Genomic DNA, 57,201 nt, shown 5'->3' on the forward strand with positions numbered 1-57,201 from the left:
TCAGGTTGAGCTCGTCCTGGCTGTTGTCGCCGAACTCCGCCGCCCACAATTGACCGCGCGAATCCCAGGCGAGGCCTTGCGGGTTGCGGTGTCCGAGGCTGTACACGTAGCGCGCATTGCCGCCAGTGCTGAAGAACGGGTTGTCGCTCGGCGCCGTCCCATCCGGGTTGATGCGCAGGATCTTGCCGTTCAGCGAACCGCGGTTCTGCGCGTTGGCGCCGCTCTGGGCATCGCCGACTGCCGCGTACAGCTTGCCGTCCGGGCCGAAGCGGATCCGGCCGCCGTTGTGGTACCGGTTCTTGGCCAGACCGGTGAGCACCGGTTCGGACGTCGTACCGAGCTGCCCGTTCTCGTATCTCATCCGCACGATCCGGTTGTCGTTCGCGGCCGAGTGGTAGAAGTAAACCCAATGGTCATTGGCGAAATCGGGTGACAACGCCAATCCCAGCAGGCCGCCCTCGCCGGTCGTCGTGACCGCGCCCGGGACCTTGCCGAGCGTCGTCTTCTGTCCGGTCGAGCTGACCCGCAACACCTCGAAGCGATCCCGCTCGGTGACCAATGCCGAACCTGAGCCGTCCGGCAAGAAGGCGACACTCCAACCGAGATCGACGTTCGCGATGTTCCGCTCGTACTCGGGGATGCCGCCGCCGCCCGTGCTGCTGGTGCGAACCGTGACGGCATTGCTGGCCGCGGAGGCGTTGTTGTCGGGATCACGCGCCTTGACGGCGAAGGTGTACGACGTGTTGGGCGCGAGGTTGGTGATAGTCGCGGTCAGGGAGGACGTCGTCGAGACCTTGGTGGTGCCTTGGTAGACGTCGTACCCGGCGATGGTGCCGCTGTTGTCGGTCGAGGCGTTCCAGGCCAGCGAGACGCTGTTCGCGGTCACGCCGGTCGAGCGCAGACTGCCTGGCACGGTTGGCGGTTCGGTATCAGTGCTGGGTGGGGTGGTGAACGTGACCACGTTGCTCTGCTGCGAGGCGTTGCCCGCGGCATCGACGGCGCCAACCGAGATGTCGTAGCTGGTGTTCGGGGTGAGCGTGTCCACGGTGGCGGTCAGCGTGGTGCCGTCGACCACCTTGAGTAGGTTGCCACCGCGGTTGACCTCGTAGCGGGTCACGCCGACGTTGTCCGAAGCGGCCGACCAGGTGAAGGTCGCGGCGTTCGACTTGATATTGCTGACGACGAGATTGCCGGGTGGCGTTGGCGGCTGGGTGTCGGTGCTGGTCGGGTTGACCGTCAGCTTGTCCGCGTTCGGGCCGCCGTCGGCCGTGGTGGCGCGGGCGCGGATCTTGTTGGTCCCGGCGGCGAGCTGGAGTTTGACCGTCTTGGTCTGCCAGGTCGACCAGGCGCCGGTGCCGGGGAAGGTGATGCCGACGGCGCCGGCCACGCCGTTCACGGTGAAGTCGAGTGGGCGGGATGCCGTTGTCCCGTTGGCATATCGCAGGGTCACGTCGGCCGGGCCTGCCGTTGTCGCGGGCACGGTCCATTCGACGTAACTGCCGACAAGGTTGTTGTAGTTGACGAAACCACGACCGGAAAAGCCGGCGTGATTCGACTCGACCACGCCTTGTGAGATGGTCGCGTCCTCTGCCTCATAATCGGTCGCCGCGGCCTGACTGGGAGCCGCGAAAGGCCCCAGCCCTGCCGAGATGACCGCGATGGCGAAACCGCATGAAACGGCACGCCAAACTGCTCGTGGTGCCACAGCTGCCTCCTACTATTCCGGTGCGGGGAACCGCGAAGGTCGGGCAGGGGACTTCTTGGACCAGCGCGTTTAGTTAGGAAGTATTCCTAACGATTTCGAAGCATGGCGACATCCTTGGCACACTGTCAATGGTTGGGGAACCGCTTACCCTTGCGCTGAGCCTTGCAATCGACCTTGTGCTGGGCCTTGCGCTGACCGGATGGGCTGTGGGCGCCCGTCTGTTGCCGGTCATCCCGGATCGCCTTGTTTTGTTGGGAAATTCGGGCGCCGAAAACTGTCGGTGGCGCCGTCTAGGGTTGGTTTTGTGGCCGTGCTGGCCTGGATACGGGAGGGATCTATGCCGAATGACGAGGAAGCCCGACGACAACTTGACGACCTACGCGCGAGTGGTGCGGCCGATGCCCGCTCGCGATTGCTGATCGACTACTTCACGGCGGTGATCGACGAGGAACAGGCGACCGGTCTGATCGATGACTGGCAACTCCGGTCGACTGCGCTGCGAAAACAACGAGACGACCGATACGACGTTGCGCTCGCGGATGCGCAAGCGCATGCGGATACCGATAAAGGCGATTGGTCCTGGCGGCACGGCCTGCCCTGGCGGTGGCACAGGCGCCGATGGTTCGAGCGGGTCGAGGAACTCGTCCGCCCCCAACGCGACGTACTGCTTGCCGAGTGGCGCGCCGAATTCGGCCCCGAGCTCCAACGCCTGGAGAACCTGACCACCGAAACCAGGCATCGCCGGTACGACGCTGTGCGCCGAAAACGCGTGGCGCTTCGCGACCTGGCCGCCCTCGGCCTAACTCCCCCGTCGATCGCCGACCTAACCGGCCCCGACGAGAACGACACCACCCGGCGATTCAGCGATGGCGTCGACGCGGCCCGCAGCTCCGACGTGGCGCGCAGCGGCGACTAGCGCCTGGCGTTGGGCGTAAGCCCTTGCGTTAGGTCGTCAGGGCGTTCTGCTGGTCGGTCATGCGGGTGCGGCGTTCGGGCAGCAGGCAGCGGAACTGCTGGTCGAGCACGGCGCCGGCCATGACCTGGTCGACGTTGAGGAGTTCGGCGATCTTTGCCAGCGCGTCATCCTCCGAGGCCGCGTCGAAGACGATGTCGACGATCTCGTGGCGACGGTCAATGGCGGCGAGGATCGTCTGGAGGATCACGCTCTGCGAGTGGGCCATTGGGTGACCTTAAATGGCCCACCCGCATCGCGGATAGCTACTTGCGACGAACACCGGCTACATCGTTGTCAGCCGCCGAAGTTCTGGACCCAGTGATTGGAGTGATGCCCGACACCGAGGAGCTTGTAGGTGCAGTTCTCGATGTTCGCGCGGTGGCCTTCGCTGTTCATCCACGCCTCGACTACGGCGGCGGCGGTGGTCTGACCGGCGGCGATGTTCTCTGCCATGGCACCACCTGAGTAACCAGCCTGCTTCATGCGGTCCCACGGGCTCCGGCCATCGGCGCTCGTGTGGCTGAAGTAGTTCTTGGCGACCATGTCCCTCGCGTGCCCCTCGGCCGCGCGGAACAAGGCGGTGTTCATCCGTAGTGGTCCACAGCCGGCTTTGGCGCGCTCCCTGTTGGTCAGCGTCAGGACCTGTTGCTCCTTGGTCCCCGGAGCCGCGGGCGGCACAGTCGGCTTCGGCGTGGTCGGCCGCGGCGTCGGCTTGGTGGTCGGCGGCGTCGTCGGCCGGGTCGTCGGGCGCGACGTGGGCGGACGGGTGGCGGGCCGGGTGGACGGCGTACGCGTCGGCTTGGGCGTGGTCGCCCGTGCCTTGGTCGGCGTCGGACGCGGCGTGGGCGTCGCCTTGGTCGGCGTCATCGTCGGCGTACCCGTCGAGTCGTCGCCCGGCGCCGTCGGGTCAGAGCCGCCCGCGTTGTCCGGATCAGTGGTCGGGGCGTCGGTCGATACCACCAGCGGGCTGTCCTGGCTCGACGGCGAGGTGTCGTTGCGGCTTGCGATCCAAGTGATTCCCGCGAGTACGGCGACGGTGGCGCCGATCCCGACAATCGGCGCCAGCCAACGACGACGCGGTCCGGACGGATCAGACGGATCAGACGGGCCGGAGGCGAAAGGGCTATGGCCGGACGAGGGAGGAGTGAACGGGTGCGGGTCGGACGGACGATTGGGCGGGTTCGTCATGTGTCAGCAAATCCCTTATGTGTCTTGACAAATCGAGCCCCGTGATGCCGTGGCAGCACCACGGCACGCCCGGACCGTAGCGGATTCGCTCACCCAGCGGGAACAGCCCGTCGCCGATTCCGCCAGCCTTGACGAACCTTTGACGTACGGCACCAGAACGAGCGCCGGCACGAGCGTCGGTCACTGCGCGTTGATGGCGGCCTTGCGACGGCGGAAGGCCCCTCTCCGCCCCCGTACTGCGGAGAGGGGCCGCTGGGCTTCAGTCCCGAGCGTTGAAGCCGCCCCAGCGAACGCCGTACGGCCAAGGGCAACTCACGTGGGATGCGCCTTGGTTGACGTTCACCCAGTTCCCGTAGGCGGTCGTCCACCACCCGAACCACTCACACCCGGCCACGGCCCGCACGCTGCCCGAACCCCCGGCACACCAGGCGGACACCGTCCCGAGGCTGCTGATCCCGTAGTGGCAGTTCGACGGATAAGCCGCCGCGGGCTGCGTACCCACCACGACCCCGCCCATCAACCCCGCGCTCACCATCAAACCCGCCGCCAACCGCCGTGTTCCTTTGCTCATCGCGCACTCCCTCGATCCGGTATGGCGACCTCCCGCCGCCGTGATCCAGGTTGCGCCCGCACCCACCGGCCGGCCCGGGCTCTTGCGCACGTGCGCCATCAACGCACAAACCGTTGCGACACCCCTTCGCCCGTGCTAGCGCCGGAAGAGAGCGTTGTGGTCCAAGACCTGGCCGGTCGGGTGGTATCCGAGAGCGGCCAGGAGATCGTGGAGTTCACGGCGACCTTCCGCGCGTTTGTCTTCGACCGGTACGACGCGAGGCTTCAACCGGGTAAGGGTTCGGCGGCCACCGGAGAGCGCTGCGTGCTCGGCGCCTTCGACGTCCAGCTTGACGACGTCGAGTCTGTCGAGACCATGTTCGGCCGCCCAGTCGTCGAGGCGCACCACCGGCACCTGCTGAACGATCTCGCCGTCGCCCGACAACGAACGCACCCCCGCATCGGCAACGTCGTACCGGCTGTCGGCGCGAAGGTCCGCGACCTCGGCGCGATCCCCCAGCGCAACCGGCACCACCTCGAGTACATCGCTGCCCGCGAGCCCGTTGGCGGCAGCCGTGGCGACCAACTTGCGCACGCAGTCGTCGGCCGGCTCGAACGCGATCACCCGGCCGCCGCCCAGCCCGCGCAAGCGCCGTACCGCCGTCAGCGTGTGCAGCCCGATGTTGGCGCCGACGTCCATCACGACATCACCAGCACGGAGTTCGCGGTGCAGGAAATCGCGCATCGCGGGTTCGTATCGCCCGGCGTAATAGAGGATCGCCTGCAAGTTGTCGCGCAAATCCAGCGCCAGACGCAACCCCTCACGTCGTACGTCCACGCAGGCAGCCCACTCCGGCGGGATCTTCACCAGCCCCGGATTGCGGCCCGCCAGGCGAGGCGAGATCCGGGTGGCCACGCGACTCACGCCGGCACCGCTCAAGCCTTCGAGCCGACCGACAGCCTGCGCGGTGATGCGGGCGGCACCCCGACCGGCGACCCGCGCCGCCGCATGCGGTAACAGCCAGGCCGCTCGGCGGAAAGATCCATCGCGAAGTTCCATTTGACCTCGGTACCCAAAGCGCCAATGCATATGGTCGAGGCATGCGAGTTCTCGTTATCGGAGGCACAGGGCATATCGGCACGTTCCTGGTACCGCAGCTGGTCGCGGCCGGGCACGACGTGATCGTGGTGAGTCGAGGCGCTCGCCGGCCATATCGTCCGAGCGAGAGTTGGCAGCACGTCCGGATCGTGGAGCTGGATCGGAAGGACGAGGAGGCGCGCGGGACGTTCGGCGCGCAGATGGCCGCGCTCGAGGCCGAGGCGGTCATCGATCTCATCTGCTTCACCGAGGAAAGCGCCGCGCAGTTGGGGGAAGCGCTGTGCGGGCGAGTACGGCATCTCCTGCATTGCGGCACGATCTGGGTGCACGGGCCGAGCACGCTGGTGCCGACCACGGAGGACTCGCCGCGGCGTCCGATCGGCTCGTACGGCGTTGCCAAGGCGGCGATCGAGGCGTCCCTCTTGAGCCAAAGCGGGCTGCCCGCGACGGTGATCCATCCCGGCCACATCACCGGACCGGGCTGGGCGCCGATCAACCCGGCCGGGCATCTCGGCGTCGAGGTCTTCCAGCGGCTCGCCGACGGCCAGAAACTGGCGCTGCCGCATCTCGGGATGGAGACCCTGCACCACGTCCACGCGGCCGACGTCGCCGGGGTCTTCCTCGCCGCGCTCGCGAACCCTTCAGCGTCCGTGGGCGAGAGCTTCCATGCGGTAGCGCCTGCCGCGATGACCATGCGGGGCTATGCGGAAAAGGTGGCGGACTGGTTCGGCCGGGAGGCGGACCTGGAGTTCCTGCCGTGGGACGCGTGGGCCAAGACCGTCGACGCCGACTCCGCGGACATCACGTGGAGCCATCTGACCCACAGCCCGAACTGCTCGATGGCCAAGGCCGACCGACTACTCGGCTTCCGGCCGTCGTACTCCGCTCTCGACGCGGTCGCCGACGCCGTCAGCGCCTTGATCGAGTCCGGTCAACTCACTGCGGAGCCGATTCATCCCTAAGAGCCATTGACACACCTAACGCCATTAGGTTTCTCTATAGGCGTGAAGAACGTAGGGCCGTCAGAGCTGGATCGGCGCAGCCGTCGACGTCGCGACACGATCGAGGAGATCCTCGACGTTTCGCTGGAGTTGATGGCGGCGGAGGGCGTCGCGGCCTTGAGCCTGTCCGCCGTCGCCCGGCGGGTGGGCATGCGGCCGCCGTCGCTGTACCAGTACTTCGACTCGAAGATGGCGATCTACGACGCGCTCTTCCAGCGCGGCTCGCAGGCCGTTCGCGACACGTATCGAGCCGCCCAGGCAGAGCGCCCCGAGGCGAATCCACTGGAATCGCTGAGGATCGGCACCGAGTCGTTCACGCGCTGGTGTATCGCGAATCCGATCTATTGCCAGTTGTTGTTCTGGCGGACCGTGCCCGGCTTCGAGCCGTCGCCCGAGGCGTATGCACCTGCCGTCGAGAGTGTTGAGGACCTCCGCACTGGGCTGCAGTTGGCCGTCGACGCCGGCCTGTTGAGCCCGGCCGCCGCGACCGATGAGGGGGTCGCGCTGCATTCGGCACTGGTTGCGGGACTGCTGTCCCAGCAACTCGCCAACGAACCGGATGCCTCGTTCGAGGACGGGCGCTTCACACGCTTGCTGCCGGCCGTCCTGGAGCTGTTCGTCACCAAGTACCAACCTTCCAGGGGGAAGAAATGAGCATCACTGCCACGATCGAGCTACCGCAATGACCAGCGCGGAGACCGTCCGCTTGGCGCGCGAGGTTCCGCGGGCGACCAAGGAAGACGCCTTCGCCCACCGAGCCGCCGAGGTCAAGGCATGGCTGGAACTGCTCGGCTCACTCGACGAGACCGAGTGGCACCGGCCGACGGTCTGCACCGAGTGGGACGTCGCCGATATCGCCGGCCACCTGTGCGGCCAGGCCGAGGATGCGACCAGACTCTGGCTGAACCCGATCCGGGACGCACGCGCCAAACGCCGCTATCCGGATGTGCCGCCGCTCGACCGCCACATGCTGATCCAGGCCGACGGACATCGCGGTACGCCGCCCGCCGAACTGATCGCCACCTTCGAACGCCTTTGGAACAAGGCGAATCGCGTCGTCCGAAGGCGACCCGCCCTGATCCGCAATCTCAAGGTGCCAGTCGACGGCCTCAACCTCCCCGCCTTCCGGAAGCTGCCCCTCGGGTTACTCCTCGACGTCCTGCTCGCCCGCGATCTCTGGATGCACCGGGACGACGTCTGCCAGGCCATCGGCCGGCCGTTCGACCCAGGACCGTACGGCCAGGACCTGGTCGCGCAAGTCCTGCTCGACCTCGAGTTCGGTCGCGTCTGGACGGGACCCGCGGTGGGGCTGGAGCTGACCGGCCCGGCGGGTGGCAGCTGGCAGCTCGGCGAAGGCACGCCCGTCGGCACCGTACGGCTCGACGCCGTCGCCTACATGCGCACCATTTCGGGCCGCGACGACGACCCGGCGATCGAGCTCCTCGACGGCGACCCGGCCGCAGTTAAGGCTGTTGCCGCGGTGCGAATGCCGTTCTGACCTTCAGAATCCGTTCTGACCTTCAGAAAATGGACGGGAGGCGCTGGAGGTTGCCTTCCCAGCCCTGCAGGTGGTTCGCGACGTCCTCGGCGTTCTCGAGGCCGGTGTGGTCGAGCACCATTCGCGTACCGCCATCGACCTCGGTGAGCTCCACCCGGACCTGCGATGCCTCGGACTCCGTGCCGTCCCAGCGCCAGGTGAACGCGATCAGCCTGGGCTCGTCGAGCTCGGTATAGGTGCCGCGGACGACGTGCGGACCCATCTTCACGACGTACGCCCCGCCGACTCGGAGGTCGGTCTCAACGGTGAGCTCCCACGCCGGGTTCGGGCAGTACCAGCGGGTGAGCAACTCCGGCCGGGTCCACGCGTCGTACACCTGCTGAATGGTTGCCTTGAGCACCCGATCGACGTGGATCGCGGTGGCGGTGGTGTCAACGGTCATGACTTCTCCTCGGAGAGCAATTGCTCCAGGCGATCGATGCTGGAGTTCCAGTAGGACGTGAGATCCGCCAACCACGTCTGCACCTCGGCAAGCGCCTGCGGCTGGAGCGAACAGACCACGGTTCGGCCGACCTTCCGCCGTACGACCAGGCCGGCGTCGGCCAGCACCCCGACGTGCTTGGTCATGGCAGGCGCGCTGATCGCATGCGGCGCGGACAGCTCGCCCATGGTGGCCTCGCCCTGGCTGAGCCGGGCCACGATCGACTGCCGGGTCGGATCAGCCAGCGCGGCGAACGTCGCCACCAGAGTCATACCTCAATACTTCACCATTTGGTGAAGTATTAGTCAAGTCAGGCTTTGGTGCGTTGGTAATGGCGGGCGACGCGGGCTCTGTTGCCGCAACCGGCCGAGCACCATTCGCGACGCGGGTGATCCTTGAGGAAGAACAGGACGCAGCCGGGAGCGTGGCAGGCGCGCAGATCGGCCAGCGCTGGACCGGCGAACAGGTCGACGGCGAGCTCGGCGATGTCGGCCAGGGCCGCGGTGATGGGGCGCGCGTCGTTGCGCGCCTCGGCCGAGGGAGCGTCGGCCCACCGCAATTCCCGCCAGGACGGAGCCGTACGAACGCAGCCGTTGAGCGCATCAAGGGCCGGCTGCGGCGGCGCGGTACGGTCCACGGCCGCCCCAGCCAGCGCTCGGATGGCGTCGCGGAGCTCCCGCGCCGTCGCCAGGTCCTGCTGGTTGACGTCACGCAGGTCGGCATCGGACGGCGGGAGCGGCAGCCGCGAGCGCACCTGCTCCAGCCAGAAGGCGAGCTGCTCGGTCGTTTCCAGCCCATCCTGGAGGTGACCGCGGACGGCGTACGTGGCGTTGGCCAGCTCGATCGGCAGCGGTTCGCCCATCACGGGACCAGTCGTCACGGTCACGGCCGGGCCTCTCGCAGTTCGGCGTTCTGGCGTTCGAGCTCGGCGATCCGCTGGCGCAGCGAATCCAGCGCCTCATGGACGGCGTCGGCCGGGAACAGCTGCGGGATGTGCTGCCGGCAGTTCCAGTCGAAGCCTTCGACGTCGATGACGATCGCTCGTTCCACCTTCGCAGGGTAGCCCTCGACGGACAGCCTTCCGATCAACTCGGGGTCGTCCTCGATGGCCCGGGCCCTGCCGAGGATCTTCAGGCGGGTCCGGTTCGCGTAGTCCATCAGGAACAGCGAAACCCGGTCGTCGTGGTCGAGGTTGCCGCGAGTGATGTACTGGCGGTTGCCCCGTAAGTCGGCGAATCCGATCGTGTTCTCGTCGAGAACCTTGAGGAAGCCCGGCGGGCCGCCGCGGTGCTGGATGTACGGCCAGCCGGTCTCGCCGACGGTCGCGAGGTAGAAGCTGTCGCGTTCGCCGATGAACAGCGCTTCGTCGGGACCGAGCCGATCGGCTTCCCCAGGCCCCTCGATCATCCCGCGATAGGCGCGGTCGCTGCCGTGCTGACGCTGATGCCGCTGGACGCCGGGCGTGAACGCAAGCTGCGCGAACCGCTTGCTCATGGTCTCCGCCTTTCGTGAACCTACCAGAAATTCTAATGCTTGCGAGAGTCGACAACCATTAGCTAACTGAGAAGATTCCCGCGGCAAAGGTCTCTTTCTCGCTCGCCGACGCGCGCAGCGGCTCGGCGTTGGGACGTGTTGGTTAGATCAAGGCATGGCAACGGTTGTTCTGAGTACGGCGGACCTGGTGCGCAGGCGCGGGTTGCGTCAGATGCGCGGGGTCGCGCTCGCGCTACTCGTGCTGGCCGCGATCGTGTATCTGCTGACGCTGCACGACGAGGGCGGCTGGGGATACGTGAACGCCGCCGCCGAGGCCGCGATGGTCGGTGCGCTGGCCGACTGGTTCGCGGTGACCGCGCTGTTCCGCCGCCCGCTCGGTCTGCCGATCCCGCACACCGCCATCGTGCCGACGCGGAAAGACGCGCTGGCCGAGAGCCTCGAGCAGTTCGTCACGGAGAACTTCCTCTCCGAGGCTGTCGTCGCGGAGAAGATGCACTCGGCCGAGGTCTCCAAGCGCGTGGGCGAATGGCTGGTCGCCGGCAATCACGCCGAGCGCATCGTCGCCGAGGGCGCGCGCACGGTCGGCGCGGCGCTACCGAAACTCGGTGATGCCGAGGTCACCGCGTTCATCCAGGACTCGCTACTGCCGAGGTTCGCCGACGAGCCGCTCAGCCCGATCGCGGGCCATCTGCTCCAGTCGGTCGTCGAGGACGGCGCCCATCACGCGCTGTTCGACCTGATCATGGTCGAGGCGTACGAGTGGCTCGAGGACAACCGCGAGATCCTCACCGAGGTGGTCGGGCCGCGGGCGCCGCGCTGGTCACCGCGTTGGGTCGACTCGATCGTGATCGACCGGATCCACCGCGAGGCGCTGGCCTGGCTGCGCGACGTCCGGGACAAGCCGGAGCATCCCGCCCGCCGGGCCATCGACCGCCTGCTCAGCCAGCTCGCCGAAGATCTGCAGACCGACGCCGAGATGATGCAGCGGTTCGAGACGTTCAAACGGCGCATGCTTACCCATCCCGATCTCGCCGCGAACCTGACCGCCGTCTGGGACGCCTTCCGTACGGCGCTGATCGAGGCCATCGCCGATCCGGCCGGGCCGTTGCGGGACCGCGCAGTCCAGGAGATCAAGGCCCTCGGCGAACGGCTCCAGTCCGACGACGAATTGCGCGCCAAAGTCGACCTCCGCGCCGCCGAGGTGGTCGGTTATGTCATTCGCACGTACGGCGCGGAGATCGTCTCGGTCATCTCGGACACCATCGAGCGCTGGGACGGCCGGGAGGCCGCGGACCGGATCGAGTTGCACGTCGGCCGCGACCTCCAGTTCATCCGCATCAACGGCACGGTGGTCGGCGGTCTAGCCGGCCTGGCCATCCACGCCGTCTCCCAACTGCTCTGAGCCGGCGTCGCTCAGATGAGTTCGGGCACTCGCAGGTGGGCCAGCACCAGCTCGAACTCGGCGACGTCGAGCACTTCGGCGCCGGCCTCCTGGCTCGACTTCGACCGGAGCTCAGCGGCGGCTTCGCGGTTGCGGTGCATCGCCTCCTGGCTGTCGAACGTCACCGACGAGACCCCACGCCCGGTAACGCGATCGACGAACAGGCTTGCGCTGCAGAAGCCCTCGAGGTCCTCCATGGCCGGCAGGACCCTCATCTTGTAGGCGTCGATGCCACGGTCGACGTCATCAGGCGCCACTTCCGTCCAGGTGGCCCGGACACAGGCTCCGTCGGCGGCCCGGTGATCGCGGTGCAGGACGGCGATCTCCCACTCCTCGACCTGCGGACTGCCACCCAACATCTCCCCGATCCGCTCGCGAATCGGCGTTACCTGTCCGCCAGACGCACGCATGGCGTCCTCCGACTCCCAGGCGCTGGTCGTGATGCAGAGGCCGGACCGCCGGTCGACCAGCATCGAGAGCCCAATACATCCCGCCATGTCCTGGAGCATCGGCATCACCTCGTCGCGCACCTGCGCGATCCCGGCGTCGATCGCCTCGGGCCTGGCCATGATCGTGGTGGAACGCGCGTACACGATCCACCCCCTTCGGTGTCGTGGTGGCGTCCCGGTGGCGCCACCGGTCCCTTCCCACACTGCTCCTTCACCCCCAGCCTGGCAATGCCCGGCCCCGCCTCGGCAATTCCGGTGCGTCGATGAACTCCGGGTCCTAGAGTGCGTGGGTGAAGCTTTCACATCTCGGTGTGCCGATCGGGCCGATGATCCGCGTCCACGGCGGGTTCGCCAACCGGACGTACCGGCTAGACACCGACCAAGGGTCGTTCGCGGTGAAGGAGTTGAACCTCGTCGACCGCCGGACCTACCACGTCGAGGACGTGTTCAGGTTCGAGCGGGCGGCCTTCGCCGCGGGCATTCCGATGCCAGAGCCGATCTCGGCCGGCCAGCACACGCTCGTCCACCGGTGGGTCGAGGGAAAGAAGATGCCCGAAGCACCAGTGTCGGCGGCGTACGCGTTCGAGATCGGTGAGATCCTCGCGCGCATCCACGCGCTCGACGTCGAGTGGACCCACGTGCCGATCGAGGACCCGGCGGCACGGGACTGGCCCGAGCTCGCCGAGCGGGCGGCGGCGACCGGACAGCCGTGGGCCGACGAACTCGCCTCCCATGTCGAGACGCTCCTCGCGATTGCCCACTTCGTCGACACCTGCGAACGGGCAGGCCCCGTTGTCCTGACCCACAAGGACATCCAACCGTGGAACCTGCTCGCTCGAGACGGTCGGCCAGTAGTGCTCGACTGGGAGCTCTCGGGGATGCTCGACGTGGCCGGCGAGCTCGGCTCGACCGCGCTGAGCCTCGCGAAGGGACGTGGCTTCGACAACATCGAGCCCGCCATCTTCCGCTCGGTCCTCGATGGCTACGTTGCCGGGGGCGGAGTGCTGCCGCCGTCGGGTCCAAGCTGGTTCGTGTTCATGATCGGCGGCTGGCTGGGGCACACAAGGAGGAACATCCTCCGTTGCCTGGCCGGTGTCGAGGCGAGCACCGGCCCTGACCTCGCGCTGTCGCACGAGTCCGTGCGCAACGGCGTGCGCGGCCTACCCGACATGTTCGGCCGACTTCCAGAGCTCGAAACGCTGCTCCGCGCCGGAGAAGCTGATGCCTGAGTTGATACTGCCGACCGTTGACCTGCACGCCTCGTGGTTGGAGGCGCGGGACGACTGGGGCCACGACGCGCATCAGGATGGTTCGGGGATCCACCTGGGCCAGAACCTCGACACGGCGGAGGGCTTTGCGGCCTGGGTCGAGGAGCTACGGCGGCGGTCGGACCACACGACCCCGCTGGCGGACGGGTTCGTGCACGCGAACCACTGGTGGATCGTTGAGAACGGCGACTACCTCGGCGCGATCTCGTTGCGGCACGAGCTCAACGACTTCCTGCTCAATGCCGGCGGCCACATCGGGTACGGCGTACGGCCGTCCGCCCGTGGCCGTGGTGTCGCCACCTGGGCCTTGTCGGCCGTCCTCGACGAGGCTCGCCAACTCGGGCTGAAGCGGGTCCTGGTCACTTGTGACGACACCAACGTCGCGTCGGCGCGCACGATCGAGCGCGCCGGCGGCGAACTCGAAGACACCCGCAATACCGAACTCGGTTACACCCGCCGCTACTGGATCAACCTCTAGCCGGTCGGCTCAGAGGGTGGCGCGGAGGCGGAGCGCCACTTGGAGGTCTAGGGCGCGATCCGGGTGTTGCCAGCCGTCGCCGAGGAGGGCGGTGATGCGGTCGAGGCGTTGCTGGACCGTGTTCGGGTGGAGATGCAGTACGGCAGCCGCGCGGGTGGGGCTCTGGCTTGCGGCGAAGTAGGCGCTCAACGTGGCCACGAGTTCCGTCCCACGGCGTGCGTCATAGTCGACCAGCGGACCGAGGACGTGGGCCACGTGTGCGGCGACGTCGACCGTCTCGGCGCCGACCAGTCCCGCGAGGCCGAGGTCGTCGGGCGCTGCCGCCCGGGCCGTACGACCGAGGCGCGTCATCGTGCCCACCAACCGCGCGGCCTGCCGATGCGCGGCCACCAGTCCTTCGCCCAAGGCCGCTGGTCCGGTCACACCGATCGTCATTCCGGTACGACGCGCCGGCTCGGCCAGTTCGGCGGCACCCGTCACGGCCGAAGGCAAATCGAGGACCAGCACCAGGTCGCCGTCGTACCGCCCGGACAGCACCACCCGGTCGTCCAATGCGGCGGGCAGCCGCGAATCCGCGCCGCCGCGGCAGACCGCCACCACCATGCGGTCCGGGATGTCGTGGCCGAGTAGGCGGGCGCGATCGGCCACCGCGGCGGGGTCCGCCGTACCGCTCAAGGCATCAGCGAGTACGTCGGCCTGGGCGTGGCGGGATTGCTCGGCGGCCTGGCGGCGGAAGAGGAGTACCAACGCGGTGACGACGGCGGCCCGTTCGACGATGCGGCGATCGGCTGGTGGGAGATCGTCGACGCCACCGATCACCAACGCACCAAGGGGTTCTCCCTTGGCGGTCGCCGTGATCGCCCAATGGTCGCCGAACCGGGTCAGTCGTCCGTTGGTGAGCGCCGGCAACCGGCTGAGGTCCAGCTGGTCCGGCACCCCGGCGTTGGCCAATTCATTGCCGTGGGCATCTACCAGGACGACCCAGACGTCCAGGAGTTCGGCGAGGGCGGCGGCGATGGCGTCCACATCTCCACCGGACAAGACGATTTCGGCGAATCGGTCGTGCGCGGCGGCGGCATGTTCGACACCCGCGTGGGCCACGGAAAGCTGCGTCAACGCGTCGGCCGTCTCGGTGGCTGCGCGAACCTGCACGAGTGTCACCGCTGCCAGCGCGGCAAGCGACTGGAGCAGCGAGACCTCATCGCGGCTGAACGGCCGCCTGGTCCGGTTGGACGCGAAAAGCACACCCACAAAGGAACTGTCGACGATCAACGGCGTACCGCAAATGGCCACCAGCCCTTCCTCGCCCACCGCGTTGTCGATGGTCGAGGTATGCCGGAAGCGCCGGTCGCCCGGGTAATCCGCCGTCCAGTACGGCTTGTACGTCTCGGCCACCAACCCACCGAGACCGGAGCCGAGCGGAAGGCGCAACTGCTGGAATGCCGCCGACACCGAGCCGTCGGTCGCGCGCATGAAGGTGTCGCCGCGATCCGGGTCGTACAGGGTGAGGTAGGCGACGTCCGTGCCCACCAGCGTCCGGGCCCGGTGCACGATCGTGTCGAGCACCCGGCCCGGGTCGCGGGACGACGCCAGCTCCCGGGCGACGTCCACCAGCGCCGACAACTCGGCCGCGCGGCGCTTGCTGGCGTCCATCCCGGAACGGATCCGGAGGGCCAGGTCCCGCGCGGCCGGGTCCTCGACGGCGATGCGATCGGCGGCGGCAGCCAGTTCCGCCGCCGGCGCATCGTCGGCCAGCAACCTCAGCAGGGTCAGCGCCACCTCGTCCACACCCGCGAGGCTATCCCTTGTCGACGGTGGCAAGGTCCCGCTGCCGCGTCTCGCCGTACGACGTGACCGCGATGACCGACACCACCGCGCAGATCGCGACGTACACGGCAATGGCGAAGCCGGAGTCGTACGCCTTCAGCAGCGCGACCGCGATGAACGGTGCCAGGCCGCCGGCGATGATCGACGCGAGCTGGTAGCCGACCGACACGCCCGAGTACCGCACTCGCGTGCCGAAGAGCTCGGTGAAGAACGACGCCTGCGGTCCGTACATGGCTCCGTGCAACACCAGGCCGACCGCGACCGCCAGCACCGCCAGGCCGAAGTTCTTCGTGTCGACCAGGAGGAAGAACACGAACGCCCAGATGCCGACGCCAACCGCTCCTATCAGGTAGACGGGCTTACGGCCGATCCTGTCCGACAGAGCTCCCCAGAGTGGGATGGCGCAGAAGTGGATGGCTGCACCGATCAGTACGGCGTTCAGCGCGAACGACTTGCCCAGACCGAGGTGTTCCTTCGCGTACGTCGCGATGACGATCGTGAAGATGTAGTAGCTGACGTTCTCGGCCATGCGCGCGCCCATTGCCGTCAGCACCTCGCGCGGGTACTTGGTGATGACCTCGATGAACGGCAGACGTTCGGATTTGGATGGCTCAGCCTTGTCGCGAGCCGCCTTGAACAAGGGCGATTCCTCGACGCGCAAGCGGACCCAGAGCCCGATCAAGACGAGGACAGCAGACAGCAGGAACGGAATTCGCCAGCCCCACGAGTCGAACGCCTCTTCACTCTGGAACGCCGCGAGCGCTGCCAGCACGCCGTTCGCGATCAACTGGCCGGCCGGTGCGCCCGCCTGCGGCCAGGACGCCCAGTAGCCGCGCCGCTTGGGATCACCGTGTTCCGACACGATCAGCACGGCGCCACCCCACTCGCCGCCGAGGGCGAAACCCTGGATGAGCCGCAAGACGGTCAGCAGGATCGGCGCGAGCGCTCCGACCTGCGCGTACGTCGGCAGCAGGCCGATCGCGAACGTCGCGACGCCCATCATCAGCAGCGACAGCACCAGCAGGTTCTTGCGGCCGAGGCGGTCGCCGAAGTGGCCGAACACCACGCCGCCGAATGGCCGCGCGAAGAACCCGACGGCGAACGTGGCGAAGCTCAGCAGCGTGCCGGTGAGCTCCTCCCCCTTCGGGAAGAAGAGATCGCCGAACACCACGCTCGCGGCGACGCCGTACAGGAAGAAGTCGTACCACTCCACGGTGGTGCCGACCAGGCTCGCGCCTACCACGCGGCCGATCGGGGTCTTGGTCCGCTCCGGACTCGTCGACGACAGGGACATCGCTACTCCTTGGTTGTTAGTGGGCGGTCCAGCCGCCGTCGAGTACGAGTGAGGTCCCCGTGAGTGAGTTCGACGCGGGTCCGCAGAGCATGGCGACCAGCTCCGCGACCTCGGCGGGTTCGATCAGCCGCTTGACCGCGAGCGGCGCCAGCAGCACCTTTTCGAGCACCTCGGCCTCGGTCAGACCGTGGCTCGCGGCTTGGTCGGCCAGTTGTGCGGTCACCAGAGGGGTACGGACGTACGCCGGGTTGACGCAGTTGCTGGTCACGCCGTGCGGAGCGCCTTCGAGGGCTACCACCTTGCTCAGGCCCTCCAACCCGTGCTTCGCCGCGACGTACGCCGCCTTGAACGGGCTGGCGCGCAACCCGTGCACGGACGAGATATTGACGACCCGCCCCCAGCCTCTGCCGTACATGTGGGGCAGGGTCTGCCGGATCAGGCGGAACGGGGACTCGAGCATCAGGCGCAAGATGTACCCGAACCGCTCCGGCGGGAACTGCTCAACCGGCGCTACCTGTTGAACGCCAGCGTTATTCACCAGTACGTCAACATCCGTCGGCAGCGCAGCCAGTCCCTCCAGATCGCTCAAGTCCGCCGTGACGGTCTCGACCCGTACGTCGGCCGCAAGCGCCGCCAGCCGTTCCGAATCCGCGTCGACGGCGATCACGTCCATGCCCTCGGCCACCAATCGCCGAACACAGGCAGCGCCGATCCCGGACCCGGCCCCCGTCACCAACGCTCGTCGTTCCATGCCGGAGAACTTAGAAGCCTTCGCGGCCCCTCACCATGTGATCGCCCCACACATATCGCCGCCGACAGATGTCGCAGCGCTACACCGCTATCCCGGGGCCCACGGGTGTCGGGACCCGGCGACCACCTCCGTCTGGCACCACCAGACGGCCACTTCGGAGCCGGCACGACGAGGCGACCGCTCCGGGCCGCCGCGAGCAGCCGACCGCCTCAGGGCGGCGCGGCTAGGGGACCGCTTCAGGGTGCCGCGGCTAGGGGACCGCTTCGGGCGTGGCGCGACGCCGTCTGCTTCTTACCCGCGGCGGTCGGGTGGTCTGCAATCCAGGCCGGGTGGCCAGTAGCGCGGGTCGGATGGTTTGCAGCACGTGGGTCGCGCGGGGCGTGCTGATACGACGCGTGCCGTTGTGATCCACGCGATAAACAGTCCCGTTGCGGGTGACCCATTCGAACGCGCCATCGGGCAGGCGCCGATACCGCCAGCCGCCATGAGTCTTGGCCCGATGCGGCGTCCGCGACAGCGGACCGAGATTGTCCACCCTGGTCTGCCCCGGCGGACCACCCTTAACGTACGGCCGGATGTGATCCAGATCCGTCCGCAGAGTCGTCTCAGCGTTCGACCACGGGAACGGACTCACCGGATTCAGCAACCGGACCCGCTCACGCACCCGCAACGGAATCTCATACGCATCCACCGGCAGGTTCTCCCGTAGATCGATCACCGGCTTCACGACCACCTTGTCGTGCCCCAGCAACTCGCGCACCTGCGAGGCCAAATGCGGCTCGAAACCCTCAACACGGACCACTCCCTCACCGGCCGCCAACGTCACATCGCTCAAGAACAGATACATCGTGTGCACCCCACCCGACCCAACGGCACCGCCGGATCCCCTGGCCCCACCGCTGGTCCGATCCACACGCGCCGCTTCACGTTCACGCGCCCGGGCCCGCTCCTTGACGTCAGCCAACCGCTGCGCCAACCGATCCTCCGCACAGCCACCAGACCCAGCGCAGTCGGCAGACCCGGCGGCATCCGCAGACTCGGCAGCCTCGGTGAAGTTGGCAGCCTCGGTGAGGTTGGTGGGGGTGTTGGAGGGTGAATTGGTGCGGCGGCGCTCGTTGCGAAGTTCGATGACGGCCCACGGATCGGCCAGCCAACCAAGGGCCTTGGCACGGCGTTCGTCCACTGAGCCGGTGTCACCCAGGGCGCCCAGTGTCTCGGCGACATCCTGGACCACGGCATCGAAGCGGGCGATGTCGCCGGTCGAGGCACGGACCGCGGCGGTTCTGGTGCCGTTGTTGTCCGACTGGCCGACCCATACCCCACGCGAACGCGCCGCCAGATCCGCAGCAGCCTTCGCCAAGGCCGGGTCGGCCTCCATCATCGCGGCCTTCACAATCTTCATCAGCCGCCGCGGCGTCAACGAATTCACCAACGACTCGACCTTCGCATCCACCACCGCGGCGGCCTCTTGCGACAGCGACATGCACGCGCGGGCGATTCTTCGGGCCCGCCACGGAATCGCCTCGCCGGCCATCACCCGCGCCCAGGTCCGCGGCAACCGGTACTGCAATGCCAGCACCTCACTCACCAGGTCCGACGCAGCCCCCGGCGACAACCCGAACCGGCAACCCAACTCCAGCACCGCGAACTCCCCCACCCCCGGGCACCCCTCACCGCCGTACACCTTCAACCGCTCAGACCCCACACGCTCCGCAGGACCAGCGGGGACATCAAGCTCGGTGTGGTGATGGGCATACGCCGACACCACCGCCAGGAAGCGTGCATCCGCCAGGTCGCGGATCGCGCACGATTCATCCCCGACGGACAGGATCTCGTCGGGCGACAGGCGAAGAAGATCATCGAACATGTGCTCGATTATAGTCGAGCACATGTTCGATACCAAACCCGAGAGCCCTTATCCACAAGGCGAAACGCGACATCCACGACCGACAAACCAACTGGAGAGGTTATCGGTTTCAGACCGCTCCGCGACAGAAATCTTCAGGCCTGTGCACAACTCAGCTGGTCTTGACGGGTTGCTGCCATGGCATGGAGTTCCAGGCGAAAGTGTCGGCGGCCGCGTTTAGGGTCGGAAACGACTCGATCTTCTGCCCGGAGTCATGCAGATCAGGGAGAACCATGAAACGCCTATCGCGAGCAGTGCTGGCGGTCCTGTCACTCACCGCGCTTGTCATACCCGTCCAGGCCTCGGCTGCGCCATCAGGCGCGCAGTCCTGCGATTCAGTCGCGAATCCGGCCGTGCCCGGAGCCAAGGTCCTCAGCACCACCGCAGTGCCCAAACCCGGCGGCGATGTCGAGTTCCCGCCGGAGTGGGGTGTGCCACCGATCAAGGACGTGCCGCCGTTCTGTGAGGTCAAGGTCATGCTCACGCACCCCGGCGCAGGTGACCGCGTCATGGTGCGGCTCTGGCTGCCGCTGACCGGGTGGAACGGCCGCTTCCAGGCGCTTGGCGGTGGCGGCTTCTCGATGTACGACGGTGATGGTTCGATCGCCCTCGCGGTGAAGAGCGGCTACGCGGCCGCTCAGACCGACGGTGGCGTCGGCTTTGACTTCGAGAATCCGTCGAAGTGGGCGCTGGACGACAAGGGCCGCGTCAATCGCGAGCTCCTGAAGAACTTCGCGTACCGGTCCCTGCACGACTTGGCTGTGGCAGGTAAGGCCGTGACCGCGTCCTACTACGGCAAGGCGGCCAGCTATTCGTACTGGAGCGGCTGCTCGACCGGCGGCCGCCAGGGCATGATGAACGTGCAGCGTTATCCCGACGACTACGACGGGGTCAACGCGGCGGCGCCCGCGATCAACTGGACCAGATTCGTGATGGCCGATCTCTGGCCGCACGTGGTGATGAACGCCGAGGGCGTCTACCCGAGCGGCTGCGAGTTCGCCGCGTTCCGCCAGGCCGCGATCGAGAAGTGCGATCCGGATGACGGCCTGGTCGACGGCATCGTTCGCGACCCCGCCACGTGCCGGTTCGACCCGCACACCCTGGTCGGCAAACAGGTGGAGTGCAAGGGTCAGACCTTCACCATCACCAAGGCCGAGGCGGATGTCGTGCGCAAGATCTGGGCCGGCCCGAAGACCTGGTACGGCGCTCAGCTCTGGCCCGGGTTCGACCCCAGCACCGACCTGACCGCCACCGCGAGCACGACCACCCGGCCGGACGGTACGACGACCGCTGGGCGTGCGTTCCAGATCTCCGAGAACTGGGCCAAGTACTTCCTCAAGAAGGACCCATCCTTCGATATCAAGACCATCGGCTATCGCGAGTTCGAGCAGCTGTTCCGGCAGTCCTACCTCGAGTACAACCAGATCATCGGCGCCGAGGACGTCGACCTGACCGCCTTCCGGAATTCCGGCGGCAAGGTGGTCACCTGGCACGGCACCGAGGACTCGCTGATCCACTGGGGCGGCACGGTGGATTACCGCGAGCGAGTCGAACGGCGAATGGGCGGCGCGGCCAAGGTGGACCAGTTCTACCGCGTCTTCCTCGCACCGGGCGCCGAGCATTGCGGCCCGGCCGCGGGCGCGGCTCCGATCGACCCGCTGGCCCCGGTCGTCGACTGGGTCGAGAAGGGCAAAGCACCGGAAACGATCGCCGCCGCGACCTTCACCGGCGCCACCCGCGACCTCTGCCGCTACCCCCTCAAGTCCCACTACAACGGCACTGGCGACCCCCGCCAATCCACCAGCTACACCTGCCGCTAACCAGCATCACCACGGCGGCGCCTGTCGCCGTACTGGCAAGCACGATCCCGCGGCGAGCGCCTGGCCATGATGGCAACAGGCGCTCGCCGCGGGGATCAACTCACGCGATACCCGCGGATGATCGTCTGCTCCACTTGGTTTCCCTCGGCGTCTTTCGCGACTGCGCGCAACGACACGGCCGCGCCGGGCGGGTTCGTCACCCTCGCCAGCCACCCGTCACCCGCTCGCACCACCTTCGCGGATTGCCAGGTCTGACCGTCGTCGGTCGACACGTCGACGGTCAGCGCCTGCACCCGTACCGCCGGCGCTCCCGGCTGACGTTGCACGGAGATCGGGATGACGAGCTCGCCTGCCCGGGCCCGATTCCGCTCGTCCAGTCGCGGCTTGAAATGCACCGCCAGGAACGGCAATGACGCGATGCCGTCGACGTGGGCCGAGCGAAATGTCCAGGCGCTGTCGATCTTGGTCGACACCTGCGTGCCCTTCACCGCCAAACGACTTTCCAGCCGGTACGACGCTTCGCCCGGCGGCACGTCGATCCCGATATAGGCGGCGGTCGGCCAGTCGCGCACCAGTTCGCCGTTGCGGTAGAGCCGGGCGGATCCGGCCGGGAACTTGGGCTCGTTCATGTGCAACGGGCTGTTGTCCGAACGCAGGCTGAGCCCGACCAGCAGCCGATCGCCCGCTCGCTGCGCGCCACGAGCCAGCCCGTTCGGCCAGATCGGGCCCTGCGTCAGACGCGGCCCGAGCACCCCCTTGTTCCAGTCCTCCAGATAGGTCCGACCCGGCTGATAGGTCGATCGCTCCGAGCTGAACAGCCAGGTGCCGACGATGCGATCAGGCTCGCTGAATGTCACCAAGCCCGAGGACCACTCGAGCCCTTTGGCGAGGTAGAACTCGGTCCGCTGGAAGGGCAACCTGGCGGTCAGCTCCCGCGCACCAGTGGGCGGCACCGCGTAGTCGAGCGTCACACCCGCCGGCCGGGCCCAATGACTGGTCGCCGCCACCCGGGCCTCATCCGTATCGGCCGCATAACTCGCCTTCACCGCGGCGAACTCCCGCTGCCGCGGATTCAGCTGTACGCCGTTGTGCGCCCGGCCCATCGCATAATCGGCCAGGTTGTACTCGTACGCGCTGTTCGCGAAGTCGCCGGCCGGACCTGGTTCGGCGAATCGCCCGTAGGCCACGCTGACGACGTCCCCGGGCACGGGTGCGGGGTCACCGAGTTCGCCGATGAAGACCGGGTTCTCGGCGTCACCCGGCTGCACGTAGGTCAGGACGGCTGCCGCCCCTCGGTGCATATCGCGCGCGACTACAACGTTCAACTCCATCAGCCGGGCCGTTGCCTTAGGCACCGACATCTGCACCGGCTTCGCTCTGCGCGCGTCCAGCACGACGGCGCCGTCCTTCCGGACCTCCAGCACCGAGTGCATCAGCACGGTCCAGTCCGTGCCGGTCACGGTGCTGAAGTCCCCAACCGTGTACTCCCCGGGCGGCAGGCGCAGCTTGCCCGAGCCGGTCCCGGCTTCGTAGATGTAGTCACCACAGGCGATATCGCATGGCCCGAGCCGATCGAAGAAGGCGATGTGTTCCCGAGGCGCCTTGCCGTCGCGCCCGATGGTCGTCACCTGGACGTCGTACCGCTCGGCCTCCTTCTCCACCCCGATCGGCGTACTCACCGTCAGCCCGTCACTCGCCCCGCCTTCGCCCGTCGCGACGAGCTGGCCGCTGAACATCCCGATCGGTACCGTCGCCGGTTTCGTATCAACGGTGAGGGTCGCATCAGCGGTTCCACCAGCCGGTACGACGATCCGGCTCGGCGAGATCCCGAAGAGCCCAGCAGGCATATCCGGAACACGTAGGTCGAGGTCCAACGTCACCGCCGAACTGCCGCTGTTGCGATAGGTGATGGTCTTCGTCTGCACGGGATCGTCGTCGTGCGGCCACGTAGCCAGACCAAAACCGGCACTCGTCGGTGACGCGACCACCTGCTGCTTGATCGCGCGGGCGACATCGACCCTGCCCGCCCCCTGGTCGAACCCGGACGCCCCTGGCATCGGCTTGGCTGCTGCCATCAAGGCCGCCTTGACCTGAGCGCCGGTCCAGTCCGGGTGCTGCTGGAGCAGAATCGCCGCGGCACCCGCGACATGCGGCGTCGCCATCGAGGTCCCGGACGCCGCGACATAGCTCTCGCCAACCGGACCGGTACCTGAAGCCTTGGCCGCCACGATCTCGACACCCGGAGCGGTCACGTCGGGCTTCAGCAAATAGTTCCCGGCCGTCGGACCTCGGCCACTGAACGGAGCGCGCACGTCGTCATCGTCGACAGCGCCGACCGTGAGCGCGGACGCCGCACTGCCCGGTGAGTCGATTGTGCCGGTACCGAGCTCGCCATTGTTGCCTGCGGCAATGACAAAGAGCGTGCCGTGCCGCGCCGACAGGGTGTTGACGGCCTGCTCGAGCGGATCGTCACCCGGCGCATCAGGCCCGCCGAGGCTCATACTGACCACGGCTGCTCGCTGCTCGGCCGCGGCCCATTCCATCCCGGCCAGGATGGCGTCCTCCGGACAGCCGTCGTCGGCGGAGCACACCTTGGCATCGAGCAATCGGACGTCCGGCGCCGCTCCGCGGTAGGCCCCACCGGACGCGGCGCCGGTGCCGGTCAACGTCGAGGCGACGTGGGTGCCATGGCCGACCTGGTCACCGTCCGGTCCGCCGACGAAGTTCTTCGCCACGGCGATCCGGCCGGCCAGGTCCGGATGCTGCGCGTCGATACCACTGTCGAGCACCGCCACCGTGACGCCTCGCCCGGTGAATCCCTCCTGCCAGGCGGCCGGTACGCCGATCTGCGGCACGCTTCGGTCCAGGCTGGTCCGGCGAATCCCGTTCAGCCAGACCTTCGCGACTCCTGGCGCGAGCGACCTGCCACCCGCGCCACCTCGTAGCGACTTCCAGAAGGCCGCCGAATTCCGCTTCGACTCGCGTACGGAGAAGCCGGCGATGCCGGGCAATTCCCGCCAGGCACTCGTGCCGGCAAGGCTCGCGCGAGCCCGGCCCGGCGCCTGCTGCACGATCAACGGCAGGTGCGGAGACCGCGCGTCGTCGTACCCGGACTCCAGCAGGGTGGTCACGTCGAACAACCGCGGGTCGAGCCGGCCGGACGCGAGCAGCCCGACGGCATCCAGCGGTACGACCCGCACCCGGCCCGCGTCCGTGGTGATCCGGAAGCGCATCAGCCCACGTCCCGCCGCGGGCAGGACTCGCGGAGGGGCGCCGGGTGCCACCTCGACGCGGTCTCCGGTGATCAGCGTGACCGTCCCACTCAAACCAACCGATACGGGCCCCACCGTGGCGGCGGCCGTGGCGGCAGGCGCCGCCGGGGCGACGGCAGTGGCCGAAGGCGGCGGGAGCGTCAGCAGACCACCGATCAAGCCGATGGCGACCAGCGCTCTCACGGGTTCTCGCATGGGCGAACTCCTCAGCACGACTTGCCCGCCAGTTGTCACCCGGCGAGCACATGATGCGAGCACTTGCCCGAACGCCCCCCAATCCTTCTCGCCCAGGATCCTTTGGGGCTAGCGGACGGTTAGGAGGGTGTGCATGCCGCGGGCGGCTTGTAGGCGACCGGTTTTGAGGTCGACCATCCAAGTCGTCAAGGCGTAGAGGCCGGGCGGTAAGGACAGTCGGACGAGCTCGGACTGACCGGCTGTGAGAACGGGGACGCCTTGTGGAAGGCCGATGAAGGGCGAGTTCGGCGGCCAGTTTCCGGTCTCGATGACCTCGAACGCATGTTGTACGTCCTGCCGGGTGGTGCCGGGCTTGACCGGGATCAGGATCGCCTCGGCCAATTGCCGGGTGCGGTTGCTGACCCGCAGCGACTGGCCGCCGGCGACGACGGCAGGTGCCAGGTAACGCGGCCCGCTCACGGTCTCGACCATCGCGATCGAAGCGACCCGGTCGGCGAGCGCCAGCGCCGGGTCCGGGGCGACGGGTTCGTTGCTACGGGCAACTGCCTTGCCGGCAACGGTGAGAGCGTGGACCGCGTCTGTGACTCGCAGGTAGTCGATGAGGTAGTACGTTCCGCTGACCAGCGTCCGCCGGAATGTCGCCGTACGGCCGGGCTCCGTCACCGCCCCACCGAGCATGATCGCGGTCGCCTCGACCTCCCGGCCGGCAGCGGCGGCTTCAACCCCATGCTTCGTCAGCGCCAGCCGCAGCTGCACCAAGAACGCGGAGAGCTCCTGACCAGGTTTAAGCCGCACCAGGCCAAGCCGGATCCCCTTGGGGTTCGTCGTACTCACAGCGAATTCGGTCGGCCCGGGCAGGTGCATGGATGGAGCGGCGAAGCCGTCGACCGTGCCGACGACCTGAACGACCTCCGCGCTCTTGGCGCCCTGGGCAACGGCATGAGCGGGCACGGTCGCGAGAGCTACGGCCAGCAGCAGACCAGCGCCCGCGCCTCGACGTACGGCCTTAAGTGCAAACAAAGTACTGCCTCCAAGATCGGGAACTTCCTGCTACAGAGGTTGTCCGACCCGGCCCCACCACCACATCCAGCCCACCCCTGACACATCCCGGACCAACCCCTACTACCGCTCCAGCACGCCACCGCCCCGAGACGATCCAGGGGCGAATATGGCCACAACCTTCCGGCAACCTGGGGGTGCGACTATCGTCCGGCCAGGGTTTGCCAACGTCGTACGGATGGTGGGGGTTTAAGCGAATGAAGTGGCTCAGGGGGATTTGTGCGCTCGTCGTCGCCACAGTGGTGGTGACGGCCGGCGGGTCGGGGGTGGCGACCGCGGCCGCCGACGAGTGGCCGAAGGTCGTGGTTCAGAACACGACCATCGACAACCACGGTTGCGAGGAGTACCCGACGTTGTTCACCCGACGCGTCGCGATCCAGATGACGCCGGCCGCAGACCAGGACTTCAAGATCACCTGGATGACCAAGGCGGGTACCGCGAAGCCGGAGGCGGACTTCATCCCCGTCACCAACGGCTTGGTGGAGGTGAAGGCCGGACAGACGGTTGCCACGGCGAACGTCCAGATCCGCAAGGACATGGTGCGTGAGCAGGACGAGACGTTCTTCGTCGTACTGACCTCGACCTCGGACGGAAAGCTGGCCGACAGCGTCGCGACGGTGACCATCCACGACGTGGCCTGCAACGGCTAAGTGGGTGTTGGGGCGGCAGCCGGTGATCGGTTGCCGCCCCTCGGCAGCTCCTCGAGCAGAGTGAGGATCCGCGCTTCCAGCTGCTCGTCGGCGATGCCACGGCTGGCGGTCAACGCTTGCTGGAGTACGTCGGCGGCGGCCGCGGTATCACCACAGGCGAGATAGGCGGCGCCGAGATGGGCCAGGGTGTCGGGAGCGAAGTGCTGGTCCCCGGCCCGCTGCCGGATGGCGAGCGCCTCGCGAAGATGGGCGACCGCCGTCTCCGCGGAGCCATGCTCGAGGTAGGCCTGGCCGAGGTTGTGGGTGATCGCGCCCTCCAGCCACAGGTCGGCCAGTTCGCGGGCTTGCGCGAGAGCACGGGTCAAGTAGTCGAACCCGAGCTCGACCTGCCCGATCTGGACGTACGTCTCACCGAGATTGCTGAGCGTGGCGGCCATCGCGGCCTGCTGACCCGTTTCGCCGTACAGCGGCAGTGCCTGGTGGAACGCGTCGATCGCCTCGTCGTACCTGCGCAGGCCGACATAGGCGTTGGCCAGATTGTTCAGCGCGTTCCCCAGCCCACGTTTGTCGCCCGTGGAACTGGTGAGGGCGATCGATCGGTTCAGCGGCTCGAGCGCCTCCGCGAACCGGTGTGCGGCCTTGTAGGCCACGCCGAGACTGCTCCACATCAGGCCTTCGGCGAACTCGTCGCCGTCACGTTGTGCGGCGTCGACCGCCCAGCGGCAGATCTCGATCCGGTCGGTTCGGTGACCACGGAATTCGAACCAGCCGGTCAGCAGGTACGTCAGCTGCCAGGCCGCGCGATGGTGCCCCAACTCGGTCGCCGCCCGGGTGACGGGGACGAGGTTGGGCCGTTCACCGTCGAGGAAGGCGAGAACGGCATCGCGGTCGGTGGCGTCGGCGATGCCCGTTTCGGTGGGCGGGTACTGCAGCGTCGGCACCACCCGGTTGCGGCTCGGATCCAGCGCGCGGTTGGCGATCTGGGCGATGGCGAGATACCAGTCGACGATCCGGCTGATCGTCTCCGCGCGCTGCTCGGGCGGCTCGTCCTGCTGGGCGCACTCCGAGGCGTAGAGGCGGATCAGGTCGTGGAAGCGGTACCGGTCGTGGCCGAGGTCGGCGATCAGCTGGGCCGTCACCAATTCCGCCAGCAGCGCGCGGGCCTGCGGCAGCGAAACGTCCGCGGCCGCCGACGCGAGATGCACCTGGACGGTCGGTCCGGCATGGAGGCCGAGTAGCCGGAACAGCCGAGCGGCCGCCGGCGTCAACGCGTCGTACGCGCTGGCGAAGACGGTCCGGACGCTGCGGGAATCACCGTCGATGCTGAGGGCGTCGAGCCGGTTCTCCCCCTCGAGGGCGGCACAGAGTTCCGTGATCGGACGAAGCGGATGCGCCGCCAGGATGGCCGCGGCGATCCGCACGGCCAGCGGCATCCGTCCACAAAGGTCGGCCAGCTTGGCGGCCGCGTCAGGTTCCCTCTCGATCCGCTCGGCGCCGAGCATCTGGCCGAGCAGGTCCAGTGCCTCGTCATTGTCGAGGGCGTCGAGGTCGACCAGGCGTACGGCGTGATGTGCCCCGAGCGCGGTCAGGCGACTGCGACTGGTCACCAGCAACAAGCTGGACTCTCCGCCGGGCACTAGCGGCAGCAGTTGATCCACGGCACCGCAGTTGTCAAGGAGGACGAGGATTCGCTTGTTGTGCATGAACGATCTGTAGAGCCCGGACTGCTCGGACAGCTCCGCAGGAACTCTGTCGGTCGACACCCCCAGGCTTCGCAGTAGACGCGGCAACGCCTCAGTCGCCGCCATCGCTTGGCCGGGCTCGTGGCCGCGCAGATCAAGGAAGAGCTGGCCGTCGGGAAAATCGTGCTCGACCGCATGCGCCCACTGCAGGGCCAACGCGGTCTTCCCCATCCCACCCGGACCGGACAACGCGAGAACCCTCGGTCGCCCCTTGGCCTGGCTGACCGCATCATCCAGTACGGCGAGCTCCCTGGTCCGGCCGGTGAAGTGGCCGACCGGCGCTGGTAGTTGCGCCGGCTTGGGGAAGTGCGGCCGCTTCGCCGCGACCGGGCTCATCGGGGCTTCGTGCCGAAGGATGGCGGCGTACTGACGCCGGAGTTCCGGACCTGGGTCGACGCCCAGCTCGTCCGCCAGACGCGTTCTGAGTCGGTGGTAGGCCTCCAACGCGTCGGCGTGCCGGCCGCTGCGATAGCGCGCCGTCATCAGGAGCCCGACCAGCCGCTCCCGGTAGGGATGCCGGGCGACCAGGACCTCCAGCTCGGAGGCTGAGCGGCCATGCTCGCCCAGTTCCAGCTCGGCCGCCCAGAGGTCCTCGGCCGCGCTGATCCGGATCTCCTGCAAGCGGTCGATCGCGGCCATCGCCGCACCGGCCAGTGGCGCATCGGCGAAGGCGTCGCCACGCCACAGGGTCATTGCCTCGTGCAACAGCTTCGACGCCTCGGCCGGGCGGGCGGCGGCTCGCGCGGACGCGACCTGCTTCTCGAAGCGGCTGACGTCCACCTCGGCGGGCGAGATCGCCAGCACATAGCCAGGTTCGCGAGTGCAGAAGAGATCCGGCAGACCGCACGCCTCCAGCGCCTGCCGGACCCGGGTGACGTGGCTGTACAAAGTCTTCAGCGCCGTACGAGGTGGATCCTCACCCCACAACGCGTCGATCAGCGTCGTTCTCGCGACGACCACACCGGGTTGCAGGGCGAGCAAACCGAGCAGTGCGCGCTGGCGACTTCCGGGCAGCACGGCGAGCCCGCCGGGGCCGATGACCTCGACGGGCCCGAGCAGCCGTACGTCGGCTCGTGGCCGGTTCGACGCTGATTCCACCCCTGACCTCCTCACGCCGTCGTCAGCTTAGGGCGTGATGACCTCGCGCGGAGCCAGGGATGGCTGTTACCTCAACGCGTCAGCGGACCGTCTGGAACACACCGGTGGACGTCGGCGCGAAACCGTTGGCCCACAAGCGGTTCACCCGCGACCGCTCGTTCGAGTTCGGGTAGGCGTTGGTGCAGGACGGGCCGGGGCCACCGCCGGACATCAGCTCGCTGCACGGACCCGAGTAGTGGTCCGGCAGACCGAGCACGTGACCGGTCTCGTGGGAGGTGATCCGGGTCGGGTCGTACACCTGCGCCTGGCGGTAGTCGAGGAAGATGTAGCCGCGTCCATGGCCGTTGGTGGAGGCGTACGAACCGCGCGGGTCGTTCCCCTCGGTGTAGTAGAAGTCGTACCCACTGGTGCTCTGGACCAGCCGGACGTTCGTGACCGACGAGTTCCAGATCTGGGTGGACCGGGCGATCTGGGTGGAGAAGGTCGGGGCGTTGTTCCGGTACCGCACGGTCACGGCGGCGAGCGCGTTACCGCTCTTGGCCTGCTTGGCGCGGGCGGACTTCATCACCGCGTCGTAGAACGCCTTGTTGTTGGCCGCTTCCTGCGGCGAACCGGCATAGGCGGAGACCGTGCTGACCGGCTCGGGGGCCGGGATGGGCGCGGCGGTCGCCGTGGGAGCCGCGAAAGCCGGGAAGACCAGCATCGCGGCGAGTCCGGCGAGGGACGGCAGGAGCTTGCGTCGGGACATGGGAGCCTCACTCCAAATCGGTGGCGGAGAGCGATCAGTGGGCGACTGACCGCAACTACCGATTGATAGCAAAACTTCACGAAATCCACACCAGCTCGGGAAAAAACCAGGGTTATCCCGCACCCACGCCAACCCGCCCGGCGAGACTTATGGGGTCCCCCGAGGTTTACACGTCGTCCCAGGCCATTGAGCTCATTCGCCAGCCGGCCGGCGTACGGACGTATTGGGTGGTCTTGCGGCCGGCGCCCTCGAACCACTCGCCGTCGAGGAAGCCGGACTTGCGGTATTCGCTGAACCGGTGCGCGATCGACTCGAAGATCTCGGTTCGCTCGGCGACTTCCCATTCGGAGAACTCCGTCAGCGTGCCATCGGTGAGCATCTTCGCCCGCGGCTCGATGAACGCGTCGAGGTCGTAGATCACAGGCTCGTCCCCGACGTTGCTGATGATCATCCCTCGCGGAATGAACGTCTCCCGGATGACGTCGACGTTCGGCCGACTGCCACCGGTGTTGGTGAACGCGCCGAGGAACGTGCGCATCAGGTGGTCGAGCTCGGCCTTGACGCTAACCACGGGCGTCTCAGGAGACCATTCCTCGGCCAGGAGCGACCAGATCTCGCTGTCCTGCCGCACACCCCGGTACGGATAGCGCTGCCGCAGTACGCCGTCGCGAGTCATTCCGAGCCGGCGCGCGACCTCGATGCTGCGAGTGTTGCCGGACGCGACCGACCACTCGATCCGGCTCATCCCGCGCTCCCCGAAGGCCCAGTCGATCAACGCCCGGCATGCCCGCGTCACCAGCCCTCGGCCTTCGCCGGCGACCTCCAGCCAGCAGCCGATCTCGCACACGCCGGTGGCGGCGTCGAAACGCGTGAACATGACGCCGCCGACCAGCGTGCCGTCCAGCCAGATGCCGTAGATCCGGGCGTCGTCCTTGGCCTGTTTGTCGGCGTACCGCTGAAGGACCTCGGTGGCGGTGGCGAGGTCGGTGCTGAGCGACGCCCACGGAATCCACGGGTCCACGGAAGGCCGGGCGCGGTCGATATGAGCGAGGAATTCCTGCGCCTGCCAGGGCTCCAGGGGACGGAGTTGAGCATCGACGCCGAGCGGGAGTGTGAACACAGAAGCCTCATTCCGTGGGTACATAACAAGCGTTCGGTATGTACCGTAGCAGCATGCCCCCAGCACCAGGAGATCGCGAAGCCCGCCGCAAGGACGTATCGCAGGCGGTGTGGCAAGTGCTTGCGGACAAGGGATTCGGCGGGCTGACCCTGCGCTCGGTCGCCGCCGCGATGAGCGTCTCGACCGGGATGCTCATGCACTACTTCCCGACCAAGCGGGCCTTGATCGCGCATGCCCTGGATCTGCTGGAGAAGCGCACCGCGGAACGTCCCCGCCGCGAGCGTCCGACCGCGGGCCTTGCTGCCGTACGGGCCATGCTGCTGGACATCCTGCCGCTCACCCTGGACGACACCGCCCGCAATCGCATCTGGGTCAGCTCCTGGGATCTGGCCCTCGCCGACGGCGGGCTCGCGGCGGACCAGGCCGATCGCTACACCCGGTTGCGCGCCACGATCCGCCCGCACTTCGAAGACGCCCGCCGCCTCGGCGAGTTGCCCCAAGCCGCCGACCCGGAACAACTCGCCGCCACCGCGGTCGCGTTCACCCACGGACTCGTCGTACAGGCCCTCTTCGACCCTGCCCGCTTTCCCGAGGACGTACAGACCGCGATGGTCGACGACTTCCTGGCCGGGGTTAGGCGTGTGCGTAGACGCTGACCTCGGCGAGTGACAGCGGGCCGTTCTGGTTCTCGAGCTGGATCCGGACGTACCGTCCGGTGGCGCCGCCGAAGTTGATCGTGCTCGGCGTTCCGCCTTCGCCGGCGTGACGCTTGGCCGTGACTCCGGGGCCGGTGCGGGCGGTGGCCAGGTCCTGGGCGGCGATGGGGTTGTCGGAGACGATCACCCAGAAGTCGGTCAACCGGAACTCGAAGCCTCCGGTGCGGTTGTAGACCTCCACGTCGCCGATGGCGGCCGAGGCGCCGAGGTCGACTTGCCACCAGGCCTCCGTGGCGTCGACCGCGGTGTGGGTGACGGAGTTGTGGTTGTAGTCGCCGTCGGTGTTCCCATCAACGGCGCGGGCCGCGTCGCCGCCGTAGTCGGTGGAGATCTGGGTGGCCGGTTTGCGCAGCGCGAGGTTTCCGGGTCGCACCGGCTGGGTGATCGCGTCGGGGATCACGTACTCGTGCGACAGCGGATCGGTGTACGTCAGATGGATCAGCTCCACCGGGCCCGCGGAGGTATCGAGCCCGGTCAGGTTGAGCTCGGCACGCCCATTGCCGTCCAGAGTGAAGGGGACGGAGCTGCCCTTCGTCGTCTTCGCGGCGCGCAGTTTGTTGTTCAGATTCGGCAATGTGACCTTCTGGCTCGCTGATCGCGAGAAGAGGAACAGGTTCATCGTGCGGTCCTTGAAGGTCGTCGCCGCGAAGCTGCTCGGCGGGACCGGTCCGCCACGGGTGCCGTAGATCGCACCCCCGTAGGTCTTCACCCATTGCCCGACCTCGGCCAGCCTGTCCCGTTGCGGCTTGTCCACCTCCCCTGACGGCTTGGGTCCCACGTTGAAGAGCAGGTTGCCGTCCCCGGTCGCGGTCGCGATCAGCGTCTTGATGATCGTCGCGGGCGACTTCAGTACGTCGTTCTCACGCCAGGACCACTGCTGCCCGATGGTGATGCACGACTCCCACGCCCGCGACACATCGAACGACCCGATCCGTTGCTCAGGCGTGTAGTAGTCGCCGTTCAACGTGGGCCTCGGTTCGGCCCAGTTGAGTGCGTAGCCACGGTTGTTGATGAGCAGTTCGGGCTGCAGGTTTCGTGGGACCGAGTGGAAGGTCGGCGGCCGGTAGACGTCGAGCGGCGCCGGCATGATGCCGTCGTACCAAAGGAAGGAGATCTTCCCGTAGTTGCGCATCAGCTGGTTCAGGTGGTCCATCATGTACGGGTAGTAGTCCTCGTACTTGCCGGCGACGACCTTCGGATGCGTCCAGTCCCAGCCGGAGTAGTAGAGGCCCAACTCGAGACCGCGTGAGCGGCACGCCTGCGCGACCTCCATGGTCAGATCCCGGCCCGACTTTCCCAGCGGGGTGGCGGCGAAGTCCGGGTAGAACGAGTCAGCGAAGTTCCGGGCCCGGAACATGGGAAAGCCGTCGTGGTGCTTGCTGGTCAGCACCAGGTACTTCATGCCCGCTGAGACGGCGACGTCGGCCAGGCCCTCGGCCCAGCCCACCGCCGGCAGGAACGACTTGTACGCCACGTCGTAGACCGGGTCCGAGGTCGCGTTCGGATCGTTGTACGGCGCACCGTCATCCGGCCGGCCGGGTCGGTATGCGCGCCGGCCCCAGCCGGTCTCGCGCTGGGTCAGGCTGGCCGGCCCGAAATGGACGAAGAGGCCGAAGCGCAGTCTCGACAGCGCCAGCTGCGCGTCCAGCCGCTGGCCGGTGCCGTCCAGGACGGCCTGGGTGGTCGCGATCGGCGCGGCGTGGGCTGCGCCGGCCGTCGAACCGAGCAACGTGGCTGCGGCTCCGACAGCCGGCGCACCGAGAACGATCGAACGGCGCCGAGGGCGAGGGGCGGATGAGTCGGGCGTCGGCATAGGTACGGCCTTTCCAATCGTCGGATGCGGAGGTCCTCGTGGATCGGATACGATATTGGAAGCTGACTGGCCGGGTGTCAATGGCGCAAGACACACCACTAGGGTTGGGCCCAGGCGGAGCGGGAGGAGGAATTCGGTGGGCGATGACCAGCAGCGCGTCAGTCCAGGGCAGACACCCAAGTTGCAGCCCGCGCCGCGGCTGATGCTGCGCGAGAGCGTGTACGAGTCGGTCAAGCGCCTGCTGATGGACCACGACTTGGAGCCCGGCACGCGACTGTCGATCGACGGCCTGTCCCGGGACCTGCAGGTCTCGCCGACGCCGGTGCGCGAAGCGCTGTTCCGCTGCGAAGCCGAGGGCTTGGTGGTCCGGCGGCCGAACGCGGGCTACTTGGTCGCGCCGCTACTCGGGCGCCAGGCCCTTCTCGATCTGTACGACATCCGGCTGTTGCTCGAGCCCGCGGCCGCCGCCCGTGCCGCTCTCAACGCGTCGGACCGCGACCGCCAGGACATCGACGACGCCATCGAGGCGATGACGCCGGCCGTCTACGGCGACAGCTATCAGGCGTACCGCGACTTCGCCGAGGAGGACGCGAAGCTGCACCGCACGATCGCGAGCGCGAGCGGCAATCCGCTCATCGCCGAAACGCTGGACCGGCTACGCGCCCACGTCCACTCGTACCGGCTCTACTTCCGGCACGGCATCGCCGACGTCACGGCCACCGAACACCAGGCGATCCGGGACACGATCCTCGACCACGACCCGGCCGCCGCCGAACAGGCCATGCGAACCCACCTTGAGAACTCCCGAATCCGCCTACTCAACGCCTACGACCAGGCCGAGGAGGTTTAGCCGGACAGCCCGGCCATGGTGACCGCGACGAGGCGACTGACCGCAGCTTCCGAGGCCAGGTCGCCGGCCGCGGAGAGGGCGTGAACGCAGTAACTCGCAAGCTCATCCGGCGCCAGATCGCGCCGCACATCGCCGTTCGAGGCCGCCGCGGCGATGAGTTCCTGAAAGTGAGCGATCAGCCGCTGCTGGGCATGATCGACCCGCCCGTCCCGATGCAAGAGAGCTGCGAGCTCGTCGGATCCATGCCGTTTGCGGCGGTGGCAAATGAGGGCGTAGCGCGTCAGCACGGCTTGAAGCCGTTGCGCCGGGTCACCGGCCTGATCACCCAGCTGGAGCAGCTGCTCGAGATGACTGGAGACGTGTTGATCGTGGTAGGCGACCAAGATCGCTTCGACGTCAGGGAAGTACTTGTAGAGCGTGGCGCGCCCAACCCCCGCGCTCTCGGCAACCTGGGTCATCGTCACCGACAGCGGGCCGCGCTCAGCCACCAGCGCCCAGGTCGCCTCCATGATCGCCTCCCGCACGGTGCGCCGATGCGCGTCGACCGTCTCACTCCATAGCTTGGGCACGCTCGAAGCATACGCGTTGACGCTACTCGGACGAACCGTCTGTGCTATAGACACTGTGTATCGAAAAATGGTCTGATGGGACCTCGCGAAGTCTCTGGAGGCCCCTCATGGCAAACCGTCCCGGCCCCGCAGATGCCGATTCGGGCCACGGCCCCAGCAGCGGTCCGCCACGGATGCCTCGCTGGGTGAAGCTGTCCGCGCTTGTCGTCGCGATCATCCTGCTGCTGGTCGTGATCGCGATGCTCACCGGCGTCGGGGGCGACCACGGCCCGGGCCGGCACACCGGCAGCGGATCGCCAACCAGTGCGGCTGCCCCGACGCTGGGCCACCCGGCCGGCGGCTGACAGTGAGCTTGCCGCCGCGCCTGCGCAAGACCGTACTGACGCTGCACATCAGCACCTCGGTCGGCTGGTTAGGCGCCGTACTCGCCTATCTCGCCCTGGACATCACGGCCGTCACCAGCAACGACCCGCAGACAGCACGAGGCGCGTACGTCGCGATGAGCCTGATCGTCGTGTACGTCATCGCACCGCTGGCCATCGCGTCCGTGATCATCGGAACCGTGAACGCGCTCGGCACCTCTTGGGGATTACTGCGCCACTACTGGGTGCTGGTGAAGCTCCTGCTCACCATCTTCGCCGCCGGCATCCTCCTGGCCGAAGTCCCGACCGTCACCCACCTGGGCCGAGCGGCCGCAACTGCTGCCGACCCACGCGTGTTGCCGGGAACCCTGCTCCACTCGATAGGCGGCCTGACCGTCCTGCTCCTCACGGTCATCCTCTCGGTCTTCAAGCCTCCCGGCATAACGCCCTACGGCTGGCGCACCCAGTCGGCCCGGCAGCGCTAGCAGAGGTGGGATCGGCAGGCCCAGGCCTGTTGAGCGGTTGTGGCGGTTTTTGATCGAGTGCGTTCGAACTCTTGCTGCCGCCATCGGCCGCGGACGAGGCTCGTCTCCTCCGCATCGCGATCAGAGGACCCGCCAGAGCCGGTCGGATGCGAACCGTCGAATCGTGGGAGGCACGAGCATGGTGGTCAACCCCCGGTGGCGCCGGGCAATATCCATGGCGCTGATCGTCACCTCCGTTTGGGCCACCGCGCCCTCCTTCGCCATCTCGGTCAGCGAGCCGACGAGTCCCGCGAAAGGGCTTCCAGAGCTGTCGTTCGGCGACAACGCCACCGCCTGGAAGGACATCGTCGTCGACGGCGACGATGTGCAGCGAGATGCAGGCGGGGACGCCTACAACGTTTTCGGTGGCTTCGGTTCCGTCTCCTGCAACAACACGTCGCGGCTGTTGCTCGACTATCGCGAGGAGAACCCGGCGGCCTACTGGAAGATCCTCAACCTCCTGTTCAACCGGCGCACCGGCGCGGGGCTGAACCACATGAAGGTCGAGCTCGGCTCGGACACCAACACCTCCTCAGGCGCTGAGCCTGCGACAAAGCGCAGTGCGGACGAACCGGCAGACGTCCTTCGTGGCGCCGGCTTCCGGCTCATCGCGGACGCGAAGACGATCAACCCGCACCTCAAGGTCGAAGCGCTGCGCTGGGGCGAGCCGTCCTGGACCGGTAACCGGCCGGCCGACCGGTACCGCTGGTACAAGGAGACGATCGACGCCGCGTACGACGCGTACGGCATCAAGTTCGACTACATCAGCCCGTCGCAGAACGAAGTGAACATGAACCACCTCTCCTCGGAGCTCGGCTGGGTGGTCGACTTCGCGAAGCGGCTACAGGCGGACGCCCGGGCCGGCGACGCGCGATACGACTACTCCAAGATCAAAGTCGTCGCGATGGACTCCTACCGCAACGGCGAAACGGTCTCCCAGGCAATCCTGAACAGCCCCGAGGCACTCAGCCAGGTCGATGCCATCGGCATCCATTACACGATCGGGGGTGGGCCGCACCTCACCAGGCTCAACAAGGAGTACGGGAAAGAGATCATCTACTCCGAGGGCGTCGCGCCGATGATCGACCCGGAGTACCGAATCAACGCCCAACCGGAGCGTGGCGGGATCGGCGGAACGGTCGGCGCGGTCGATATCGCCGACCGATTCATCAACGCCTACCGGTGGTCCGGCTCCGGTGACAACCCGGCGCACATGACCTCCTTCCTCTTTCAGCCGGCCGTGAGCGCCCTCTATGAGGGATCGTCGTACTCCCCCAAGCATCTGATCCGGGCCTCGGACCCGTGGTCCGGCTACTACGAGGGCGGGGTCGGGATCACGCTGGTACGGCATTTCATGCAGTTCATCGGCCAAGGGTGGGAGTACATCGAGGGCGCCAGTTACGGCGACGGAACGTTCGCCGACGGCGGCACCGCGGTCGACTCGAGTACCCGAACGCACCTGACACTGCGCGAGCCGGCCAAGCCGGCCGACGCTAAGGCCGACCGCACCGACTTCGCCCAGGTCCACGCCAACAACACCAGCAAGGCCCGGTACTTCGAGGTCAAGGTGACCGATCTCGGCACCACGTCGAGGACGCCCCTCTACCTGTGGCAGACCAAGGGACCGGACGACGCCGCCAAGCAACCCGTCGACGTGAACCACTTCAAGAACATCGGCTACGTCACGCCGGTGCGCTCGGAGACCGGCGACGACGGCAGCAAGTACTTCGTGTATCGCATCAAGGTCGAGCCGTACTCGCTGCTCACCATGTCGTCACAACCCCGCGGGATCCACCAGTCGGCCAAGGAATACACCAGTGGTGAGTACGCGCCGAGCGCCGAGAATTCACCGCTTGCGCTCCCGTATGCCGATGACTTCGAGTACGCCGGCTACGCCACCGAGAACGTCAACGGCGTCGACATGACCTACCTGGAGCGGCGAGGAGGCACACCGCGCTACACGGCCGACCAGAACGGCGCCTTCGAGGTGGTCGACTCCGGCGACGGCAGCCGGAACCACGTCCTCCAGCAACGCATCCACGCCGACAACCGCGGCTACACCTGGAACCCCTGGGGCGACGGGTCCATGAACCAGCTCTCGACGGCGGCACCGGCGACGATCCTGGGCGACCACACCTGGGCGAACTACCGCGCGTCGGTCGATGTGCGCTTCGACCCGTTGGTCCGGAACCCCAACCTTCCCAACTTCGCCGGGCTGGGTGTGCGGCACGTGGTCACCCAGGGATCGGATCTCGCCACCTACGCCTTGCGCCTGTCCCCCGCCGGCGAATGGCAACTGCGCAAGCTCGATAAGGTCGTCGCCTCGGGCAGCATCGCGGGCTTCGACCCGGATGCCTGGCACCGCATCTCGCTGGAGGCGAAGGAGAACCAGATCACCCCGGCGGTGGATGGTTCCGAGCTGACGACCTGGACCGACTCGGCCCCGAACACGGTCATGGCCGGTCGTCTCGCACTGACTTCCGGCTACTACCAGAACAGCTGGGACAATCTCTCGGTCGTACCGGTCGAGGGGCATGCGTGGCGTTCGGACAAGCTGGACGACACTTCTCCCGGCCTCGCCTACACCGGTGCGGCGCAGTTCCAGCAAGTGGGTTTCGCTAACTACAACCGAACGCTGCACGTCCTCAGCGCAGGTGCGTCGTTGACGGTGCCGTTCCGCGGTACGGGGCTCAACATCTTCGGAGCGACCGCACCGGCCACCCTCGACGTGTCCGTCGACGGCGCACCCGCCCAGCGAGTCACGGTCGGAGCCACCGGCACCCGCCAGACGTCACATTGGCTGCGTGGACTCAAGGCTGCCGACCCCCACACCCTGTCAGTCACAGTCGTGTCGGGCGCGTTCACCGTCGACGGCATCGACATCCTGGAAGGCGTTTAGAGCCCCTTGAGGAGTTGGCGGGCCATGACGATGCGCTGGACCTGGTTGGTGCCTTCGTAGATTTGGGTGATCTTGGCGTCGCGCATCATGCGCTCGACCGGGTAGTCGTGGGTGTAGCCGTAACCACCAAGGAGTTGTACGGCGTCCACGGTGACGGCCATCGCGACGTCCGAGGCGAAGCACTTCGCGGCGGCGCCGAAGTACGTCAGATCGGAATCGCCTCGCTCGGAACGGGCCGCGGCGGCGTACGTCAACTGGCGGGCCGCCTCGATCTTCATACCCATGTCCGCGAGCATGAACTGCAGGCCCTGGAACTCCGCGATCGCCTTGCCGAACTGCTTGCGCTCCTGGACATATCCGAGGGCGTAGTCGAGAGCACCCTGCGCGATACCGAGGGCCTGCGCGGCGATCGTGACGCGGGTGTGGTCGAGCGTCGACATCGCCGTACCGAAGCCGGTGCCGGGATCGCCGATCAGCCGCGACACGGGAATGCGCACGTTGTCGAGGTAGACCTCACGCGTCGGCGACCCCTTGATGCCGAGCTTCTTCTCCGGGGCGCCGAAGCTGACGCCGTCGTCGGACTTCTCCACCACGAACGCGCTGATGCCGCGAGAGCGCGCGTCCGGGTCGGTCACCGCGAAGACCGTGTAGTACTCGCTGACGCCGGCGTTGGTGATCCAGCGCTTCACGCCGTTGAGCACGTAGTGGTCGCCGTCGAGCACCGCCCGCGTCTTCATCGAGACGGCGTCCGAACCGGCCTCCGGCTCCGAAAGGCAGTACGAGAACATCGCGTCACCCGCGGCCACCGGCGGCAAGTACGCCTGCTTGACCTCGTCGGACCCCGAGAGCAGCAGCGGCAACGAGCCGAGCTTGTTCACGGCCGGGATCAGCGAGGTCGAGGCACACGCCCGCGCGACCTCCTCGATCACGATCACCGTCGCGAGCGCGTCCGCGCCGGCGCCGCCGTACTGCTCGGGGATGTGCGGCGCGTGGAAGTCGGCCGCCTTCAGCGCGTCGTACGACGCCTTGGGGAACTCGGCCAGTTCGTCCACGTCACCGGCGTGCGGCGCGACCTTGGCGTCACAGACCGCGCGCACCGCCTCGCGGATGGCCTGGTGCTCCTCGGACAGCGCGTAAAGGTCGAAAGAGTTACTCACGAGTCGCAATCTACGACGAACCCGCTCGTGCCGGGAGACGGTGACGCCGGAAAGTGACAGAACGCACTCGGTCGCTGCTTGGACACGATCCGGTCACGCGCGCGTTACCGGGATGGGTAGAGTCGCCCGCATGACCCAAGGTTCGACCCCGGCTGACCGCCCTCTGCGCATCTCTGTCATCGGTACCAACTACCTCGGCGCCAACACCGCCGCGGGAATGGCCGAATTCGGTTTCGACGTGATCGGCGTCGAGATCGACGAGCACCGCCTCAAGCTGCTGAACGAGGGGCGCGCGCCGCTGTACGAGCCGGGTCTGGATCCGCTGCTGAAGACGCATACCGAGTCCGGCCGGCTGCGGTTCACCAACGACTACCGCGAGATCGCCGACTGGGCCGACGTACATTTCATCTGCGTCGGCACCCCGCAGACCGACGGCAGTGACGCGGCGGACCTGTCCCAGGTCAACTCCGTGGTCGACATGCTCGCGCATCTGCTGACCCAGCCGACTCTGGTGGTCGGCCGGTCCACCGTCCCGGTCGGTACGTCGGCCAAGATCGAGCAGCGCTTCCAGACCGAATCCCCCGCCGGTGCGGCGATCGAGGTCGCCTGGCAGCCCGAGTTCCTCCGCGAGGCGCACGGCGTCGACGACACCCTGCGGCCCGACCGCCTCGTCTTCGGGGTCGAGTCCACCAAGGCCGAGGCCGTGCTGCGCGAGGTCTTCGCGACGCCGATCGCCGACGGCACGCCCGTCGTGGTGTGCAACCGCCCGACGGCCGAGCTGGTCAAGGGCGGCGCGAACGCCTTCCTGGCCACGAAGATCTCCTTCATCAACGCGATGGCCGAGATGTGCGACGCGACCGGCGCCAACGTCACCCAGCTGGCCGACGCGCTCGGTTTCGACAAGCGGATCGGCCGCGGCATGCTCAACGCCGGCCCCGGGTACGGCGGCGGCTGCCTGCCGAAGGACCTGCGCGCGTTCATGGCCCGCGCGGGCGAGATCGGCGTCGAAGAGGTCATCACGCTGCTCCGCGAGGTCGACGACATCAACCGGCGACGCCGTTCGCGCATCGTCGACCTGACCCACGAGCTGCTCGGCGCCGACTGGGTCGGCCGGAACGTGACCGTCCTCGGTGCCGCCTTCAAGGCCGGCACGGACGACGTCCGCGACTCGCCCGCCCTCGACGTGGCCGGCCGCATCCAGCTGCACGGCGCCACCGTCACGGTCTACGACCCCGAGGCGATGGACAACGCGCGCCGGGTCCGCCCGACCCTGCGGTACGCCGCCTCCGCCGCCGAGGCCTGCGAAGGCGCCCACCTGGTGCTGCACCTGACCGAGTGGCCCGAATTCCGCGAACTCGACCCGAACCAGCTCAAGTCCGTCGTCGAGTCCCCCGTCATCGTCGACGCCCGCCTCAGCCTCGACCCCATCGCCTGGCGAACCGCCGGCTGGATCTACCGAGCCCCCGGCAAACCCTAGTCCCGACCGAGGACCGCCCCTCCGCCAATCCGGCGCGAGGGGCGGTCCTCTCTTTTTTGCATTCATTCGTCGCATTCCGCCCTCTCAGCCCAGCGGACCTGTGCAGGTGAGCGGACGGCAGAGTGCGGAATGCGACGAATGAATGAAAAAAAGAGAGGTTAGACCGTGGCGTTGCGGAAGATGGGGCGGTTCAGGGCGATTACGCCTAGGAGGGCGGAGGCGATGCCGACGCCTAGGCAGACGCCGGTGATGCCGATGGCGTTGAGGTCGGCGAAGGTGCCGAGTAGCGGATTCATGATCACGACGGCTGAGCTCTGGCACAGCACCACCACGGACTGCAGGCGGGACTGGTACTCCTTCTCGACCGAGTTCATCAGCAGCGGCAGCAGGTGACCGGTGAAGACGCCGACGCCGATACCGCTGATCATGGCCGAGGCGATCGCCAGCGGCAGTGCCTCCAGCTCCGACAGGCCGAAGAGCCCGACCCCCGCGATCACCAGGCCGAACGGCGCGACCAGGCCGGGCCGGGCGAACGCTCCCCTGGTCATGATGCGCAGCGCGATGATGCCGACGCCAAGGGCACGACACGACAGCAGCAGGGCCGCGGTCGAGGCGCTCCAGCCATGATCGCGAGCCAGCAGCGGTAGCAGCAGCCCGTCCATCGGCTGCAGCAGGCCGTACGCGATCAGCATCACGATCAGCAGCGTCCGGGTCAGCGGGTTGCCGAAGGCCACCTTCAGCCCGTCGCCGATCGAGCGCAGAATCCTGGTCCCGGTGGCGCCGTGCTGCTGCGTCGTACCGCGAATGATCACCAGGGTCGCGATCATCACCAGGAAGGTGATCGCGTTCAGCCCGGACGCGGCCTTCAAGCCGGCCCAGCCGACGACCAGACCACCGATCGCCGTACCGCAGACGGCGAAGAGCACGCCGAGCACCTGCAGGCTGGCCAGTGCGCGCGGTACGACGGAGGTCGGCACCAGCAGTCGCGGCATTGACCGGTACGACGGCAAAAAGAAGGCCTCGATCACACCGAGGCCGAAGCTGGTGACGATCAGCAGCCAGATCGGCTCACCGAATTCGAGACTGGCCGGCACCAGCGCCGCGGTCAGGACGAACATCGCGACGCAACTGGCGAGCAGCACGCGCGGCGCGCCGAAGCGGTCGCCGACGGCACCACCGATCAGCAGCAGCACCGCGCGCGGTGCCACCATCAGCAAAAGCACGAGCCCGGCCACACGACCGCCGTACTGGGTCGCGGACCAGCCGACGGCGAACGTCATCGTGTAGTCGCCGAGCAGGGAGACGGCAGCGCCGAGCAGCCAGATCCAGTAACGGACCGGGATGCGCTGCGTGTCCGGTTCAACGGGCGGAGTCACGATCGACGACCTTAGACGACAGGTGGTGGGATCTTTCGATTACCCACCCCGCATTGGTGGAAACTCTCCGCTGTCAGGCTTTACCGAACCCGTCGACAGCGGCTCGGACCGTACCACCTTTGGCTCTGGCCTGCTCCGCCAGATCCCTCTGGAAGTCCGTCATCTTGGCCTGCAACGCGGTATCCGAGGTAGCGAGAATGCGGACCGCCAGCAGGCCGGCATTACGCGCGTTCCCGATCGACACGGTCGCGACCGGAACGCCGGCCGGCATCTGCACGATCGAGAGCAGCGAGTCCATTCCGTCGAGGTACTTCAGCGGCACCGGCACCCCGATCACCGGCAATGGCGTGACCGACGCGAGCATGCCCGGCAGATGCGCGGCACCACCCGCACCGGCGATCAGCACCTTGAGCCCACGCTCGTGCGCCGCCTTGCCGTACTCGATCATCTCCTCGGCCATCCGGTGCGCCGACAACACGTCCGCCTCGAAGGGCACGCCGAAGTCATGGCAAACCCGCGCCGCCGCCTCCATCGTCGGCCAGTCGGAGTCGGACCCCATCAGGATCCCGACGACAGCGCTCACTTAGTGCTCCTACTCATCGATGGTGCCGGTCAGGTACGCCGCCGCGTGGCGCGCGCGTTCGCGGACAACGTCCAGGTCCGTGCCGTAGGCCGTCACGTGGCCCACCTTCCGGCCGGGCTTCACGGGCTTGCCGTAGAAGTGGACCTTCAGCTCGGGATCGCGGGCCATGCAGTGCAGCAGGCCCTTGTGCATATCCGCGACGTCACCGCCGAGCACGTTCACCATCACGGTGTACGGCGCACGCGCGGCGGGCGATCCCAGCGGCAGATCCAGTACGGCGCGGAGGTGGTTCTCGAACTGCGAGGTGACCGCGCCTTCGATCGACCAGTGGCCAGTGTTATGCGGGCGCATCGCCAGTTCGTTGACCAGCAACCGGCCGTCGCGGGCCTCGAACATCTCCACTGCGAGCACCCCGACAACGCCCAGCTCACCGGCAATGCGTAGTGCACCCTGCTGGGCCTTCGCCGCGCGATCCGCGTCGAGCCCGGGCGCCGGCGCGGTGACCTCGACGCAGATCCCGTCGATCTGGACCGACTCGACGATCGGATAGGCCACGGCCTGACCATGCGGCGAGCGCACAACCAATGCGGACAACTCGCGGACGAAGTCGACCTTCTCCTCGGCGAGGATCGGCACGCCGGCCGCGAACGCGTCTGTGCATTCGCTCGCGTCGTCCACCACCCAGACGCCCTTGCCGTCGTACCCGCCTCGCGTGGTCTTCAGCACGATCGGGAAGCCGCCAACGCGTTCGGCGAAGGCGACCGCCTCGGCGACATCCGCGACCAGCGCGAACTCGGGCGACGGAATGCCGATCTTGGCCAGCCGCTCGCGCATCACGCCCTTGTCCTGGGCATGCACCAGCGCGTCCGGACCGGGCCGAACCGCCACCCCGGCGGCCTCGAGCTCACGCAGCAGGTCGGTCGGCACATGCTCGTGGTCGAACGTCACCACGTCGCACCCGGCGACGAAGCGCCGTACGGCGTCGGGGTCGCGGTAGTCGCCCACCGGCGCGTCCGCGACGGCCTGCGCGGCCGAGACCGCGGGCCCCTCCGCGAGCACCCGCAGCTGGACGCCGAGCGCGATCGCGGTCTCCTGGGTCATCCGGGCCAGCTGGCCGCCACCGACCATGCCGACGACCGGGGTTCCGACGGGTAGGTCGTCACGCGAGAATTCCACCCTCGGAGCGTAGTCGGTCGGCACGCTGGGTTTGGCCGGGCCGGGGCCGTTTTCGTGCTATGGACCCTTGATGGGTAGTCTGGGTATTTGCGCTCCTACGCAGAGTTGCCCGCTTAACGCAGAGTTCACAGAAGCAGAGATCACAGAAAGCGCGACGGCCCCTTGAAGATCGTCACGACGCTGTACCGCCAGGTCGAACATCTGGTGCACGAGGTGGCCAAGTTCGGTCTGGTCGGCCTGCTCGGGCTCATCGTCGACCTGCCCATCTACAACTGGCTGGTGTTCGACAACCCGCTCGTCTTCGGTGACGCCGGCGAGGGCATGCTGCATCACAAGCCCGTCACGGCCAAGTTCATCTCGGTGACCGCGGCAACCATCGCGACGTACCTGGGCAACCGGCACTGGACCTGGCGGCACCGCGAGCGCACCGGCCTGCACCGGGAGTACGTGCTGTTCTTCGTGCTCAACGGCGTCGGTCTGCTGATCGCGTCGGCCTGCCTGGCGTTCTCGCGCTACGTGCTGGACCTGCACACCGCACTCGCCGACAACATCGCGGCGAACTTCGTCGGCCTCGGCCTGGGCACGCTGTTCCGTTTCTGGTCGTACCGCAAGTGGGTCTTCCGTGAGGAGATCGCGCTTGACGAGGTGGAGAAGGAAATCCCTTTCAGCGATGAGAAGCTGCAGCAACTGACCGAGGACACCGGCGACCTCCCGGCCGTCCGCTGAGCTTCTCCTTACCCGCTAGGGCTTGTCTTCTTCTGAGTTGAAGAGGGTCGCGGCGTCGGTTCCGCGAGGGCGCTGTTCGGGCTGCCGCTGCGGCTGTTCGTCGTCCAGGAAGCCGTCGCCGGTCTTGCCGTCCGGGCCGCCGAAGAGCAGGTCCGACATCTTCAGGTGGATCCGCTCGACGTGCGGCACGTCCGGCAGGATCACCTGACCACGCTCGCCGGCCGATTCGATCATCAGCGTGCCGCAACCGAGCAGCCGGTCCATCAGGTGGTGCTCGTACGACACATCGTTGATCCGCATCAGCGGGATGTCCCGGCCGGTGCGGTTCAGCACGCCGTGGCGGGTGATCATGCGCCGGTTGGTCAGCGTGTAGGTCGAGAAGTACCAGCCGAGGAACGGCTTCAGCACCCAGATCGCGAACGCCACCAGCGCGACCGCGCCGATCAGGATCCGCAACGGGGTCTGCAGCCCACCGGCCGGGATGATCGCGACCAGGACGCCACCGCCGCCGGCCACCAGGATCAGCACCAGCGCCGGGATGATCAGGGCCTTCCAGTGCGTACGGGTACTCGCGACGACGTACTCGTCCTCGCCCAGCAGTTTCGCCGAAATCGCCATACGCACAGTCTGGCAGGGCCACGGGGTGAACGGCTGCACCTCAGCGGCCGGTTCCTACCGCTTAGCGCAAAGAACCTGGGATAGGGCTTCCCAACCCGGCCGGTCCCGATAGAAGATCTCGGCCGGGGGATTCTGTATTCCGGAAAGGTTGTCATGGGCATCTTCTCGGTATTGGACCGCGAGCACACGATCGCGCCACCCGGTTATAGCCGCTGGCTGATCCCGCCAGCCGCCCTAGCCGTTCACCTGTGCATCGGCCAGGCCTATGCGACCAGCGTGTACAAAACCTCACTGGTCAAGCATTTCGACACCAGCCAGACCGCCATCGGCGTCATCTTCAGCATCGCCATCGTGATGCTCGGGTTGTCGGCCGCGATCGGCGGCACCTGGGTGGAACGCAACGGCCCGCGCAAGGCGATGTTCGTCTCGGCCTCCTTCTGGGCCAGCGGATTCGCCGTCGGCGCGCTCGGTATCGCCACCGGCCAGTTGTGGCTGGTCTACCTCGGCTACGGCTTCATCGGCGGTATCGGCCTGGGCATCGGCTACATCTCCCCCGTCTCGACGCTGATCAAGTGGTTCCCGGATCGCCCGGGCCTCGCGACCGGCCTGGCCATCATGGGTTTCGGCGGTGGTGCCCTGGTCGCAAGCCCGCTCTCCAGGCAACTGCTCTCGATGTACGACGCGGGGTATGACCCGAAGGTCTCGTCCTCCGTGGCCGGCAGTGGTGCCCTGGTCGGGCTGTTCCTCACCCTCGGCATCGGGTATTTCCTGGTGATGATGTTCGGCGTCTTCAACATCCGCGTCCCGGCTCCCGGCTGGAAGCCCGCGGGGTTCGATCCGGCGTCGGTGAAGGCGAAACCGCTCGTCACGACGGCCAACGTCTCCGCCGCGAACGCCATTCGTACGCCGCAGTTCTGGCTGCTCTGGACCGTCCTGCTCTGCAACGTCACGGCCGGGATCGGCATCCTCGAGCAGGCCAGCCCGATGATCCAGGACTTCTTCCGCACCGACGGCAAGTCCTCGGTGGCGGTCGCCGCCGCGGCCGGGTTCGTCGGTCTGCTGTCGATCTTCAACATGGCGGGCCGATTCGCCTGGTCGTCGACGTCGGACGTCATCGGGCGCAAGCCGATCTACGCGATGTACCTCGGCGTCGGCATGGTGTTCTACTTCCTGCTGGCCTCGATCGGCAGTAGCAGCACGCTGGTCTTCGTCGCGCTCGCGGCCGTCATCCTGTCCTTCTACGGCGGGGGTTTCGCGACCGTACCGGCGTATCTGCGCGACCTCTTCGGCACGTACCAGGTCGGCGCGATCCACGGCCGGCTGCTCACCGCCTGGTCGCTCGCGGGCGTGGCCGGACCGCTGATCATCAACGGCTTCCTCGACCGCGAGGGCAAACCGGGAACGCTGACGGCCGACGCCTATCGGCCGGCACTGTTCACGATGGTCGGCGTACTAGCGATCGGCTTCATCGCGAACCTCCTAATCCGCCCAGTCGCCGCCCGCCACCACGAGAAAACCGAATCCGAGACCGCCGGGAGCCACGCATGAACGACACCCCCACCGGCCAAACCGCCCGCCTGGTCATCTCCTGGGCCTTGGTAGCCGTCCTCCTCGGCTACGGCATCGTCCAAACCCTCATCACGGCGGCCAAACTCTTCACCAGCTAGATCGCGCGAAGGTGGGTGACGTCCCCTGCGGCTAGAGGGCGGGGGCCGGACCCCGTTTGCACGAGTAGGCGGCCTTCGGGGTCGAGGCCGGTGGCGGTGCCGATGAGGGTGGTGCCGTCGGGGAGTTCGACGCGTACGTCGCGGCCGAAGGTGGCCGAGAGTTCGGTGTAGTCGGCCAGCAGTTGGGCCGGATCGCCCTTCGCGGCGGACCAGTCCTGGTAGCGGGTGGCGAGGTCGCGCAGGATCGCCGAGAGTACGGTCACGCGGTCCGTGGTCGCCGCCGCCTCGATGGCGAGCGAGGTCGCGGCCGGGTGCGGGCGTTCGTCCTCGCGCAAGGTGACGTTCAGCCCGATGCCGACGACGGCGGCCGGGCCGTCCGGGGTGTCGACGCGTTCGAGCAGGATGCCGGCGAGTTTGCGGTCATCCAGCAGTACGTCGTTGGGCCATTTCACCAGCGCCGGAATCTCCGCCACCGAGCGCACCGCCGCGGCCACCGCCAAGGGCGCGAGCAGGCCCAACCACGGCCACCTCGCGGGCGAAACGTCCGACGGCCGCAACAACACCGAGAAGAGCAGCGCCGACCGCGCAGGCGTGGTCCACGTACGGCCCATTCGCCCGCGTCCAGCCGACTGGTACTCGGCGGCCACAACCAAGCCTTCGGCAGCGCCTTCCCGGGCCCGTTCAGCCACGACCGCGTTCGTCGACTCGGTCTCCGCGAGCACCTCGATCGCGGTCCACAACGCGCCGGGCCGGACCAGCCGCTGGGTCAGGTACTGCGAGTCCAGCGGCGGCCGGTCAAGGTCGCCGAACGGGTTGTCCATGAGAGCTCCATCAGCCGGTGTTCTGCAGGCCGGCGGCAACCCCCGAGACCGTGAGCAGCAGGAGTCGTCTGGTCCGCTCGATCTGCGTCTCGTCCAGAGTGTCGTCAGTACGCAGCGTACGGAGGGCCCGGAGCTGCAGGTACGACAGGGCGTCGACGTACGGGTTGCGCAGCTCGACCGCACGCCCGAGCACGCGACGGCCCGAGAGCAACCGATCGCCGCCGAGCACCTTGAGCACCCACTCCGTCGTCAGCGCGTGCTCGTCGAGCATCTGCTGGGTCAGGTCCGGCCGGTCGCCGAGATCGAGGTAGCGCTGCAGGATCCGGCGATCGGTCTTGGCCAGGGACATCTCGGCGTTCTCCAGCATCACCTGGAACAACGGCCAGTGCTTGTTGGCCTCCTGCAACACCTGTACGTCGCCGACGGCCGCAAGCGCCGAACCGAGCCCGTACCAACCGGGAGCGTTCACCCGCGCCTGCGACCACGCGAACACCCAGGGGATGGCGCGAAGGTCTTCCAGCGACGACACGGCCACACCGCGGCGTGCCGGCCTGGAGCCGATCGGGAGCGACCCGAGCTCCTCCAGCGGCGTCACCCGGCCAAACCACTCGGCGAAGCCTTCAGCCCGCACTAGCCGGTGGTACGTCGTACGGGCCGCCTCGTCCAGGACCTTCTCCACGTCGGCGAAACGGTTGGCCGCCTTGGCCGCACGTTCCTCTACCGCCGGGGTAGACGCCAGGAGGGTTGCAGCCGTCACCTGCTCGATGTGGCGCTGTGCGATGGCAGCGACGCCGTACCGGGCGGGGATGGCCTCACCCTGCTCCGTGAGCTTGAACCGGCCAGAGACCGATCCAGGGGCTTGAGCCAGTACGGCGCGGTTGGCCGGGCCGCCGCCTCTACCGAGCGCACCACCACGTCCGTGGAACAGCGTCAGCCGGATCGCGTTGCGCTGGGCCCAAGCGGTAATACGCGCCTGAGCGTCGTACAGCGCGAGTGTTGCCGAGACGGGCCCGACGTCCTTCGCGGAGTCGGAGTAGCCGAGCATGACCTCGAACCGCCGGTCGTTCGCGGTGAGGCGGTGGCGGACCCGGGTCAGCTGGATCGCGTGGTCGAGGACCTCGACCGAGTTCTGCAGGTCCTCGCCGGTCTCGAACAGCGGTACGACGTCGAGCTCGATCGGCCGTCCGTCCATCGCCGCGTCGGCCAGCTCGTAGACGGCGGCGAGGTCGGCCGCGTTCCGGGTGAATGACACGACGTACCGGCGGCAGGCCTCGGGGCCGAATCGCTGCTGGATCTGGCCGATGACCCGCAGCGTGGCGAGCACTTCCTCGGTCTGGTCGGACAACTCGCCGCCGCCCAGCACCTCGGACAGCGCCTTCGCGTGCACGGACGAGTGCTGCCTAACCTCGAGCTCGGCCAGGTGGAAGCCGAAGGACCCGACCTGCCAGATCAGCTGCTGCAACTCGCCGTACGCCTGCCGCGGAGCGCCCGCCGAGACCAGCGAGTCCTGCAAGACCTTCAGCTCGTGCAAGTAGTCCGAGGCGCGCGGGTAGCCGAAGTCGGCGTCGCGAGCGCGGGTGGCGGCCAGCCGGCGAGCGGCCAAGAGCAGGAGCTGCCGGTGGGGCTCGGAGGGCGAACGCGTCTCGATATCCGCGAGCAACTCCGGCGCCTGCGCGCGAGCGTCCTCCAGGATGCGGCGGACTGGCGCCGACGGCGGGGTCGTCGCCGCGTCGAGGGTCAGCGCGCGGCCGAGCCGGTCGGTCGCGAACTCCAGCGAGCGCAACACGTGGTCGGCCTGGATCTGCATCGCCTCGCGGGTGATGGCGGCGGTGACGTTCGGGTTGCCGTCCCGGTCGCCGCCGATCCACGACCCGAGCTTCACGAACGGCGCCACCGCGGGCACGCGCGTCCCCGCGGCATCACCGGCCAGCGCGTCGTCCAGCCGCCGATAAACCGACGGGATGACGTCGAACAGGGTCTCCTCGAACACGGCCATCGCCGAACGGACCTCGTCCAGCGGGGTCGGACGGCTGGTGCGCAGTTGCGACGTACGCCAGAGGATGTCGACCTGCTCCAGCAGGCGGCGGCTGTTCTCCTGGCGCTCGGAATCGCCGGTGCGCGGGTCGGCCCGCTCCTCCAGCAACGCCGAGATGCGCCGGATGGTCGCCAGCACGGCGCGGCGCCGGGCCTCGGTCGGGTGGGCCGTCAGGACCGGGCGGAACTCCAGCCCGTTCAGCAGGGCCCGCACCTGCTGCTCACCACTCGACTCGCCGATCTGCTCGACCGCCTGGGCCAGCTCCGACGTCGTCGGCGCATCGCCCTCCCGGTCACGCTGGCGCAAAACCCGAGCGCGGTGCAGCTCTTCGCTCAGGTTCGTCAGGTGGAAGTAGCAGGTGAACGCGCGAGCGACATCCTCAGCACGCTCATCCGGCCAGGACGCGACCAGCTGCTCAGCGGCCGCCCCGTCCCCGGCGATGGTCAGCTCGCGCAGGCGCTCCACGTCGTCGAGCAGCGGCTGGCCCGCATATTCGACCAGCACCAGCCCCAGCAGTTCGCCCAGCAGGCGCACATCACCACGCAGCTCCTCAGGTACCTCGAAGCGCGCCCGTGTGCGGTTCTCCGTCTGCGTCTCGGTCACGTTGGGCCACCCTATCCGCCCCACCCCGCCGCCGCCTCCCCGTCCGTCCCTCGGTCACTCTCAGGGTATGAGTTCATAACCTTTCCCGCCTGGGTGCCCTCTATAGGGGTATGAGGATGATTCGACGTATCAACGGACTTGTGGGTGCGGGAGCCGTGATGGCCGCCGGGCTCGCCTTTGCCCCCGCAGCCTCGGCCGACCCGGCCGGCTGCCTGAATAGCGCGAACCTGCAGTTCTCCGACGGCGCCGTGATGGCCGACAAGGCCACGTCCGTGCGCTTCGTCCAGTTCGGCGCGGACTGCACGGCCGGTGGTTCCGTGACGGTCACCCGGCCGAACGGCACGGTCGTGAAGGTTCCCTTCGGGAGCTACTGGCCGGGCACCGGCGGAACGGCGACCTACAGCGACGGGGACATCCCTGTACCGGTCTCGGATGGCGCGGGGATCTGGAAGATCACGGCCCTGAACTACGGCACCCAGTCCGCGCCGGTCTCACCCGCCGCCAGCGTCGAGGTGCTGCGCGCCACGAAGCTCATTCCGGACGCCTCGCCGCTGTACGTGGCGAGCGGTCAGACGCCCGTCCTCAAGGGCATCGCGAAGGTCTACGCCCAGGACGGCGCCGGCGTGAAGCTGGTACCGCTCGGCTCCGGCCACACGGTCTTCACCACCAACCCCGTGAAGTCCGCGAAGACCGACGCCGCCGGCCGGTACTCGATCACCTACCCGATGCAGTACAGCGCCATCGTCGGGCTGCGACTCCAGCCGAGTGCACCGCGCCCCGCGCCGTCGAACGCGAGCGTCGACGTCCGGATCGCGGGCAAACCGCCGGAGAACAGGTGCCTCCAGCAGGCGACCCCGCGCGTGAGCAGCATCGTTGCCCTGACCGACAAGCCGGCCCGGGTCAACCTCGTCCTCCCCTGGGCACTGTGCTCGGACGCCGCTCTAACCGTCCAGAAGACCGACGGCACTCTCCGGCAGAAGGTCGCGCTGCCGACTCTGCAGGAGCACCCTGACTTCCTGGGCACGTACGGCACGTTCCAGGTGTCGCTGGCCGTTGGCGCGAGCAACTGGCTGATCACTGACGTCCATCAGGGCGCACAGAGCCACAAGCTCGCCACGCCCGTTGCCTTCTCCGTGAAGCGAAGCAGTAAGGTCACCGCCTCGCACACGTCGGCAGCGATCCTTCCCGGCCAGTCCGCGACCATCGCCGGCTCCGCGACGCAGTACACCGCAAGTGGCGCAGTAGTTGCCCTGGCCAACAAGGTGGTCGCCTTCCGCAGTGGCCAGACCACGCTCGGCTATACCCGCACGAACGCCTATGGCCGCTTCTCGGCGACGGTCAAGCCGCTGGGCGGATACGTGGACGTCGTGGTGAACCCGGGCAGCACCCAGGTGGCGTACGCCTTCACCACCGTCGCCCTGAAGCTGGCACCGCGCCCGACCACCATCACGGGTACGGCCGGCCCGACCGCGGGTGGCGTGATCAGGCCCGGCTCGAAGATGTCCACCTATGGGCGTCTGACGGTGATGTTCAGCAGCGGCAAGACCGGTCCGTTCGCCGGTCAGAAGGTGCTCGTGCAGACCCGTCCGAAGGCCAACCCGGCCGCGCCGTACTCGACGGTCGCCTCCGCGACGACCACCAGCACCGGGTACTACTACGCGAACTGGAACGCCTCGGTCGACGCCGATGTCCGCGTGGTCTACGTCTCGCCGTACTCCAGCATCAAGTCGGCGTACCGCTGGCTGAGGTCCATCGACGTCCAGTAGCCGCTTCAGGCGGGTGTTCCGGGTTTTGCGACCGGAGCACCCGCCTGTGCTACCGCTCGGTAGAAGAGTTGCGTTTATGTGGTGGAGGTCATCGGGTCCCGGGGCGTGTGGGCGTTAGAGTGCGCGCTTATGGGAGAGACCGTGAATATCCACACGACCGCTGGGAAGATCGCGGATCTGGAGCACCGGCTGGACGAGGCCGTGCACGCCGGGTCGGAGCGGGCGGTGGAGAAGCAGCACGCGCGCGGTAAGAAGACGGCCCGCGAGCGGATCGCCCTGTTGCTCGACGAAGGCAGTTTCACGGAGCTGGACGAGTTCGCGCGGCACCGGTCGACGTCCTTCGGGCTGGAGGCGAACCGCCCGTACGGCGATGGCGTGGTGACCGGATTCGGCACCATCGACGGTCGCCAGGTGTGCGTCTTCGCGCAGGACTTCACGGTTTTCGGCGGCAGCCTCGGCGAGGTGTTCGGCGAGAAGATCGTCAAGGTGATGGACCTCGCGATGAAGATCGGCTGCCCGCTGGTCGGCATCAACGACTCCGGCGGCGCCCGGATCCAGGAAGGCGTGGTCAGCCTCGGCCTGTATGGCGAGATCTTCCGCCGCAATGTGCGGGCGTCCGGCGTGATCCCGCAGATCTCGCTGATCATGGGCCCGTGCGCGGGTGGCGCGGTTTACTCCCCGGCCGTCACCGACTTCACTGTGATGGTCGACCAGTCGTCGTACATGTTCATCACCGGGCCCGACGTGATCAAGACCGTCACCGGCGAGGACGTCACCCAGGAAGAGCTCGGCGGCGCGCGGACGCACAACACCAAGTCCGGTAACGCGCACTACCTCGGCAGCGACGAGGAGGACGCGATCGAGTGGGTCAAGACGCTCGTCGCGCATCTGCCGCAGAACAACCTCGAAGACCCGCCCGTGTACGACGCTCCAGCCGACCTGGAGCCGAGTGAGGCCGATCTCGCGCTCGACACGCTGATCCCGGACTCGCCGAACCAGCCGTACGACATGCACACCGTGATCGAGGCGGTGCTGGACGACGGGGACTTCCTCGAGGTCCAGTCGCTGTTCGCGCCGAACATGATCGTCGGCTTCGGCCGGGTCGAGGGCCGGGCGGTCGGCGTGGTCGCGAACCAGCCGATGCAGTTCGCCGGCACGCTCGACATCGACGCCTCCGAGAAGGCCGCGCGCTTCGTGCGTACTTGCGACGCGTTCAACCTGCCGATCCTGACCTTCGTGGACGTACCGGGCTTCCTGCCGGGCACGGACCAGGAGTGGAACGGCATCATCCGCCGCGGCGCGAAGCTGATCTACGCGTACGCCGAGGCGACCGTGCCGATGATCACCACCATCACCCGCAAGGCCTACGGCGGCGCGTACGACGTGATGGGCTCGAAGCACCTCGGCGCCGACATCAACCTCGCCTGGCCGACGGCGCAGATCGCGGTGATGGGCGCACAGGGTGCGGTCAACATCCTGCACCGGCGCGAACTCGCGACAGCCGTCGAAGAGGGCAACGGCGAGGCCAAGCGCCAGCAACTGATCCAGGAGTACGAGGACCACCTCGCCAACCCGTACATCGCGGCCGAACGCGGCTACATCGACGCCGTGGTGAAGCCCAGTGAGACGCGCTCGGAAATCGTCCGCGCCCTGCGCCTGCTCCGCACCAAACGCGACACCCTGCCCCCCAAGAAGCACGGCAACATCCCGCTGTGACCGCTGTGCTGAAAGGATTGGCCGTGACTGAAGAGACGAAGCCGGTACTACAGGTCGTCAAAGGCGAGCCCACTCCCGAGGAGCTGGCCGCCCTCGTAGCCGTCGTAGCCGCCCGCGCCTCGACCGCCTCCACCCCAGGCCCTGCCACGGACGACGAGCGCTCCAGCGACTGGGCCTCCTACTGGCGCAACGTCCGCCGCCCCCTCCAACACGGCCCCGGCCGCTGGCGCGCCAGCGCCCACCCCTAAACCCCAAGCGTCGAGCGCCGCCGCTGCGCACGGCGGCAGGCGGCACCCGAGCAATGGCGTCGCGTAGTGCCCAAGACTGCCACCGGGCGATACCCACCGACGGCGGCAGGCGGTACCCAAGGAATGGCGTCGGGTAGTGCCCCAAGACTGCGACGATGTCTTGAGTAGGCGTGCCCCCACTTTGTGCACACGTCGCGCGTTTCGGGGGTGGGCGCTGGCACAATGCGGTGTATGGCCAAGTACGCGGTCAATCCGAGTGCGGTGGAGCATGCGCGGCGGCTCATCGAGGGGCGGCAGTACGTGCTGGATAGTGACTGGGGTGATGTTCAGCCCAGTGCGGACGCGCAGAACGAGTACCTCGAAGGGCATTCCTGGGAGCAGTACGCCGACTGGCATCTTGGGCTGACCGAGGGGGCGAATGACGAGACCAAGGCCCGGTACGCCTTCGTGTGCGGGGATTTCCGCCGGATCCACCGGACCGGCCTGATCGCCTGCGTTTACCGCGCCTCCGAGTGGCGCCACAAGGACGTCGAGCTGGTCGCCCACGAACTCCTGCAACTCCTCGACGCCAAAACCGGCCTCACCCCAAGCAGCTAACCCCAAGACCTAGCACCTAGCTCCCCAGCAGCTAGTGCGCCGAGTCGGACCCCAGCGCGGATTCCGCGTACCAAAGGTCATCAGACACCCGGCGCCGCAGCTCCTCCAAAACGCGAGCGCCACCCTTGAAAAGCCCGTCCACCAATGGGATCGAGCACCCACTACCACCAAAGACGACCGTCGCATCAGCGGTTCGCATCACGCCGACGACGTCATCCCAGCGCACCTCATGGATGCCGTCCTCATCGCTCATCACCAGCCCGTCCTCGGTCAACACCAGCTTGGTATTACGCAACTCCCGAGCGAACACGCGAGCCGCCATGATCGGCTTGAACACCTCCCCCGAAGGCACCGCCGACAACACCGGACAAGGCAACGCAGGCTGGAACCCGGCCGCCACCAACTCCTCGAACCCCTCGTCGTAGCCGCAGCACACCACCGTCGGCAACGCCTCGGTCAACACCGCCGCGATCTCGCGAGCCGACACCGCCCGCGCCAACTCCGGATCGAGCGGCACAGCAGCCGGTTCGCCAAGGATCTCCCGCATCGCCGCCGCATAAACCGGCCCGAGCACCGCATCCGGCCCGCTCAAATCCTCGTCCAACCGCTCCATCACCCGAGCCATCTCAGCCTCGGTAGGCCCATTAGCCGCAAGATCCCGCACCGCCGCCGCAACACACGCAGCGACCGCGCGCGACGACCCCTCACGCGCCTCGGCGTACACGACCCACTCGATGAACCCATCACCCGCGCTGACCGAATCGGCGTCCACCTCATAGCTGTGCCCACCGATATGCCGGCACTCCTCCTCGATCCGATCGCGCAGCACCTCCGCGACCCGCGACGGCACCCGCGCCCCATCGCCGACCGGCAACCGCAGCATCACCGCCGCCCCCGGAATATCACCCGGTACGGCGGACGGCCCGTCGAGCAACCGCCCCGGCGCGATCGACCGGACCGGCGCCGGCCCATCGGGCAGGTCGAACTTCAACCCGGACGGCATCGGCCCGGTGATCTGCAACAACGCGTTCGCCTTGGTGAACCACGTCCGCGCGAAGTCAATGACATGCGAGGCCGTCAACCGGTCGAACCCAGCGCCCTCGAGCCACGCGAGACCCGGACCACGAGCGCCGTACCGCGTGTTGAGCATCGAGGCGACGAGTGGCGCGGCGGACCAGCCGTCCTCGGCCGCCAGAACACCAACCTCGACGGAAAGCCGGTCGACGGGTGGTGCGGTCAGGCCCGCGCAGATCGCTTCGGCGAAGGCGGCGACGCGGTCGGGTGAGCCGGAGGCGGCGAAGTTCGTGGTGGTGAGATCGACCATCGCCTGGATCTCGATCGGCGTCCGCCGGGCCTGGCCCATCACGAGGTGCTCGAGCAGATGGGCGACGCCGACCGTACGCAACGTCTCGTCCCGCGCGCCCACGCCGAACGTGAGGGTCAGGTCGGTGTGGGTCTGCTCGCCCGGGTGGCGGATCAGCCGGATCCCGTCGACGTACGACAGCTCGTTCATGCCCGCAACCGTACGGCGGAAAACCTTGGAAAACCCGCTGCCACGAGGGACTGACGGCTGGTCACCACGGGCTGTAGTGTCGCCGGAGTGACCGAGCAGATGACCCCGCAGAGTCCGATCGACCGGATCTCAGAGCGGTACCTGGACGAGTTCGTGAAGCTGGCGCCCACCATGGCGACCTTCATGGGCATCGACGGGTTCGACGACCAGTATCCCGACTATTCGCCCGCGGGTTTCGGGGCACAGGCCGACCTGGCCCGGCGCACCATCGCCGAGGCCGAGGCGGCCGAGACACCGACCG

52 protein-coding genes (2 of these 52 only partly in view) are annotated in these 57,201 nt (G+C 67.7%); 23 read left to right on the top strand and 29 right to left on the bottom strand.

Features of this window, described 5'->3' with window-relative positions:
* Positions 1 to 1,705 carry the 5' portion of a PQQ-dependent sugar dehydrogenase gene (locus OG394_RS18095; protein ID WP_328996559.1) on the bottom strand. It extends 365 nt beyond the left edge of the window, so the window shows 1,705 of its 2,070 coding nt (coding positions 1-1,705); the start codon lies at positions 1,703 to 1,705; its stop codon lies off the left edge, out of view.
* Between the two features lie 337 nt (positions 1,706 to 2,042).
* On the opposite strand from OG394_RS18095, the gene OG394_RS18100 reads away from it, so the two are divergent.
* Positions 2,043 to 2,621 (top strand): hypothetical protein, encoded by a 579-nt coding sequence (locus tag OG394_RS18100; protein WP_328996560.1) that lies wholly within the window; start codon positions 2,043 to 2,045, stop codon positions 2,619 to 2,621.
* Positions 2,622 to 2,649: 28 nt separating this feature from the next.
* Here the strand turns inward: OG394_RS18100 and OG394_RS18105 are convergent, their stop codons facing one another.
* From OG394_RS18105 to OG394_RS18120, 4 genes are all read right to left on the bottom strand, one after another.
* Positions 2,650 to 2,886, bottom strand: coding sequence for a hypothetical protein (locus tag OG394_RS18105; protein ID WP_328996561.1), 237 nt, complete (start codon positions 2,884 to 2,886; stop codon positions 2,650 to 2,652).
* 68 nt (positions 2,887 to 2,954) lie between these two features.
* On the bottom strand, positions 2,955 to 3,848 hold the full coding sequence (locus tag OG394_RS18110; RefSeq protein ID WP_328996562.1) for a CAP domain-containing protein: 894 nt from the start codon (positions 3,846 to 3,848) through the stop codon (positions 2,955 to 2,957).
* A gap of 259 nt (positions 3,849 to 4,107) precedes the next feature.
* On the bottom strand, positions 4,108 to 4,419 hold the full coding sequence (locus OG394_RS18115) for a hypothetical protein (protein WP_328996563.1): 312 nt from the start codon (positions 4,417 to 4,419) through the stop codon (positions 4,108 to 4,110).
* Between the two features lie 135 nt (positions 4,420 to 4,554).
* Positions 4,555 to 5,457, bottom strand: a complete 903-nt coding sequence (locus OG394_RS18120) for an FkbM family methyltransferase (protein ID WP_328996564.1) — start codon at positions 5,455 to 5,457, stop codon at positions 4,555 to 4,557.
* Positions 5,458 to 5,498: 41 nt separating this feature from the next.
* Between OG394_RS18120 and OG394_RS18125 the strand changes: the two genes are divergently transcribed.
* From OG394_RS18125 to OG394_RS18135, 3 genes are read left to right on the top strand one after another with little or no spacing between them, the layout of a single operon-like run.
* Positions 5,499 to 6,458, top strand: a complete 960-nt coding sequence (locus OG394_RS18125; RefSeq protein WP_328996565.1) for an NAD-dependent epimerase/dehydratase family protein — start codon at positions 5,499 to 5,501, stop codon at positions 6,456 to 6,458.
* Positions 6,459 to 6,500: 42 nt separating this feature from the next.
* A complete protein-coding gene (locus OG394_RS18130) occupies positions 6,501 to 7,151 on the top strand; it encodes a TetR/AcrR family transcriptional regulator (protein WP_328996566.1) in 651 nt (216 codons plus the stop codon).
* A 28-nt stretch (positions 7,152 to 7,179) separates the two neighbouring features.
* Positions 7,180 to 7,995 (top strand): maleylpyruvate isomerase family mycothiol-dependent enzyme, encoded by an 816-nt coding sequence (locus OG394_RS18135; RefSeq protein WP_328996567.1) that lies wholly within the window; start codon positions 7,180 to 7,182, stop codon positions 7,993 to 7,995.
* Positions 7,996 to 8,017: 22 nt separating this feature from the next.
* On the opposite strand, the gene OG394_RS18140 is transcribed toward OG394_RS18135, so the two are convergent.
* The 4 genes from OG394_RS18140 to OG394_RS18155 are packed head-to-tail and all read right to left on the bottom strand — an operon-like array spanning position 8,018 to position 9,970.
* A complete protein-coding gene (locus OG394_RS18140; protein WP_328996568.1) occupies positions 8,018 to 8,437 on the bottom strand; it encodes an SRPBCC family protein in 420 nt (139 codons plus the stop codon).
* A complete protein-coding gene (locus OG394_RS18145; RefSeq protein WP_328996569.1) occupies positions 8,434 to 8,748 on the bottom strand; it encodes an ArsR/SmtB family transcription factor in 315 nt (104 codons plus the stop codon). Before OG394_RS18145 ends, OG394_RS18140 begins: the two co-directional genes overlap by 4 nt.
* A gap of 38 nt (positions 8,749 to 8,786) precedes the next feature.
* Positions 8,787 to 9,362 (bottom strand): CGNR zinc finger domain-containing protein, encoded by a 576-nt coding sequence (locus OG394_RS18150; protein WP_328996570.1) that lies wholly within the window; start codon positions 9,360 to 9,362, stop codon positions 8,787 to 8,789.
* Complete coding sequence (locus OG394_RS18155) at positions 9,359 to 9,970, bottom strand: pyridoxamine 5'-phosphate oxidase family protein (RefSeq protein WP_328996571.1); 612 nt, start codon at positions 9,968 to 9,970, stop codon at positions 9,359 to 9,361. The genes OG394_RS18150 and OG394_RS18155 overlap by 4 nt, the downstream gene beginning before the upstream one ends.
* A gap of 154 nt (positions 9,971 to 10,124) precedes the next feature.
* On the opposite strand from OG394_RS18155, the gene OG394_RS18160 reads away from it, so the two are divergent.
* Entirely contained in the window at positions 10,125 to 11,372 is a 1,248-nt protein-coding gene (locus OG394_RS18160) for a DUF445 domain-containing protein (protein WP_328996572.1), read from the top strand.
* Between the two features lie 11 nt (positions 11,373 to 11,383).
* Here the strand turns inward: OG394_RS18160 and OG394_RS18165 are convergent, their stop codons facing one another.
* A complete protein-coding gene (locus OG394_RS18165; RefSeq protein ID WP_328996573.1) occupies positions 11,384 to 12,004 on the bottom strand; it encodes an antibiotic biosynthesis monooxygenase in 621 nt (206 codons plus the stop codon).
* Between the two features lie 146 nt (positions 12,005 to 12,150).
* Here OG394_RS18165 and OG394_RS18170 point away from each other — a divergent pair, with 146 nt between their 5' ends.
* Complete coding sequence (locus OG394_RS18170; RefSeq protein ID WP_328996574.1) at positions 12,151 to 13,089, top strand: phosphotransferase family protein; 939 nt, start codon at positions 12,151 to 12,153, stop codon at positions 13,087 to 13,089.
* The gene (locus OG394_RS18175) at positions 13,082 to 13,606 is read left to right on the top strand and encodes a GNAT family N-acetyltransferase (RefSeq protein ID WP_328996575.1); all 525 of its coding nucleotides are present in this window, start codon (positions 13,082 to 13,084) and stop codon (positions 13,604 to 13,606) included. Before OG394_RS18170 ends, OG394_RS18175 begins: the two co-directional genes overlap by 8 nt.
* A gap of 9 nt (positions 13,607 to 13,615) precedes the next feature.
* Here OG394_RS18175 and OG394_RS18180 read toward each other — a convergent pair whose 3' ends face one another.
* The 4 genes from OG394_RS18180 to OG394_RS18195 all read right to left on the bottom strand — a co-directional run bounded on the left by OG394_RS18180 (position 13,616) and on the right by OG394_RS18195 (position 19,345).
* Complete coding sequence (locus OG394_RS18180) at positions 13,616 to 15,394, bottom strand: helix-turn-helix domain-containing protein (RefSeq protein ID WP_328996576.1); 1,779 nt, start codon at positions 15,392 to 15,394, stop codon at positions 13,616 to 13,618.
* Positions 15,395 to 15,404: 10 nt separating this feature from the next.
* The gene (locus tag OG394_RS18185; protein ID WP_328996577.1) at positions 15,405 to 16,727 is read right to left on the bottom strand and encodes an MFS transporter; all 1,323 of its coding nucleotides are present in this window, start codon (positions 16,725 to 16,727) and stop codon (positions 15,405 to 15,407) included.
* Positions 16,728 to 16,743: 16 nt separating this feature from the next.
* Positions 16,744 to 17,478: an SDR family NAD(P)-dependent oxidoreductase gene (locus OG394_RS18190; protein WP_328996578.1), complete on the bottom strand. Its 735-nt coding sequence runs from the start codon at positions 17,476 to 17,478 to the stop codon at positions 16,744 to 16,746.
* Positions 17,479 to 17,728: 250 nt separating this feature from the next.
* Positions 17,729 to 19,345 carry a hypothetical protein gene (locus tag OG394_RS18195; RefSeq protein ID WP_328996579.1) on the bottom strand — a complete coding sequence of 539 codons (1,617 nt, stop codon included), beginning with the start codon at positions 19,343 to 19,345 and terminating at the stop codon, positions 17,729 to 17,731.
* A gap of 272 nt (positions 19,346 to 19,617) precedes the next feature.
* Between OG394_RS18195 and OG394_RS18200 the strand changes: the two genes are divergently transcribed.
* The gene (locus OG394_RS18200; protein ID WP_328996580.1) at positions 19,618 to 21,204 is read left to right on the top strand and encodes a tannase/feruloyl esterase family alpha/beta hydrolase; all 1,587 of its coding nucleotides are present in this window, start codon (positions 19,618 to 19,620) and stop codon (positions 21,202 to 21,204) included.
* Between the two features lie 95 nt (positions 21,205 to 21,299).
* Here OG394_RS18200 and OG394_RS18205 read toward each other — a convergent pair whose 3' ends face one another.
* Positions 21,300 to 24,671: a S8 family peptidase gene (locus tag OG394_RS18205; RefSeq protein ID WP_328996581.1), complete on the bottom strand. Its 3,372-nt coding sequence runs from the start codon at positions 24,669 to 24,671 to the stop codon at positions 21,300 to 21,302.
* Between the two features lie 108 nt (positions 24,672 to 24,779).
* The gene (locus OG394_RS18210; RefSeq protein ID WP_328996582.1) at positions 24,780 to 25,691 is read right to left on the bottom strand and encodes a hypothetical protein; all 912 of its coding nucleotides are present in this window, start codon (positions 25,689 to 25,691) and stop codon (positions 24,780 to 24,782) included.
* Between the two features lie 236 nt (positions 25,692 to 25,927).
* Between OG394_RS18210 and OG394_RS18215 the strand changes: the two genes are divergently transcribed.
* Positions 25,928 to 26,380, top strand: coding sequence for a Calx-beta domain-containing protein (locus OG394_RS18215; protein WP_328996583.1), 453 nt, complete (start codon positions 25,928 to 25,930; stop codon positions 26,378 to 26,380).
* Here the strand turns inward: OG394_RS18215 and OG394_RS18220 are convergent.
* The 3 genes from OG394_RS18220 to OG394_RS18230 form a co-directional block, all read right to left on the bottom strand.
* Entirely contained in the window at positions 26,377 to 29,220 is a 2,844-nt protein-coding gene (locus tag OG394_RS18220) for an AfsR/SARP family transcriptional regulator (RefSeq protein WP_328996584.1), read from the bottom strand. The genes OG394_RS18215 and OG394_RS18220 overlap by 4 nt on opposite strands.
* A 79-nt stretch (positions 29,221 to 29,299) precedes the next feature.
* Entirely contained in the window at positions 29,300 to 29,968 is a 669-nt protein-coding gene (gene snpA / locus OG394_RS18225) for a snapalysin (RefSeq protein WP_328996585.1), read from the bottom strand.
* A gap of 166 nt (positions 29,969 to 30,134) precedes the next feature.
* Positions 30,135 to 31,088, bottom strand: a complete 954-nt coding sequence (locus OG394_RS18230) for a GNAT family N-acetyltransferase (RefSeq protein WP_328996586.1) — start codon at positions 31,086 to 31,088, stop codon at positions 30,135 to 30,137.
* Positions 31,089 to 31,141: 53 nt separating this feature from the next.
* Between OG394_RS18230 and OG394_RS18235 the strand changes: the two genes are divergently transcribed.
* On the top strand, positions 31,142 to 31,744 hold the full coding sequence (locus tag OG394_RS18235) for a TetR/AcrR family transcriptional regulator (RefSeq protein WP_328996587.1): 603 nt from the start codon (positions 31,142 to 31,144) through the stop codon (positions 31,742 to 31,744).
* Here the strand turns inward: OG394_RS18235 and OG394_RS18240 are convergent.
* A complete protein-coding gene (locus OG394_RS18240; protein WP_328996588.1) occupies positions 31,722 to 33,617 on the bottom strand; it encodes an alpha-L-fucosidase in 1,896 nt (631 codons plus the stop codon). The two genes, OG394_RS18235 and OG394_RS18240, sit on opposite strands and share 23 nt — an antisense overlap.
* 136 nt (positions 33,618 to 33,753) lie before the next feature.
* Between OG394_RS18240 and OG394_RS18245 the strand changes: the two genes are divergently transcribed.
* Positions 33,754 to 34,467 carry a GntR family transcriptional regulator gene (locus tag OG394_RS18245; RefSeq protein ID WP_328996589.1) on the top strand — a complete coding sequence of 238 codons (714 nt, stop codon included), beginning with the start codon at positions 33,754 to 33,756 and terminating at the stop codon, positions 34,465 to 34,467.
* Here the strand turns inward: OG394_RS18245 and OG394_RS18250 are convergent.
* Entirely contained in the window at positions 34,464 to 35,036 is a 573-nt protein-coding gene (locus tag OG394_RS18250) for a TetR/AcrR family transcriptional regulator (protein ID WP_328996590.1), read from the bottom strand. The genes OG394_RS18245 and OG394_RS18250 overlap by 4 nt on opposite strands.
* 107 nt (positions 35,037 to 35,143) lie before the next feature.
* Between OG394_RS18250 and OG394_RS18255 the strand changes: the two genes are divergently transcribed.
* The 3 genes from OG394_RS18255 to OG394_RS18265 all read left to right on the top strand — a co-directional run bounded on the left by OG394_RS18255 (position 35,144) and on the right by OG394_RS18265 (position 38,821).
* Positions 35,144 to 35,380 carry a hypothetical protein gene (locus OG394_RS18255; protein ID WP_328996591.1) on the top strand — a complete coding sequence of 79 codons (237 nt, stop codon included), beginning with the start codon at positions 35,144 to 35,146 and terminating at the stop codon, positions 35,378 to 35,380.
* 2 nt (positions 35,381 to 35,382) lie between these two features.
* Entirely contained in the window at positions 35,383 to 35,883 is a 501-nt protein-coding gene (locus tag OG394_RS18260) for a DUF2269 domain-containing protein (RefSeq protein ID WP_328996592.1), read from the top strand.
* A 163-nt stretch (positions 35,884 to 36,046) separates the two neighbouring features.
* A complete protein-coding gene (locus OG394_RS18265) occupies positions 36,047 to 38,821 on the top strand; it encodes a hypothetical protein (RefSeq protein ID WP_328996593.1) in 2,775 nt (924 codons plus the stop codon).
* On the opposite strand, the gene OG394_RS18270 is transcribed toward OG394_RS18265, so the two are convergent.
* Entirely contained in the window at positions 38,818 to 39,978 is a 1,161-nt protein-coding gene (locus tag OG394_RS18270) for an acyl-CoA dehydrogenase family protein (RefSeq protein ID WP_328996594.1), read from the bottom strand. The two genes, OG394_RS18265 and OG394_RS18270, sit on opposite strands and share 4 nt — an antisense overlap.
* A 130-nt stretch (positions 39,979 to 40,108) precedes the next feature.
* Here OG394_RS18270 and OG394_RS18275 point away from each other — a divergent pair, with 130 nt between their 5' ends.
* Positions 40,109 to 41,455, top strand: coding sequence for a UDP-glucose dehydrogenase family protein (locus tag OG394_RS18275; RefSeq protein ID WP_328996595.1), 1,347 nt, complete (start codon positions 40,109 to 40,111; stop codon positions 41,453 to 41,455).
* A 158-nt stretch (positions 41,456 to 41,613) separates the two neighbouring features.
* On the opposite strand, the gene OG394_RS18280 is transcribed toward OG394_RS18275, so the two are convergent.
* The 3 genes from OG394_RS18280 to OG394_RS18290 form a co-directional block, all read right to left on the bottom strand.
* Positions 41,614 to 42,831, bottom strand: a complete 1,218-nt coding sequence (locus tag OG394_RS18280; protein WP_328996596.1) for an MFS transporter — start codon at positions 42,829 to 42,831, stop codon at positions 41,614 to 41,616.
* A gap of 73 nt (positions 42,832 to 42,904) precedes the next feature.
* Entirely contained in the window at positions 42,905 to 43,390 is a 486-nt protein-coding gene (gene purE, locus OG394_RS18285; protein WP_328996845.1) for a 5-(carboxyamino)imidazole ribonucleotide mutase, read from the bottom strand.
* Between the two features lie 33 nt (positions 43,391 to 43,423).
* Positions 43,424 to 44,590: a 5-(carboxyamino)imidazole ribonucleotide synthase gene (locus OG394_RS18290; protein ID WP_328996597.1), complete on the bottom strand. Its 1,167-nt coding sequence runs from the start codon at positions 44,588 to 44,590 to the stop codon at positions 43,424 to 43,426.
* Positions 44,591 to 44,752: 162 nt separating this feature from the next.
* On the opposite strand from OG394_RS18290, the gene OG394_RS18295 reads away from it, so the two are divergent.
* On the top strand, positions 44,753 to 45,316 hold the full coding sequence (locus tag OG394_RS18295) for a GtrA family protein (protein WP_328996598.1): 564 nt from the start codon (positions 44,753 to 44,755) through the stop codon (positions 45,314 to 45,316).
* 15 nt (positions 45,317 to 45,331) lie between these two features.
* On the opposite strand, the gene OG394_RS18300 is transcribed toward OG394_RS18295, so the two are convergent.
* Complete coding sequence (locus OG394_RS18300; RefSeq protein ID WP_328996599.1) at positions 45,332 to 45,934, bottom strand: PH domain-containing protein; 603 nt, start codon at positions 45,932 to 45,934, stop codon at positions 45,332 to 45,334.
* Between the two features lie 153 nt (positions 45,935 to 46,087).
* On the opposite strand from OG394_RS18300, the gene OG394_RS18305 reads away from it, so the two are divergent.
* The gene (locus OG394_RS18305) at positions 46,088 to 47,482 is read left to right on the top strand and encodes an OFA family MFS transporter (RefSeq protein WP_328996600.1); all 1,395 of its coding nucleotides are present in this window, start codon (positions 46,088 to 46,090) and stop codon (positions 47,480 to 47,482) included.
* Positions 47,479 to 47,601 carry an MFS transporter small subunit gene (locus tag OG394_RS18310; protein ID WP_328996601.1) on the top strand — a complete coding sequence of 41 codons (123 nt, stop codon included), beginning with the start codon at positions 47,479 to 47,481 and terminating at the stop codon, positions 47,599 to 47,601. Before OG394_RS18305 ends, OG394_RS18310 begins: the two co-directional genes overlap by 4 nt.
* On the opposite strand, the gene OG394_RS18315 is transcribed toward OG394_RS18310, so the two are convergent.
* Positions 47,598 to 48,422, bottom strand: a complete 825-nt coding sequence (locus tag OG394_RS18315; RefSeq protein ID WP_328996602.1) for a biotin--[acetyl-CoA-carboxylase] ligase — start codon at positions 48,420 to 48,422, stop codon at positions 47,598 to 47,600. The genes OG394_RS18310 and OG394_RS18315 overlap by 4 nt on opposite strands.
* A gap of 10 nt (positions 48,423 to 48,432) precedes the next feature.
* Positions 48,433 to 51,060 (bottom strand): phosphoenolpyruvate carboxylase, encoded by a 2,628-nt coding sequence (locus OG394_RS18320; RefSeq protein WP_328996603.1) that lies wholly within the window; start codon positions 51,058 to 51,060, stop codon positions 48,433 to 48,435.
* A 116-nt stretch (positions 51,061 to 51,176) separates the two neighbouring features.
* Between OG394_RS18320 and OG394_RS18325 the strand changes: the two genes are divergently transcribed.
* From OG394_RS18325 to OG394_RS18340, 4 genes are all read left to right on the top strand, one after another.
* A complete protein-coding gene (locus OG394_RS18325) occupies positions 51,177 to 52,826 on the top strand; it encodes a hypothetical protein (RefSeq protein WP_328996604.1) in 1,650 nt (549 codons plus the stop codon).
* A gap of 129 nt (positions 52,827 to 52,955) precedes the next feature.
* Positions 52,956 to 54,542: an acyl-CoA carboxylase subunit beta gene (locus tag OG394_RS18330; RefSeq protein ID WP_328996605.1), complete on the top strand. Its 1,587-nt coding sequence runs from the start codon at positions 52,956 to 52,958 to the stop codon at positions 54,540 to 54,542.
* 23 nt (positions 54,543 to 54,565) lie between these two features.
* Positions 54,566 to 54,790 carry an acyl-CoA carboxylase subunit epsilon gene (locus tag OG394_RS18335; protein WP_328996606.1) on the top strand — a complete coding sequence of 75 codons (225 nt, stop codon included), beginning with the start codon at positions 54,566 to 54,568 and terminating at the stop codon, positions 54,788 to 54,790.
* 231 nt (positions 54,791 to 55,021) lie between these two features.
* A complete protein-coding gene (locus OG394_RS18340; RefSeq protein ID WP_328996607.1) occupies positions 55,022 to 55,387 on the top strand; it encodes a hypothetical protein in 366 nt (121 codons plus the stop codon).
* A 31-nt stretch (positions 55,388 to 55,418) separates the two neighbouring features.
* Here OG394_RS18340 and OG394_RS18345 read toward each other — a convergent pair whose 3' ends face one another.
* Positions 55,419 to 56,900, bottom strand: a complete 1,482-nt coding sequence (locus OG394_RS18345; protein WP_328996608.1) for a hypothetical protein — start codon at positions 56,898 to 56,900, stop codon at positions 55,419 to 55,421.
* An 87-nt stretch (positions 56,901 to 56,987) separates the two neighbouring features.
* On the opposite strand from OG394_RS18345, the gene OG394_RS18350 reads away from it, so the two are divergent.
* Positions 56,988 to 57,201, top strand: the 5' portion of a protein-coding gene (locus tag OG394_RS18350) for a DUF885 domain-containing protein (RefSeq protein WP_328996609.1). It continues 1,478 nt past the right edge of the window; only the first 214 of its 1,692 coding nucleotides appear in the window; the start codon lies at positions 56,988 to 56,990; its stop codon lies beyond the right edge, outside the window.

It is taken from the genome of Kribbella sp. NBC_01245 (assembly GCF_036226525.1).
In the GTDB taxonomy this organism is placed as follows: domain Bacteria; phylum Actinomycetota; class Actinomycetes; order Propionibacteriales; family Kribbellaceae; genus Kribbella.

Excerpts from the sequence above, each read along its gene's own strand:
- OG394_RS18100 (WP_328996560.1), top strand. The coding sequence starts at position 2,043 with ATGCCGAATGACGAGGAAGCCCGACGACAACTTGACGACCTACGCGCG.
- OG394_RS18105 (WP_328996561.1), bottom strand. The coding sequence starts at position 2,886 with ATGGCCCACTCGCAGAGCGTGATCCTCCAGACGATCCTCGCCGCCATT.
- OG394_RS18110 (WP_328996562.1), bottom strand. The coding sequence starts at position 3,848 with ATGACGAACCCGCCCAATCGTCCGTCCGACCCGCACCCGTTCACTCCT.
- OG394_RS18115 (WP_328996563.1), bottom strand. The coding sequence starts at position 4,419 with ATGAGCAAAGGAACACGGCGGTTGGCGGCGGGTTTGATGGTGAGCGCG.
- OG394_RS18120 (WP_328996564.1), bottom strand. The coding sequence starts at position 5,457 with ATGGAACTTCGCGATGGATCTTTCCGCCGAGCGGCCTGGCTGTTACCG.
- OG394_RS18125 (WP_328996565.1), top strand. The coding sequence starts at position 5,499 with ATGCGAGTTCTCGTTATCGGAGGCACAGGGCATATCGGCACGTTCCTG.
- OG394_RS18135 (WP_328996567.1), top strand. The coding sequence starts at position 7,180 with ATGACCAGCGCGGAGACCGTCCGCTTGGCGCGCGAGGTTCCGCGGGCG.
- OG394_RS18140 (WP_328996568.1), bottom strand. The coding sequence starts at position 8,437 with ATGACCGTTGACACCACCGCCACCGCGATCCACGTCGATCGGGTGCTC.
- OG394_RS18145 (WP_328996569.1), bottom strand. The coding sequence starts at position 8,748 with ATGACTCTGGTGGCGACGTTCGCCGCGCTGGCTGATCCGACCCGGCAG.
- OG394_RS18155 (WP_328996571.1), bottom strand. The coding sequence starts at position 9,970 with ATGAGCAAGCGGTTCGCGCAGCTTGCGTTCACGCCCGGCGTCCAGCGG.
- OG394_RS18160 (WP_328996572.1), top strand. The coding sequence starts at position 10,125 with ATGGCAACGGTTGTTCTGAGTACGGCGGACCTGGTGCGCAGGCGCGGG.
- OG394_RS18175 (WP_328996575.1), top strand. The coding sequence starts at position 13,082 with ATGCCTGAGTTGATACTGCCGACCGTTGACCTGCACGCCTCGTGGTTG.
- OG394_RS18185 (WP_328996577.1), bottom strand. The coding sequence starts at position 16,727 with ATGTCCCTGTCGTCGACGAGTCCGGAGCGGACCAAGACCCCGATCGGC.
- OG394_RS18190 (WP_328996578.1), bottom strand. The coding sequence starts at position 17,478 with ATGGAACGACGAGCGTTGGTGACGGGGGCCGGGTCCGGGATCGGCGCT.
- OG394_RS18195 (WP_328996579.1), bottom strand. The coding sequence starts at position 19,345 with ATGTTCGATGATCTTCTTCGCCTGTCGCCCGACGAGATCCTGTCCGTC.
- OG394_RS18200 (WP_328996580.1), top strand. The coding sequence starts at position 19,618 with ATGAAACGCCTATCGCGAGCAGTGCTGGCGGTCCTGTCACTCACCGCG.
- OG394_RS18205 (WP_328996581.1), bottom strand. The coding sequence starts at position 24,671 with ATGCGAGAACCCGTGAGAGCGCTGGTCGCCATCGGCTTGATCGGTGGT.
- OG394_RS18215 (WP_328996583.1), top strand. The coding sequence starts at position 25,928 with ATGAAGTGGCTCAGGGGGATTTGTGCGCTCGTCGTCGCCACAGTGGTG.
- snpA (WP_328996585.1), bottom strand. The coding sequence starts at position 29,968 with ATGTCCCGACGCAAGCTCCTGCCGTCCCTCGCCGGACTCGCCGCGATG.
- OG394_RS18235 (WP_328996587.1), top strand. The coding sequence starts at position 31,142 with ATGCCCCCAGCACCAGGAGATCGCGAAGCCCGCCGCAAGGACGTATCG.
- OG394_RS18240 (WP_328996588.1), bottom strand. The coding sequence starts at position 33,617 with ATGCCGACGCCCGACTCATCCGCCCCTCGCCCTCGGCGCCGTTCGATC.
- OG394_RS18255 (WP_328996591.1), top strand. The coding sequence starts at position 35,144 with ATGGCAAACCGTCCCGGCCCCGCAGATGCCGATTCGGGCCACGGCCCC.
- OG394_RS18275 (WP_328996595.1), top strand. The coding sequence starts at position 40,109 with ATGACCCAAGGTTCGACCCCGGCTGACCGCCCTCTGCGCATCTCTGTC.
- purE (WP_328996845.1), bottom strand. The coding sequence starts at position 43,390 with ATGGGGTCCGACTCCGACTGGCCGACGATGGAGGCGGCGGCGCGGGTT.
- OG394_RS18300 (WP_328996599.1), bottom strand. The coding sequence starts at position 45,934 with ATGGCGATTTCGGCGAAACTGCTGGGCGAGGACGAGTACGTCGTCGCG.
- OG394_RS18305 (WP_328996600.1), top strand. The coding sequence starts at position 46,088 with ATGGGCATCTTCTCGGTATTGGACCGCGAGCACACGATCGCGCCACCC.
- OG394_RS18310 (WP_328996601.1), top strand. The coding sequence starts at position 47,479 with ATGAACGACACCCCCACCGGCCAAACCGCCCGCCTGGTCATCTCCTGG.
- OG394_RS18315 (WP_328996602.1), bottom strand. The coding sequence starts at position 48,422 with ATGGACAACCCGTTCGGCGACCTTGACCGGCCGCCGCTGGACTCGCAG.
- OG394_RS18325 (WP_328996604.1), top strand. The coding sequence starts at position 51,177 with ATGATTCGACGTATCAACGGACTTGTGGGTGCGGGAGCCGTGATGGCC.
- OG394_RS18330 (WP_328996605.1), top strand. The coding sequence starts at position 52,956 with ATGGGAGAGACCGTGAATATCCACACGACCGCTGGGAAGATCGCGGAT.
- OG394_RS18340 (WP_328996607.1), top strand. The coding sequence starts at position 55,022 with ATGGCCAAGTACGCGGTCAATCCGAGTGCGGTGGAGCATGCGCGGCGG.
- OG394_RS18345 (WP_328996608.1), bottom strand. The coding sequence starts at position 56,900 with ATGAACGAGCTGTCGTACGTCGACGGGATCCGGCTGATCCGCCACCCG.